Raw genomic sequence first — 55,050 nt, forward strand, 5'->3', positions numbered from 1 at the left:
CCTCAACCCCGAAGAAGGCCTCTGGACACGATCAGGCTGGGCCGGCCACAGCTGACACGCCCACACCATCCACTCTTTTTGGCCTATAAGCCGAAAAGGCGCCTTCCGCACATGGAAAAGGGTCGGGACGCCTTCGAAAAAGCGTCCCGACCCAATACCCTGAAAAGCTTTCCGGAATACCCCGAATCGCCCTCGGTGTCCGAGGGGGGACTTGAACCCCCACGCCCTATACGGGCACTAGCACCTCAAGCTAGCGCGTCTGCCATTTCCGCCACCCGGACTCAGGTGTGGGCCGCCGAATCGCTCCGGCTGCCGAAGAAAGACGATAGCACGGATTCCGCGTGCCGGATCACTCCGGGGCGAGCCCCGGGCGTGGCGGCGGATCACGGCCCGGCCGTCGGCGGCGGCCGGTAGCGTGGGGGCATGACCGACCGACTCCTCGCGACCGAGCCCGCCCTCGACGAGACCGCGATCATCGCGCGCGACCTGATCCGGTTCGACACCACGAACCACGGTGAAGGCCGGTCGAACGGCGAGGCCGAAGCCGCCGAGTACGTGGAGGCGAAGCTGGCCGCGTTGGGCCTGCGTCCCGAGGTCTTCGAGTCCGATCCCGGCCGGGCGAGCGTCGTCGCCCGGGTCGAGGGGAGCGATCCGGGAAAGCCCGCACTCGTGGTGCACGGCCACCTGGATGTCGTGCCCGCCGACCCGCGCAACTGGTCGGTCGACCCCTTCGGCGGCGAGATCAGGGACGGCCTGCTCTGGGGCCGCGGGGCCGTCGACATGAAGAACATGGATGCGATGATCCTGACCGCGCTGGGCGACATCCTGAACGCGGGGGAGCAGCCGGCCCGCGACCTCGTCGTCGCGTTCTTCGCGGACGAGGAGGACGGCGGGAGGCGCGGCTCCCACTACCTGGTCGACACCCGTCCGGAGCTGTTCGCGGGCGCGACCGAGGCGATCAGCGAGGTCGGCGGCTACTCGATCGACCTGGCGGGACGCCGTGCCTACCTGCTGCAGACCGGCGAGAAGTCGCTGGTCTGGATCAAGCTGATCGCACGAGGCCGCGCGGCCCACGGTTCGCGCCTCATCCGGGACAACGCGATCACCCGGCTCGCCGAGGCCGTCGTCGCGCTCGGCCGCGAGGACTGGCCCATCCAGTTGACGGCGACGACGACACGGCTGGTCGGCGAACTCGGCCGCCTCCTCGGCGTCGATCCGCAGCAGGTGGGACCGGACGAGGTGATCGTCCGCACCGGGACGGCGGCCGGCTTCATCCTCGCCACACTGCGGACCACGACGAACCCGACGTTGCTCGAGGCCGGGTACAAGCACAATGTGATCCCGGACACCGCGGAGGCGCTGATCGACATCCGCACCCTCCCCGGCGAGGAGGATGCGGTGCTCGCGCGCGTCCGCGAGCTGATCGGCGACGATATCGAGATCCGGGTGATGCACCGCGACATCGGCCTGGAAGCGGAGTTCGGCGGCGGCCTGGTGGACGCGATCACCGGGACCCTGCAGCGCCACGATCCGGGAGCTCCGGTCCTGCCCTATCTGCTCTCCGGCGGCACGGACAACAAGGCGCTCAGCCGGCTCGGGATCACCGGCTACGGCTTCGCACCGCTCCGGCTGCCGGCCGAGCTCGACTTCCCCGGCATGTTCCATGGCGTCGACGAGCGCGTGCCGCTCGACGCGCTAGTGTTCGGGAGGACCGTGCTCGGCGATCTGCTGCGCGCTTACTGACCTCAGGCCCTCCGCTCCGTTTCACTCGACCCGGGACCTCACGCCACGCATGACCTTCATCAACGCACTGATCCTCGGCCTCGTGCAGGGACTCACCGAGTTCCTTCCCGTCTCGTCGTCCGCGCACATCCGCATCGTCGGGGAGCTGCTCGGAACCGGCGCCGACCCGGGCGCCCGCTTCACCGCGATCATCCAGCTCGGCACCGAGGCCGCCGTCGTCCTCTACTTCTGGCGGGACATCACGCGCATCGTCGGGCACTGGTTCCGGGCGCTGTTCGGGCGCATCCCGAGGGACGACCCCGACGCGCGGATGGGGTGGCTGGTCATCATCGGCAGCATCCCGATCGTGGTTCTCGGCCTGCTGTTCCAGAACCAGATCGAGACCGTGTTCCGCTCGCTCTGGATCGTCGCCACGACGCTCATCGTGTTCGGCATCCTGCTGGGGATCGCCGACCGGGCCGGAGCCAAGCGGAAGCGACTGCGGGAGCTGACCTGGGGCGACGGCGTCATCTACGGACTGGCGCAGTCCCTCGCGCTCATCCCGGGCGTGTCACGCTCCGGCGGCACCATCACGGCGGGGCTCTTCATGGGCTACCAGCGTCGCGCTGCCGCCCGCTACTCGTTCCTGCTGGCGCTGCCCGCCGTGTTCGGGAGCGGCTTCTACCAGCTGTACAAAGCAGTCAAGGAGCCGTGCACGCACGCCCTGGCCACGGCAGGGACCTGCATTCCGGAGGTGTTCGGTCCGGCCGAGACCGCGGCAGCGACGGTGGTCGCTTTCGTGGTCGGGCTGCTGGTGATCGCCTTCTTCATGGGCTACATCTCACGCCGCAGCTTCCTGCCCTTCGTGATCTACCGCATCGCACTCGGCGTGCTGCTGATGATCCTGCTGGCGACCGGCGTCCTCCGGGCCTGATCGCGTCAGCCGCGACGCGGGTCGTCGGGGGCGCGGCCGGCGGTGCCGCCGTCACGGCCGTCGCCGCGGCGGCGCAGGTAGCGCTCGAACTCCTGCGCGATCGCCTCGCCGCTCGCCTCCGGCGAGTCGACGGTGTCGCGGGCCTGCTCCAGCTGCTGGATGTAGGAGGCCATCTCTTCGTCGTCCGCCGCGAGCGCGTCGATCCCGGCCTCCCAGGCGGCTGCTTCGTCGACCAGCGTTCCGCGGGGGATCGTCACGTCGACGAGCTCCTCCAGCTTGTCGATGAGCGCGAGCACCGCCTTCGGGCTGGGCGCGTTGTGCACGTAGTGGGGGACCGACGCCCAGATCATGATCGTCGGGATGCCGACATCCTCCGCCCCCTCGGCGAGCGCACTGAGGATGCCGACCGGCCCCTCGTAGTTCGACCGCTCGACGCCGAGCTCGGCCCGGACGGCCGCGTTGTCGCTGGAGGCGAAGACCGAGATCGGCCGGGTGTGCGGGACATCGGCGAGCATCGCGCCGAGGAAGACGATCGCGCCGATGTCGGCGGCGAGCGCGACATCCATGATCTCGGAGGTGAAGCTGCGCCAGCTGCGGGAGGGCTCGGTGCCCAGCAGCAGGAAGATGTTGCGGGCGTTGTCGCCGGTGACCGTCAGCTCTGCGTCGCCGGCCAGGTCTTCCGGGACGTGCCCCGGAATCGAGGGCCCGTACACGACAGCGGAGGGCCAGATCAGCCGGCGGCGCCCGTCGTCGTCGGTGACCACGGGCCGGTTGAACTGGAAGTCGAAGTAGAGCTCCGGGTCGACCTCCGCGAGCGGCACGACGTCGAGCTGCTCCTTGAGGGTCTTCACCGCACCGCTGGCGGCCTCGCCGGCGTCGTTCCAGCCTTCGAAGGCCACCACCAGGATGCGGCCGCCGAGGATGTTCTGTCCGTCTGTCACGAAGCTGTCCCTCGTCCCTTCCCGGCGACCGGTCGGGGCGCCATCCCTCAAGAATAGGCCCGCGGCTCTCCCGATAGACTTGCCCGTTGTGACAGTGCCTTTCCCTCGCAGCGAACAAGCCTCCGCCGAACAGCCGTCGGCCGGGTCGCCGACCGTGCCCGCTGCCGTCCTCTGGGACATGGATGGCACGCTGGTCGACACCGAGCCCTATTGGATGGAGTCCGAGCGCGAGCTGGTCGGCTCGTTCGGCGGCACCTGGACGCACGACGACGGGATGCTGCTGGTCGGGCTGGGCCTCTGGACCTCCGCCGAGATCCTCCGTTCCCGCGGGGTCGCGATGACGGCCGATGAGATCGTGCAGTGGCTGACCGACCGCGTGCAGGTGAAGCTCGACGAGAAGGGCGTGCCGTGGCGTCCGGGCGCGCGCGAGCTGCTCCTCTCGCTGCGCGAGCGGGACATCCCGACGGCTCTGGTCACCATGTCGATGCGGCGGATGGCGGAGCAGATCGTGGCGCACATCCCCTTCGACGCGTTCGACGTGATCGTGAGCGGCGATGAGGTGGAGGAGCCGAAGCCCCACCCCGAGCCGTACCTGCGTGCCGCCGCCCTCCTCGGCGTCGCGGCGGCGGATGCGGTCGCGATCGAGGACTCGCTGGTGGGGCTCGCGTCGGCGGTGGCGTCCGGTGCGGCGACGATCGGGGTTCCCCACATCGTCCCGCTGCCCGAGTCGGACGAGCACGTGCTGTGGGAGTCGCTGGACGGCCGCACAGCGGACGACGTGGTCGCCGTTGCGCGCGCACGCCGGGAGGCGGCGGCCCGATGAACGAGACACGACGCAGTTCCGGCCCGTTCCGTGCGGGCGACCGGGTGCAGCTGACCGGTCCGAAGGGCCGGATGAACACGATCACGTTGGAGCCGGGGAAGCTCTTCCACAGCCATCGCGGCGTCCTGCCGCACGACGCGATCATCGGCCTCCCCGACGGGTCGGTGGTGACGAACAACGCCGGCGTCGAGCACCTCGCGCTCCGGCCGCTTCTGACCGACTTCGTGATGTCGATGCCGCGGGGAGCGGCCATCGTCTACCCGAAGGATGCCGCGCAGATCCTGGCGCTGGCCGACATCTTCCCGGGCGCCACCGTGGTGGAGGCGGGCGTCGGCTCCGGCGCCCTGTCGTTGTGGCTGCTGCGCGCGATCGGACCGGAGGGCCGGCTGCTGTCGTTCGAGCGGCGGGAGGAGTTCGCCGACGTCGCGCGCGACAACGCCGCGACGTTCCTCGGCGGCGACCCCGGGAACTGGACGCTCACGGTCGGCGACCTGCAGGATGCCCTCCCCGCCGCCGTCGAGCCGGGATCCGTCGACCGGGTCGTGCTCGACATGCTGGCCCCGTGGGAGACGCTCGATGCGGTCACCGCGGCCCTCAAGCCGGGCGGCGTGGTCATCTGCTACGTCGCGACGGTCACCCAGCTGTCCCGGGTCGCCGAGGCGATTCGCGCCTCCGGCGATTTCACGCACCCGCAGTCGAACGAGACCATGGTGCGCGGCTGGCACGTGGAGGGTCTCGCCGTCCGTCCGGACCACCGCATGATCGCGCACACCGGCTTCCTCATCACGGCTCGCCGGCTCGCGCCCGGCACCGTGCTGCCCGAGCTCAAGCGACGCCCCTCCAAGTCGGACTACTCGGATGCGGACGTCGAGGCCTGGACGCCGGGCGCCCTGGGGGAGCGCGAATCCAGCCCCAAGAGCCTCCGGAAGCGGATGCGCGAGGCGGCGACGAGCGCTGACCTGGCGAAGGGCCGCGACGACGATGCGGACCCCGCCGCCGATGCGGACGAGGGCACTCCGGCCGTCCGATAGCATGAGAGACCGGGACGCCCTGTCACGCCAGTGGCTGTCCCGCATCCCCACCGATCGCATCGAAAGAGGACCCGTGCCCCACGCAACTGGTCGCCGTGCACCCGCACTCGGCAGAGCCGCCGCCGTCATCGGAGCCGCCGGACTGGTGGCCGTCGCCCTCACGGGGTGCTCGGGGAATCCGAACGACGACTGCGGCAAGGCTCTGCCGTCCGGCTCCGCCTCCGCTCTGGTGCAGGCGTCCGGCACGATCGGCGCGAAGCCGAAGGTCACGGTTCCCGCTCCGATCGACGCCACGAAGTCGCAGCGCTCCGTTCTGACCGAGGGCCACGGCGCCACCGTGCACATCGGCCAGCAGGTCGAGGTGGGGTATTCCTTGCTCGACGGCCAGACAGGAAGCGTCCTCGGGTCCGGGTACGGCGACCAGGCCGGCGCGCTCCCGGTGGGATCGGACGCGATCAGTCGCGGAGTGCTGTGCGCGACGGTCGGCTCGCGGGTCGCTGTCGTCCTCTCCCCGAAGGACGCGTCGCAGGGTGGGACGTCCGCTTCGGGCACGCAGATCTACGTCCTCGACATCCTCTCCGCTTCCCTGAACGCGGCGAACGGCGCGGTGCGCCCCTCGGTCTCGGGCTTCCCGACAGTCGTGCTCGCGCCCACCGGGCAGCCGGGCATCACGATCCCCTCCTCGGGCAAGGCCCCGACGGCCGTGCGCAGCGAGGTGCTGAAGCAGGGCGACGGAGCGGTCGTGAAGAAGGACAGCACGGCGATCCTGCAGTACACCGCCGTCGGGTGGGAGAGCAAGCAGGTCGTCACGAGCAGCTGGACGAACGGCGGTCCGGACCGCGTGGACGTCGCGAGCGGCCAGAGCCAGATCCAGAGCCAGAGCCAGTCGGCGCTCCCGCAGTCCATGCTCAAGGAGATCGTCGGCCAGAAGGTCGGCTCCCAGCTGGTGATCGAAACGCCCGCTGACGGGCAGGTTCCTGCGGCCGCCTGGGTGGTGGACATCCTCGGGATCCACTGACCCGCGGACTAGGATGGACGGGTGTCCCGCTCCTCGTCCTCGCCCGCGCGCGTCCCGGTCGAGGAGCGTCTGTTCAGCCTCGTCCTCGCCCTTCTGGCGACCGAGAACGGCCTGACGAAGAGCGAGATCCTGTCGACCGTGCAGGGCTACCGGCAGCGCTACGAGCCGCACGGCGACAACAGCAGCCTGGAACGGCAGTTCGAGCGCGACAAGGACGACATCCGCGAGCTCGGCGTGCCGCTGGAGACGGTGGATGCGCCCGAGGCGTCGGGAAACAACCAGCTCCTGCGGTATCGCATTCCGAAAGGGGCATACGACCTCCCGGCGGACGTCAGCTTCTCGCCGGAAGAGCTCACCCTCCTCGGGCTGGCCGCCGCCGTGTGGCGCGAGGGCTCGCTCTCGGGGGAGTCGCGCCGCGCTCTGATGAAGCTCCGCTCCCTGGGCGTGGAGGCCGACGATCCCGTGGTCGGGTACGCACCGCGGCTGCGGGTACGCGAGAGCGCCTTCGATCCGCTGACGCAGGCCCTCGAGCGGCACGTCATCGTCCAGTTCCCCTACCTGAAGCCGGGCGAGAGCTCGTCACGGATGCGCACCATCGCGCCGCTCTCCCTCGTGCAGCACCAGGGCCGGTGGCATCTGCAGGGCATCGATCAGGAGGCCGGCGGCTCGCGCACCTTCCTGCTCTCGCGCATCGTCGGCGCCGTGAAGCTGACGGCACGGGTCTTCGATCCCGAGAAGTACCGCGTGGATGGCGAAGCGTTCGCCGAGCGGGCGCTGGCCGAGCTGGAACGCATCTGGCAGTCGAACGTCGCCGAGATCGAGGTGACGGCGGGGACGGATGCCGCCACGCGCCTGGGCAAGCGCTACGGGGAGGCGGTCGCCGCGGGCGCGGATGGCGAGCCCGTGCGGCTCACCGTCAACTTCTCGGACATCAACATCCTCGCCGACCAGCTCGCCTCGTTCGGGCCGGAGGTGCTCGTCCTCTCGCCGCCGGAGCTGCGGGACCACGTTCTGCGGCGACTCGAGGCCACAGTGACGGCGCACACGGGGGAGAGGTCCGATGGCTGAACGCCGGAAGCCGATGCAGGCGCAGGACAAGCTCGCCTTCCTGCTCGCTCTCGTGCCGTACCTGATGGATCGCGACCGGGTGAGCGTCGCGGAGGCGGCCGAGCACTTCGGCGTCGAGCAGGAGCAGCTGCGCGAGGCAGTGCGGCTGATCGCCGTCTCCGGCATCCCGGGCGAAACCAACGCCTATCAGCCGGGAGACCTGTTCGACATCGCCTGGGACGACTTCGAGGAGAACGACCAGATCATCCTCACCCACCAGGTGGCGATCGACGACTCTCCGCGATTCTCCGCCCGCGAGGCGGCAGCCTTGATCGCCGGGCTCCAGTACCTGACTGCTCTGCCCGAGAACGCGGACCGGGATGCCGTCGGCTCGCTGATGGCGAAGCTGACGCGCGGAGCGTCCGCCGCTCCCAGCCAGCTCGCGGTCGCGCGATCCGAGACGGATGAGGCGCTCGCGACCATCCGCGACGCCGTCATCGCCGGAGTCCAGGTGGAGTTCGACTACCTGAGCTCACGCGGGGAGCGGGAACGCCGCCGCGTCGATCCGCTGAGGATCGAGTCCGTCGACCAGGACTGGTATCTGCGCGGCTGGGACCACCTGCGCACGGCGATCCGCACGTTCCGGCTCGACCGGATCGACGATCTCGTCGCGACCGACGAGCCCATCACGTACCGTCCGGGCGACGTGAAGCTGCCCGAGACGCTCTTCACGGGCACGCCGGAGGACCAGCTGGTGACGGTCGAGGTGTCGGCGTCCGCCATCCCGCTCATCGAGGACTACATCCCGGAAGGCGCCGCCCGCAGTGAGCGCGGCGGCGTGATCCGCACCAGCGTCCGGGTCGCGCACTTCCACGGCCTGAAGCGCCTCGTGGCGGGCCTCTCCGGCGTGCTGACCGTGCTCGACCCGCCCGAGGCGCGCCAGGTGGTCGCCGCCTGGGCGCAGGCGGGCGTCGAGCGTTACCGCTAGCGGGGCCGAGGGCTGCTGACCTCGACCGGTAGGCTGTCCCCGTGCCCTGGTGGTCGTGGCTGCTGATCTGGACCGTGCTCGTGCTCGGTCTCCTCGGTATGCTCGCGTTCTTCGCCTGGCGGCTGTTCCGGAAGCTGATGGCCGCTGGCCGCGAGGCCGCCGCCCTGGCCGAGAAGGCGGAGGTGCTGTCGCGCCGGGCCGAGGACCTCCATGAGAGGTTCGAACCGGCCGTGCTCGCGGACGCCGCAGAGCTGCGCGAACAGCGCCGCGACCGCCTCGCAGAGCGGGCGATCGCGCGGCAAGCTCGCAGGGACGCCCGGGTCAGGCGCGGTAGACTACTGGTCGATGTGGACCCGGCGACGGTTCCCGCTCGCTTCGCCCACCTTTTGAGAAAGACCTGATCTCATGTTCGCAGGACTGACCGGATGGCATCTGCTCATCATCCTTGCTCTCGTCCTTCTCCTGTTCGGCGCGACGAAGCTTCCGGCCCTCGCCAAGAGCGTCGGCCAGTCGGTCCGGATCTTCAAGGGCGAGGTCGACGAGATGAAGAAGGACGGCGACAAGGGCGACAAGAACGTTCCGCCGAATCCGGGCGACACGACCGACAATCCCAAGCCCAACGTCTAGTCCGGTGGCCTCCACGAAGCGAGGCAAGAACCGCGAAGGCCGGATGACGCTCGCCGAGCATTTCATCGAGCTTCGCAAACGCCTCTTCCGTTCAGCTCTCGCACTCCTCGTGGGGGCTGTCATCGGCTGGGTGCTGAGCGACTACGTCCTCAGCGCGATGCGTGGACCGATCACCGAGATCGCCAAGCAGCAGGGCCGCGAGGCGATGCTCAACTACGACAGCATCACGGGCGCGTTCGATCTGAAGATGCAGGTCGCGATCACGATCGGCGTGATCGTGTCGAGTCCCTTCTGGCTGTACCAGGTGTGGGCGTTCTTCGTACCGGCCATGACGCGCAAAGAGCTCAAGTACGCCTTCGGCTTCTTCCTGACGGCCGTCCCGTTGTTCATCGCGGGCGGTGTCGCAGGCTGGATGCTGGTGCCGCACATCGTGAACCTCTTGACCAGCTTCGCACCGGCGCAGGATGCCGCCATCATCGGAGCGAAGACCTACTTCGACTTCATCCTCAAGCTGGTCATCGCGGTCGGCATCGCCTTCGTGCTCCCCGTCTTCCTGGTGCTGCTCAACTTCGTGGGCGTGCTGAGTGCGAAGTCGATCATCGCCTCCTGGCGGTGGGCGCTCATCCTGATCGCCCTGTTCACGGCGATCGCGACGCCCGCGGCCGACGTGCTCTCCATGTTCCTGCTGGCCATTCCCATGGTCGCGCTGTACTTCGCCGCCTACGGCGTCGCCTTCGTGCACGACCGGAGGCTGGCGAAGAGCCAGAGGCGGCTGGAGGCCGACCTCGCGACCTAGACCCAGCCTGCTCCGGGGAGAGGTGCGGCGCAGGCATAGGCTGGACGCGTGACCGACCAGACGCTCTCGCCGGCGGAGCGGTACGCCGCCTCGCGCGACCGGGCCCGGCAGCCGCTGCTCGAGACGTTCCGGGAGAGCCTCCGGTTCGACCTCGACGCCTTCCAGGGGGAGGCGTGCGCCGCCCTCGAACGCGGGCGCAGTGTCCTCGTCGCCGCGCCCACGGGAGCCGGCAAGACCATCGTCGCGGAGTTCGCGGTCTTCCTGGCGATGCGCGAGGCGAACGCGAAGGTCTTCTACACGACACCGATGAAGGCCCTGAGCAACCAGAAGTTCCAGGAGTTCGTGGAGGCGTACGGGCCCGAGTCGGTCGGCCTCCTCACCGGTGACACCAACATCAACTCGCACGCGCGAATCGTCGTCATGACGACCGAGGTGCTGCGCAACATGCTGTATGCGGACTCCGACCTGCTGACCGACCTCGCCTATGTGGTGATGGACGAGGTGCACTACCTGGCCGACCGGTTCCGCGGCGCCGTGTGGGAGGAGGTCATCATCCACCTGCCGTCGGAGGTGCGGATGGTGTCGCTCAGCGCGACGGTGTCGAACGCGGAGGAGTTCGGCGACTGGCTGCAGGCCGTCCGCGGCGACACGGACGTCGTCGTCTCGGAGGAGCGTCCGGTGCCGCTCGAGCAGCACATCCTGATGCGCTCGAAGCTGATCGACCTGTTCGACTCGTCCGGCCTGGCCGCGACCAACCGCGTGAACCCGGAACTCGTGCAGATGGCCCGGTACGGCGGTCGCGTGCTGAGCAGCCGGCAGACGCGGGATGTGGGCCGGTACCACTCCAAGGGCGGCCGCCCGGACAGCTACCGGATGAGCCGCTCCGACCTGGTGGCTCTGCTGCGGGAGCGCAATCTGCTGCCGGCGATCTTCTTCATCTTCAGCCGCAATGGCTGCGATGCCGCCGTGAAGCAGGTCCTGCGCGCCGGCGTCCGGCTCACCGAGAAGCACGAGCGCGACGAGATCCGCGCCATCGTGGAGGAGCGCTGCCGCACCCTGCTGGACGAAGATCTCGCCGTCCTCGGCTACTGGGAGTGGCTGGAGGGTCTGGAGCGCGGTGTCGCGGCCCATCACGCGGGCCTGCTCCCCGCCTTCAAGGAGGTCGTGGAGGAGCTCTTCCGGCGCAAGCTCGTGAAGGTCGTGTTCGCGACCGAGACGCTCGCGCTCGGGATCAACATGCCGGCGCGAACGGTGGTGCTGGAGAAGCTGGAGAAGTTCAACGGCGAGGCGCGCGTCCCGATCACGCCGGGCGAGTACACCCAGCTGACCGGTCGCGCCGGCCGGCGGGGGATCGACGTGGAAGGCCACTCCGTGATCCAGTGGGAGGACGGCCTGGACCCGCAGTCGGTCGCCTCGCTCGCCTCCCGCCGCAGCTACCCGCTCAACTCCAGCTTCCGGCCGACGTACAACATGGCCGTGAACCTGATCGACCAGTTCGGGCGGGGGCGCACGCGCGAGATCCTGGAGTCGTCGTTCGCGCAGTTCCAGGCGGACCGGGCGGTCGTCGACCTGGCGCGCAAGGCGATGCAGCAGGAGCAGTCCCTCGCGGGGTACGAGGAGGCGATGACCTGCCACCTGGGTGATTTCCGCGATTACTTCGCCATCCGCCGGGAGCTCACCGACCTCGAACGCAGCGGCTCGCGGATGGAGACGGCATCGAGCAGCGATCGGGAGAAGCGGCAGCGTCAGCTGGCCGGGTTGCGGAAGCGGATGAAGGACCATCCCTGTCACCGCTGCACCGAGCGGGAGCAGCACGCGCGGTGGGCGGAGCGCTGGTGGAAGCTGAAGCGCGACACCGATCGGCTGCGCTCCCAGATCCAGTCGCGGACGGGAGCGGTGGCCAAGGTCTTCGACCGGGTCTCCGACGTGCTGCTCGAGCTCGGCTACCTGACCCAGGACGACGGCGGGACGGCACTGACCGTCCACGGCCGCACGCTCAAGCGCATCTACGGCGAGCGGGACCTCCTGGTCGCCGAGTGCTTGCGCCGGAACGTCTGGAAGGACCTCGACGCCCCGGGACTCGCGGCGATGGCGTGTGCTCTGGTGTTCGAGCCGAGGCGCGAGGAGGGCCTCGCCGCCGACCGGAACCTCCCGCGCGGAGCCTTCCGGCCCGCCCTGGAGAAGACGATCACGCTGTGGAGCCGCCTGGAGGACCTGGAGCAGGAGAACCGCCTGCCGGGCAGCGAGCCGCCCTCGACCGCGATCTCGCTCGCGATGTGGATGTGGTCCCGCGGTTCGGGATTGGATGCGGTCCTCAGCGAGGCGGACATGGCCGCCGGGGACTTCGTCCGCTGGACGAAGCAGACGATCGACCTGCTCGACCAGCTGTCGCTCGTCGCGAACGGGAACATCGGCCGCGTCGCGCGCCAGGCGCTCGAATCCATCCGCCGGGGGATCGTGGCGTACTCGTCGGTCGCCTGACGCCCGCCGCGGGACCCGCGGGTCCCGCGGGCAGCGACTGCGGCGTTTCGTAACGACTGCTGCCGCGCGCGCAGGCGCAATCGTTACGAAAAGCCGCAGTCGCGTGATCCCAATCTCAGCGGGATGCCGAGGCGGATGCTTTAGGCTCTCCCTTCGTGCACATCGTCCCGCGAGCCCCGCTCCCGCTCTGGCTCGCGGTGCTCGTGGCGGCTGCCGCGGGGCCGGTGCTGGACGCCGGATTCCCGAGCCGGGACTGGTGGCCGCTCACCTTCGCCGGCATCGGGATGGTGCTGCTCGCCCAGCGCGGGCGGCGCGGCGGCTCGGCCTTCCTGGTGGGCTGGGTGGCGGGGGAGGTCTTCTACCTCATCCACGTGTCCTGGACAGCGCTCTACCTGGGACCCATCCCGTGGATCGCCCTCTCCACACTGGAGGCGCTGTTCTGGGGTGTCGGAGGAATCCTCCTGACGTCGGCCTACCGGTGGGTGCCGTGCGCCTTCCCGACCCTGCTCGGGCGACTGGGACTGCTCCCGGTGATCCTCGGCGGCCTGTGGGTGCTGCGGGAGTTTGTGACCGGGACGTGGCCGTACGGCGGCTTCTCGTGGGGCCGCGTCGCCGAGTCGCAGTCGACGAGCCCGCTCGCACCGCTCGTGGCCTGGCTCGGCATCTCCGGCGTGAGCTTCGTCATGGTGTGGCTCGTGGCCTTCCTCCTCGAGCTGCTCGCCACGGTGGAGGTCCGGACGAGCTCGCGTGCCTTCCTCGCGGGAATCGCCGTGGCGCTGGTGTTCGCGATCCCGGCCTGGCCGGCGACGACGCACGGGACGACGCGCATTGCGGCGGTGCAGGGAAACGGGCCGGCCGGATACTTCGACGACGCACCCCTCGGCGCGGTCTTCGACACGCAGGTGAAGGAGACGCTGCGCATCCCGACGTCTCAGGTGACCGGCTCGAAGAAGGTCAACATGGTCGTGTGGCCCGAGGGCGCGGCGATGCCGGATCCCACCCGGGACCCCGGCACCGGGGCGATCCTGGATGGGCTCAGCCGCCGGTTCCATGCCCCGTTCGTCGTCGGGACGATCACTGAGCGCGACGACCGGCTCTACAACACCTCGCTGACCTGGGAGGCGGGAAAGGGTGCCGTCGACTCCTACGACAAGAAGCATCCCGTGCCCTTCGGCGAGTACGTGCCCGACCGGGCGTTCTGGCGACCCTTCGCACCCGCGCTGATCGACCTCATCGGACGCGACTACACGCCGGGGACGCGGCCCAACGTCGTCAGCGTCGGGAACGTGCGTGCCGGCGTGTCGATCTGCTTCGACATCGTCGACGATCAGCTGCTCACCGACATGATGCACGGGGGAGCGCAGGTCATCCTCGCCCAGACGAACAACGCCGACTTCGGCGAGACCGACGAGAACCAGCAGCAGCTGGGGATCGCCCGGCTCCGGGCGATCGAATCCGGCCGCGCGCTCGTGAACATCTCCACAGTGGGCAGCAGCCAGATCATCGCGCCCGACGGCAGCACCATCACCTCCATCCCGCCGTTCAAGCCGGGCCACATGGTCGCCGATGTGCCGCTCGGCACATCGACCACGCCGGCGACCCTCCTCAGCCGCGGTATCGAGTTCCTCGTCGCCGGTCTCGGCCTCTTCGGTGTGCTCGTCGCGTTCGGCGGCCGGCGCAACAGCGGTGTCCCCGCGCCGGCGGACACGAAAAGGCCGTTCCCACCTCGTCGGTGAGAACGGCCTCGGCGTGTGCCCTCTGCGAGGGCGCGGCGGTCAGGCGCTGTGCTTGCGCTCGCTCGTCCCGCGGCGGGACCGCAGGTACTGCAGGCGCTCCTCGAGGAGCTCCTCGAGCTCGGCACGCGTGCGGCGCTCGAGCAGCATGTCCCAGTGGCTGCGCGGCGTCTTCACGTCCGAGTGGTCCACCTCGACGGGTACGTCGTCGATGAGCAGGCGCGCCTCGTGGCCGCAGTGCTTGCACTCCCAGGTCTGTGGGGCGTCCGCCTCAGCCGAGAAGACGACCTCGGTCTCCTGGCCGCAGGCGGCGCAAAGGTAGGTGTAACGGGAACGCGGAGAGTAGACGACGCCTTCTTCGCTCTGTAGGCTTTGGGCGCCGATTCTCATGCCGCGCAAGCTGCGATCTGCCATTGTGTGGTTCTCCTCTGTGCGCGCGAATCCTCACAGTTATAAACCGTCAAGCTGGGGATTCTCTTTCCGGGGTCGTATTTCTCCCAGTGGCCTCACAGAGTCAGGGGGCGAACGGGAGGACCTCACCTCACCGCCGGGTCTCGACGAGCTCCTTCAGCAGGTCGCAGCGGTCGGTGACGATCCCGTCCACGCCGAGCTCCAGCAGGCGGGCCATGTCGTCCGGATCGTTGATCGTCCACACGTGCACCTCTGCACCGGCGGCGTGGATGCGGTCCACGGTCCGGCGCGTCACGATGCGGACGGGCCCTCGTCGCTCCGGGACCTGGACGGCGACGAAGCCGCGCAGTGCGCGCCGCGTCAGCGGACCGACGCCGAGCTTCGCGCCGGCCAGGGCCGGTACGAACTCGCGCACGCTGGGGGAGGAGGCGACCCCGGGGAGCCGGTCGGCGACCGCCCTGCGCCGGTCGGGCGCGAAGCTGGTGACGAGCACGCGGTCCACGGCCCGGGCGGCGAGGATCGCATCCACCGCGGGGGAGGCGGCGCGCGCATCCTTCACATCGATGTTGAAGCGTGCCTCGGGGAAGGCGTCCAGCGCTTCGGCCAGCGAACAGAAGCCCTGACCGTGCCCGAGGTCGGTCCGGCGCAGTTCGAGCATCGTGAGCCGGCCGACCTGCACCTCACGGCCGGCGACGCGCGCGAGGTCGGGGTCATGGGCGATCACGGCGACACCGTCGGCCGAGGCGTGGATGTCGGTCTCCAGGTGCGTCGCGCCGGCCGAAAGCGCCCGCAGGAAGGCCAGGAGGGTGTTCTCGGGCGCGTCGAGTGCGAGGCCGCGATGCGCGATGATCCGCGTCCCGGCGCCCTCCAGGAAGGTCACGGGGCGGGCGAAGGCGCCGACCCGCTGTCCTCGGCAGCACGGGATGCCGCGCCTGCCGGCCCGAAGGCGGCACCGATGCCCTTGAGCGCCTCGGTGAGCTCGCTCGGGATGATCCACAGCTTGTTCGAGGCGCCCTCGGCCAGTTTGGGCAGCGTCTGCAGGTACTGGTAGGCGAGCAGCAGGTTGTCCGGGTTTCCCTGGTGGATCGCCCCGAACACCGTGGTGATCGCCTTCGCCTCGCCCTCGGCGCGCAGCACCGCGGCCTTGGCATCGCCCTCCGCGCGCAGGATCGCCGCCTGCCGCATACCCTCGGCGTTGAGGATCTCGGACTGCTTCGTGCCCTCCGCCGTCAGGATGACCGCTCGACGATCGCGCTCGGCACGCATCTGCTTCTCCATCGAGTCCTGGATGGACAGGGGCGGCTCGATCGCCTTGAGCTCGACGCGCGAGACACGGATGCCCCACTTGCCCGTCGCCTCGTCGAGGACGAGCCGGAGCTGGCCGTTGATGTTGTCGCGGCTGGTCAGCGCCTCCTCGAGGTTCAGGCCGCCGACCACGTTACGCAGGGTGGTCGTGGTGAGCTGCTCGACGGCGCCCAGGTAGTTGGCGATCTCGTAGGTCGCGGCGCGCGCATCCGTCACCTGGAAGTACACGACCGTGTCGATCGAGACGACCAGGTTGTCCTCGGTGATCACCGGCTGAGGGGGGAACGACACGACCTGCTCGCGCATGTCGAGCAGCGGGCGCACCTTGTCGATGAACGGGACGACGACGTTCAGACCCGGGTTGAGGGTCCTGTGGTAGCGGCCGAGCCGCTCCACGACGCCGGCACGAGCCTGCGGGATGATGCGGATCGAGCGGAACAGCGTGACGAGCACGAAGATCGCGATGATCAGGATGATGATGCTGACCACGATGGTCACGACCAGTTGGGTGGTCTCGGTCACGGGGCGATCCTCTCGGTGAGGCCGTCGGTTCCAGCGGAGACCGGTGCGGGTGCGACGACGGCGGTCGCCCCCTCGATCGAGACGACGATGACGTGCTCGCCCGGCACCAGCTCGGTCCAGTCGCCCGTGTCCGCGAGGCGCGAACTCCAGGTCTCACCCACCTGGAGCTTCACGAGCCCCGTGGTGCGGCTCACCGTGGAGACGACGACGCCGCCCATCCCGATCAGCCGGTCGACGTTGCTCTTGGCGGGGTCGCCTCCGCGCTTCAGGGCGTGGAGGAGCGGTGGCCGGATGAAGAAGACCAGGATGACGGAGAGCGCCGCCGCGATGAGGAGCTGGAGCCACCAGGGCGCGCCGAAGAGTCCCGACACGAGGCCGCCGACACTGCCGATGGCGATCATCAGGAAGACGAAGTCGAGCGTCAGCATCTCGACGATCACGAAGACCAGGATGAGGACGAGCCAGACGATCCAGGCGAAGGACGTGATGTCCATGACGTCCCCCCTTTCACTGCTTGATATGACGGTAGCAGGTACGCCCGACGCCCCATCCAACCCACTTGGTAGTCTCAGGGTGCAGGACATCGACGCCGAGGAGCATTCGTGGCACATCCCCTTTCCCCTGGTTCGCTGACGGGCAGACGCGCGCTCGTGACCGGCTCGTCGCGCGGAATCGGCGCCGACACCGCGCAGTATCTCGCGGAGGCCGGCGCACGTGTCGTCATCAACTACCGGAACAAGGAGGCGCGGGCGCTGAAGCTCGTCGACTCCATCGCCCAGAAGGGCGGCACCGCGATCGCGGTGGGCGCCGATCTGACGGATGCCGACTCCGTCGCGGCCATGTTCCGGACAGTGGAGGAGGCGTGGGGCGGCCTCGACATCCTCGTGCTCAACGCCTCCGGAGGCATGGAGTCGGGCATGGCCGAGGACTATGCCATGAAGCTCAACCGCGACGCCCAGGTGAACACGCTCACCGCAGCGCTTCCGCTGCTGGGTGCCGGCTCCCGCGTCGTCTTCGTCACCAGCCACCAGGCGCACTTCATCGAGACGACGCCCACGATGCCCGAGTACGAGGCCGTCGCGCTGAGCAAGCGGGCAGGCGAGGATGCGCTGCGCGCGCTCCTGCCGGCCCTGGCCGAGAAGGGCATCGAGTTCGTCGTCGTCTCCGGCGACATGATCGAGGGGACGATCACGGCGACGCTGCTGAACCGGCTCAACCCGGGCGCTATCGACGCCCGGAAGGAGGCGGCCGGTCGCCTGTACAACGTCGGGGAGTTCGCTGCCGAGGTGGCGTCGGCGGTCGTGGACCCCGTCCCCGCCGACCACACGCGGCTCGTCGGCGACGTGTCGAGCTTCGCTCCGGTCGCCGAGTGACGGTAGCCGAATGACGATCGCCGAATGAAGATCGCCGCATGAAGGCGGACGATCTCGACCTGCTCGTCGGTGTCGGCGTCCCCACCGTGCACCCGAGCGGCGGCCGGGCGGTCGTCGCTGTCACACATCCCTCGCTCGAGGCGGATGCGACCGTCGGCCAGTTGTGGACCATCCCGTTGACCGGGCATGCATCGCCGCGCCTGGTGACGCGCGGATTCCGGGACACGGCTCCGCAGTTCTCACCCGACGGGCGGCTGCTGGGGTTCCTGCGCGCCGAGCCGAAGCGCCCGCCGCAGCTGCACGTGGTGGACGCGGCCGGGGGAGAGCCGGTCGCTGTGACGGATCGGGCACTGGGAGTGACCGAGTTCGCCTGGTCGCCGGACGGCCGGACGCTCGCCTTCGTCAGCCGCGAGCCCGAGCAGGGTCGCTACGGGACCGTCGAGGGTATCGACCCGGGAGGGGAGCGGGCCCGGCGCATCCACACTCTGAAATATCAGGCGAATGGAGTCGGGTACACGATCGACCGGCCCGCACACGTCTTCGTGGTGCCCGTGCCGGATGTGTCCGCTGCGCCCGTCCCGCCGCCGGCGCCGTGGCCCGATGGCTCGGCGGGCACGGCCACGGATGTCGCCGAGCCGCGACAGTTGACCGCCGGTCCGTGGGATGACGCGTCGATCGCATTCTCGCCGGACGGCCGGAGCATCGCGTTCGTCTCGGCGCGCCACGCCGGCCGCGATACCGATCTGCGCGAGGACGTCCACCTCGTGTCCGTCGACGGGGGAGAGGCCGCCGACCTGACGGGCCGCCACGGCGCGTTCAGTGTCCTGGCTGCGCAGTACACGGCCGACGGCCGGTTGTTCTTCACGGCTCAGGACCTGGGCGAGAGCGGGCGCGACTTCGTCGCCCGCAACACCGCCCTGTATGTCGTGGATGCGGCGGGTGGCGCACCGCGGCTGCTGACCGATCCCGAGACGGTGGACTTCACGGAGTCGGCCATCACGCCGTACCGGGACGACTCGGTCCTCGTGCTCGACCGGCGCCGGGGAGCGCTCGTGCTGACCGAAGTGACGGCAGCGGGGGAGACCCGCACCCTCACGGGCGAGCACACCGTCGTCGGTGGTGCAGGCGCGGCCGGCGGGACCGTCGCCATCGCGTTCGCCGACCCGTCGACAGCGGGCGATGTCGCCGTCGTGGATGGGGACGGCCTGCGCCGCCTGAGCGACTTCTCGGCGCCGTTGCGGACTCAGGGGATCGTCACGCCGACGGAGCTGACCGTCGACGGCCGCGACGGCTACCCGGTGCACGGCTGGGTCCTCGTGCCGGAGGGCGAGGGCCCGCATCCCGTTCTCCTGAGCATCCACGGCGGGCCGTTCGCGTCGTACACCCACGCGCTGTTCGACGAGGCCCAGGTGTACGTGTCGGCCGGCTATGCGGTCGTGATGTGCAATCCGCGGGGGTCCGCCGGCTACGGCCAGGCGCACGGCCGCGTGATCCGGCAGCGGATGGGGACGGTCGACCTGGCCGATGTGCTCGACTTCTTGGATGGCGCCATCGCGCGGGTCCCGGGCCTCGACGGTTCACGGGTGGGGGTGATGGGCGGCTCCTACGGCGGCTACCTGACAGCCTGGACGATCGCCCACGACCACCGCTTCGCGGCGGCGATCGTCGAACGCGGCTTCCTCGATCCGGAGGCCTTCATCGGCACGAGCGACATCGGCAGCTTCTTTGCAGACGAGTACACGGGAACGGACGCCGGCCTGATGCGCTCGCAGAGCCCGCAGGCCGTCGTGGATCGGGTGCGCACCCCGACGCTGGTGCTGCACTCCGCGAACGATCTGCGCTGCCCGCTCGGCCAGGCCGAGCGGTACTACGCGGCACTGAAGCGTCACGGTGTCGAGACGGAGCTGGTGATCTTCCCGGGCGAGGACCACGAACTGAGCCGCAGCGGACGTCCGCGGCATCGTCGTGAGCGCTTCGACATCATCCTGGACTGGTGGGCCCGTCACCTCCCCAGCCGCAGCAACCACAGCTGACGGCGACGTCCCGCCCGATCGCTCGAGCGGGACGCGCTGCGTCGGTCGCCTATGCCACCCGCGGCGCCATGGTCGGCCCCTCGGTCGCCTTCAGGACGTCCCGCCCGAAGGTGAAGGCGCGCACGAGCCCGATGATGCCGAGCACGATGAGCGCGATGGCTGCGAAGACGAGCAGGAAGACCGCGGCCGACGCCGGCAGCACCAGGACGACGATCCCGGCGATGATGCTCAGGATCCCGAACGTGATCGACCAGCCCGCCGACGCGGAACGACCGGCTTCGGCCAGCGTCATGATGCCCTCGATGATCCAGCCGACGCCGATGAAGGCGATCGCGAAGATCACGAGCGTGGCGGCCGCGGCCGAGACGTTCTTCAGTGCGACGATCCCGGCGAAGATGAGCACGACTCCGAGAATGATGCTCAATGTTCGTGGGCCGCTGCGCATCCCGCGGGCGAAGATCCCGACGACCAGGCGCATGATGCCGGCGATCAGGAAGTAGATTCCGAGGAAGACGGCCAGCACCGACAGTGTCTTCTCTGGCCAGAACAGCAGCACGATCCCGAGGATCAGGGCGACCGCTCCGCTGACGGCGAGCGTCGTCCGGTAGGCGTTGATGGCGGCACGCGTCATGTTCCGCGCGTCGAGGGAGAACTCATGCACTAACGGGTCGGTCGAGTCGTTGACACTCATCGCGGCATCCCTTCGTCGAAGCGGCCGCCGGGCGGCAGTCGCTGCCGACATTAGCGCGCAGGACGCGTGTTGTCAGGACGGCAAATCGCTGCCACCGGTGTGCGGCGATAGCCTGGACGAATGCGACAGCCCGGCGAACCTGGAATGCCGGCAGCGCTCCGGCTCTCGGTCGGGGGTCTTGACCGCGAGGGACTGCGGAGTGGGCTGTCAACTCAGGGCGTCCTTCTGAATGCATTCGCGGAATTACTCCTCGATCACGCGGTCTTCGATGTGCGTGAACCGGAGGATATCCGGGTCGTCCAATGCACGGTCGGCGAGCTCGGCCTGGGCGGAGGTGCGACGTTGCCGGAGGTTTTCGCCTCAGCCCAGGGACAGGGTCTCGCGCTGTGCCCGCCCGACACGGGACCCTATCTGCGCCTGGCTATGCCATCCCAGGCGAACGCTCCGGATTCGATCCTCTCGGCGGGCAGGTCGCCCGCGGGTGCGATCAAGGTCGCATCGGCGCCGTTGAGCGACGATGTGGCGTTTCCGAAAGGCTTCTACCTGCGCGTCGTCGATGGTCAGCAGTGGCTGCGAGGGTACCGCTGCGACGACGAGTACCGGTTTTCGCCCGACGATCGGTTCGCGTTCCGACGGCAGTTCGGATCCTGAGCCGTCAGAAAGGCAGGCCTCAGTGGGGGTCGGCCGTATGACGCGAACGTGAACGCCGCACGAGGAACACGATTCCGATCGTGACGAACAGCACGACGAGGGCGATACCGACGTAGCGCCACGCGGTCAGGTACCCCGGTTGCGGCGGAACGAGCCGAACGTCCGTGGCATACGTGTCGGCGATTGTCGTGCCCGCGCCGCTTGCAGGGTTTATCTGGTCGAGGTAGGCCTCGAGTGAGAGTTGGGGAGCCGTGCTGTTCGTGGGCAAGGTCCTGCCGGCGCTCATCCGGAAATAGACGGCGAGGTGGGAGTTCGCGTGAGCGGTGAGCCCGTTCTTGGGCGAGATGATTCCGTAGATCGCGCTGCCGTCCGCGGTTGAACCGTGCAGGGAGAGCGTCGTGAAGGGACCGTCGGCGCCCTGGGTGCTGTACGAGACGTGAAGGTCGGAGTGGTCGACGGCGACCTTCGACGTGTCGCTGGCGTAGACGTCGAACTCGACCTGCGAGCCGCGGATGTCTTCGTTCGAGGGGTTCGTGAAAGTCGTCGTGAAGGTCCGCGCTGCGCCGCCCGGCTCCAGAGTGGAGGGGAAGGTCGCGACAGCCTGCGGGGCGGTATCGGCGGCTTTGCCCTGATAGATGCGACTCGTCCCCGAGTGTCCGCCACGCGCCTCGTGGGCGACGAGTGCGCATGTGACGGGGTCGGATGACCCGGTGTATGTCGTCGTCACTTGGCCCGCGTCGTCCGTCCTGGCCCCGGAGGCGCTGAAATCGCCGCAGGCCCCGTCACCCGACACGACGTAGGCCGTGAAGTTCACTGCGTCTCCGCTCACGGGGTCGCCGGCACGGTCGTAGACGGTCACGCGGAGTTCCGCCTCCGCGTCGTTCTTGTCGGTCGTGTTGGGCGTGACCTCGGAGAAGACTTCGGCGATGTCCTCCGGCGACCTGGCGGGATCGGTCGTCGCCTGCCGCTCACTCTGGGCGCATCCGTATCCCATTCCGTAGTGCGCGTAGGACCAATTGCTGAACTCGGTCTGTGTGTAGTACTTGTCGCCGTTGATCACCTGGTTGTATTCCGTGGTGAATGGATGCGCCGGGTCGACCGAGCCTGAAGCGGTGCCGTAATCCTCCGCGCAGATGTCGCCGATCTCATGATCGGTGTGGTCCAGCCATGCGCTCGATTCCGCGTTCGGATCCGTCACCGATTCGGCGAGCTCGTGGCTGAGGGTGCTGATGGCCCCATCCAGCGCGAGACTGCCGTTGGGGGACTGACCCCCGTCGCAGTTCGAGGCTTCGAACGGCTCGTTGCCGTAGACGACCTCGTCAGGCTCCTGCCCGAACAAGCGGTGGTAGCCGCAGAACGAGGACGCAGACGTGGTCTTGTCGCGATCCATGGTCTCGACGCCCGGTGGCAGGAAGACCGGGTAGAAATGACCGAGGCCCATCGGCAGCCGATTCGCCTGGATGACGCGCGCCAGTTCGTCCCGCAACTGCTGATCGGTGATGCAGATGGCGAACGCGTCGGAATCCGGCGTGCAGCCGTTGCCTGGGAACAGGGACGTATCCGCGATCGGGGAGCCTGCCGTGATGTGGTATTTCAGGGGAGTGGTCGAACCGTCCGCTGTCGAGTTGTACTCCGTCAGAACGGAGTAGACGTTGTCCTGCTGCCCGCTCGCGGCGGCCACATCCGCAAGATAGCGATCGATGCCGTTGACGTACCCGCCCGGGAACTGGTCGGTGCCGGGCGGACTCCAGAAGACCGGGATCACGACAACGCCCTCGGGAGATCGGGTGTCCATGACCGGGCCGCCGGTGTACTCGAGCGGAGGCTGACACCCGTCGCAGTAGTGACCGTCGTGAGGCGCCGCCGCGCGGGCCGGCGCAGCCTTGGTCACGGCAGCCGGGCCGGCCGGCACGAAGGACATGAGCCCAGCACCGAAAGCCAGTGGCACGATGGCGATCAGTGCAGCAATCCGGCGCCCACGCACCGCGAAAAGACGAGAATTCCTCTGAGTTGGCATTATGACTTCCTGTCGTGGCGGCCCGCCTCGGCGGAGCCCGATCTGCCCATCGATATCGTCCACCTCGCAGGGCAGGCAGGAGTAGACGGCTGTTTCGACGTGGAGGTCGGCCGGAAGTTCTCGCGAATTGATCGCTGATAATGCACATTATGTCAGCTGACGACGAGGCGAAGGCAGAATGGGCCGCCTCCGTGGACGCGCACATCGTCGCGCGCGGCACCACCTGGGAGGCCGAGGACCGCGCCCCGTGGGCGACCGATAAGAGCGTTCTGAGGCAGTTCGCCCGTGACCTTGCCGTGTCGGCGAAGCCGGTCTCGGAGTTCGTCAAGGTCGAGCGTCATCTGCGGAAGCTCGCCCGCGCCCAGGCGGTCACACAGCGGCGCACGGTGGTCAGCAACGGCGACGGTACGACCAGCTCCTACCGGTTCGTTGACGACGACACCGCGTTCACCAGATGGCTCTCGAAAGTGGTTCGGCGTGGCGAGCTGGTCTCGGCCGCCGTGACATATGAGGGTCAGTACGGGCAGCGGGTGAAGATCATCGACGGCGAGAAGGTCCGTGATCGCACTGAACGCGCCGGCCGCGACCTTGACGTCGTCGCCGCGGCTCTGGTTCTTCGGGCGAGGAAGAGCGGCAAGCTCAGCACCTGGGAATTCCGGGGCGCAGCGGGCAGGATCGGCCCGAAGGCGCTGATGCGCACGCGCATCTTCCGCACCACCGACCAGGCCACAGGCGAGATTACATCCCGTAAGGTCATCACCCGCGGCTACTACGACGGCGGCTCCGGGTATCTCCTGGTCAACGATGGCCGCGTCTCGGCCGCGCACATCGGCTACCTGCTAGCCGGCAAGGGGCCGGGTAACCGTCTCCCACGGTCGCGCTACCGTCTCGCCGCTTAGCTCCCAGTGCGAGGGTTCTTCCGCCGGCCAGACACAGGCCAGCTCGACACCGTCCTGGTCGGTCGCAGTGATTCGCACGTGACGCCGCCGGCCGAGGCGCATAACCTCGGCGGCGGCGATCCGTTCCAGCTGCACGCAGACGGCGAGGGAGCGCAGCTCCCCCGCCGCTTGCTGGGTCCAATTGGGCCGGGTGTTCGTAGTGATCCGGATCATTGACGCGATGGTGCCCCTATCGGAGGAAGTGCCAGATCAGGCCGTTGCCGAGGACCAGGCGCAGCACGGCGATGGTGAGGAACGCGACGGTGACGGCGCTGGTGCCGATGTAGACGTGCCGTCGCTTCACCGGTTGTTCCCCCGCCCGTAGCGGCGCACGTCGCGTACGAGCAGCCAGAGATTGACAGCGATGAGCACCGCGGCGCAAGCGATGACCACCCACGTTCCGGGGTCCGCCAACTGTTGGTGGAGCGTCACGAGGTCACCTCCCGCACGGCGGGGTGCATGCCCCAGTCGGTGACCGAGTTGAGCAACTCGTAGAAGTCGCGCTGTGCGGCTTCGTCCTCGATGTGCACGGAGAGCACGGTGTCGATGCCGACGGGGACGCCGCGGGCGGAGCGTGCGTGGGTCTGCTCGAACGTCTTCGCGGCGCGGCGCGCCGCCTCGAAGCAGACGATCAGCGCGTGCCGCTGTTCGACGGTCAGCATTCGCCGGCCTCGTTGTCGAAGGCCTCGCTGAGCTCGGCCTCGCGAGCGACGGCGTAGGCGTAGCCGCGCTTGAGGAAGTCGCTGACGGGCTCGCCAGCGAGCACGGCGTCTGCGATGACGCGGGCGTACGAGTCGATCTCGACCCGTGCGCGGCGGATCGACTCGGTCAGCGGGAGCGGCGTGTCGGTGGTGTTCATCGTGATCCCCAATCTTTGGTTGATGTTGCGGGCGAGGTGCCCGGAACGGGTGCCTTGCTCGCACTTGCCGCGACAGTGGAGCGGAGAGCGTCTGTCAAGGGTTCCGGAGGCCTCCCCTGCCTCGTGTAGCCGGCCGCTCGCAGGAACGGAGTTCCTTCCTGTACCTCCTCGGGTGTGAGGCCGGAGTGTCCCTTGACGGGCGGTCGGAGCGGAGCTACCTGCCGTCCGCCGGCCGCTGTTCGGTGCTGGATGCACGGGACAACGGGCGTTATCCCGTGCCGTGTCCCCCGTTTCGCGGGTTTTGGGGGCCAAATCGGCCCAATTCTTAACCCCTGCTCTGGGTGCTGGCGGGGGCTTGTTACCTTCCGCCATTCTCATTCAAAGAACGACAGGAGCGTACTAGAGGCTCCCATCTACAGAAAGCGAGACAGTCATGGCAATCGGAGCACGGATCACCCCTGAGCTGATCATCTTCGGCCGCGTCAGCGGCCACCGCGAGACCAAGTGGGACGGCGAGTACACCGGCACGGTGGTCGAGGTCTCGACCCCGGGCGGGCCGGTGTCGGTCAAGTTCCGCAAGGACGCCGACGCCCAGCGGCCGAACCGCGATGCGATCGTCGCCGTGGTCGCCACGGCGTTCGACGGTGAGCGCGGCTCGTCCCTCACCTTCGAGCGGTACCTCCAGCCCGGAGACCTTGAGGCGATCGCCGCCACGTTCGCCGCGCCGGCGAAGAGCTGACCATGGGTGCTGACGAGCTGGCCGTGGTGGAGCGGGTCCTGTTGCAGGACGTCGCGCCCATGGTGTTGGCGGCGGCGTTCTTCGGCTGCCTCGGCGCGATCCTGGTGTGGCGGGCGGCGTCCGCGCTGCTGGAGCTGCTCACCACGTTCGTCCGGTGGGCGCTGCGAAAGGCAGGGGTCGAGCAGAAGCTCGAACGGCTCGGCCGGCTGGTGGAGCTGCGCGAGCGTCGCATGGAAGTCCGGGTCGGCCAGGCGACGCGAGAGGCGGCGTCTCGTGCTCTCTGAATTCCAGTACCTCGTGCTGCTGTGCGGGCTGCTGGTCGTGTTCGCGGTCGGGTTCTTGCTCGGGGACAGGATTGCCTGATGCGCCCGCAGTTGCGCCGCTTCGCACCGCTGGTCGGGTACGTGTCGTTCTTCGGAGTCCTCGGCGTGCTGGGCGTGTTCGACGCGATCGCTGTCATGCGCGGGGGCATCCAGTGAAGAACCTGTTGGGCTACTCGGCCGGCTTCGGTGACCTCGCGATCGCCGCAGCCGCGGGGCTGGTCCTGATCGGCGGGCTGGCCTTGTGCTGGCACGTGGTCGTGGAGCGCCCCCGCTACAACGCACGGAAGCAGGCCGGCTGATGGACCTGCAGGCGGCGACGGCGGTGGTGACCACGTTCATGGGCGTCATCGCGATCTGCGCCGGCGCCCGGGCCGGATTGGAGTTGCTGCGCCGTGGTTAGCGACTTCGCCCCGTACGTCTTCGGATTCTTCGCCCTAGGCGTGGCCCTGGGCATCATCACCCGTTACTTGAAAGGCCGCAGCTCGTGAACCTCGCGGACACCGCCACCTTCGACCCGGCCGCGCTCGGCGCAGCATTCAGCGCCGGCGTCCCTCAGATCCTGCTCTGGCTCGGCGCAGCGGTGGCCGCGGCGATCGCGGGGTCGCTGGTGTTCATCGGTATCCGCAAGGGCGTGGGCTGGGGCGTGCTCCTGCTGAGTGGGTACCGGTACGACCGGAACACGGGCGGCTGGAACTACCGCGGCGATCGCCACGGGTCGGTGTTGATCGCCGACGGACTGGATGACCATTACGGCAACGCGGGCATCGAGGACGACCTCAGACGCGACGGCCTGATTTAGCACAGACCCCCGACACCGACCGGTGATCGGGTCAACCGGCCCCCGACGCGGGGTCTGAACAGAAAGGGGATAGCCGAATGGCTACCTTCGCTCCCGCCGACCTCGCGTCGGCCATCACCGCCGGCATTCCGACCGTCCTCGGCTACGTGGGCGCAGCGGTCGCGGCCGGCATCGTCGGCACGCTCACGTTCGTGGGCATCAAGAAGGGCATCGGCTGGGGCCTGGGCCTCCTCAAGAAGTCCTGACCGACCCGGCCCGCTCCCCCGTCCTCGCCTTCCCTCCGCGGGGGCGGGGTGAGCGGGCCGGACCACAGCCCGGAGAGGGAGACACTCGTGCAGCTCCGCAGCAAGATCGCCGCCGCCGGCATCGTGGCCGGCATCGCCGCATCCGCCGTGATCCTCGGCGTGGCCGCGCCCGCCGAGGCGTTCGCACCGTCTCCCGTCAACCCGCCGAAACTCAACTTCCCCTCGTCCGTAGTCGGCGCAGCCACAACCGACGGAAAGAGCGCCGCTCAGCTCGCAGGCCAGATCGGCTCGAAGGCCGGCGTTCCCGCGTTCAAGTTCGGGTCGATGACCAAAGTTGTCGGCGGGGTATCGCAGGTGATCCAGTCCTACAACCTCGGCACGACCATCGGCGGGGTGATAGACCAGGGCCTGGGCATCGACGTCAACGGGACCGTGTGCAGCGGCACCGGCAACGACTTCTTCGGCCAGGTCGCCCAGACGCTGTCCGGCGCGGACTGCTCCAATTTCGATTCGCCGCAGATCGGCTACCTTGCGAATTCGGACGCCGTCGCCCAGCCGCCCGGGTTCCCGACCTACCCGATCGCCTGGAGCGTGGGGACGGGCAACGGATACGTCACCTGCGGGGTGTACGTCGCGTACTCGTGCTTTTCGTTCGACAAGACGCCGCAGGCGGTCACCGGGAGCCAGACGATCAAGGTGACGAACGCGTCGAGCCTGGGCCAGGGCAGCATGTACTTCATCGGCTACTGCCAGAACACGAGCACCCTCGCCGTCACCGGTGTGAACTCGGTGCCCCAGTGGTTCAGCTTCGGCACCGGCGCGTTGACCGCGTCGTATGTGGTGACGTGCCCAGCGGGGACGGTGCTGTACGCGACAACGATGTCTAGCAGCAACCTGACGGGCGCGAATCCGGACACGTTCGCGATCGGCACGACGGGGTCGACGCTGGGCCAGGGAAACCGGTCGTGGTACTCCGGCCTCTCTCCGAGAGGGTCACAGTACCCGGGCGCGAGCGGCGACCCGACCCGCACCCTGGTGTGCACCATCACCAGCACGAGCAACGCCGTGTATCAGGCGGTGACGACCTCGTTCCTGGAAACGGACCCGAAGTGGCCGGCCCCGAATTGCCCCACCCTCCCGGCCGGCATCACCGCCGGCCACATGACCGTGACGATGACCGGCGGCCCGCAGATCCTGACGCTCTACGACCAAGACACCACGGCGGCGTATCAGGCGATGAACAGCGCCTACCCGCTTTGTGCCGGCCAGTCGTGCCAGCTCGACCTCATCGACAAGGCCGGCTCCTGCTACGACGGCGACCAGTCCCGCTGCGCGACCTGGTTCACCGACCCGACCAAGAGCAGCGACTACACCTGCAAGTACGGCACCTACGTGGCCCCGATCGCGGAGTGCAACGTCCTCGCAAACCGGTTCGACCCGGCCAAGGTGAGCACAGGTGACGCCTACGCCAACCCGGGCGACGGCACCGACACGGGCACCCAGACCAGCGTCAAACCGTCTCTGGGTACCGGGGCATCGGCAGACCCGGCGACCGGGCAGGATCGCCCTGACTGCTGGCCCTCCGGGTGGGCGGCGTTCAACCCCGTCAACTGGGTGCTCCAGCCGCTGCAGTGCGCATTCTCTCCGCGCACCTCGGCGGTCGTCGCGACCGAAACACAGGTGTCAACGGCGTGGAAGAACTCCAGCGTCGGAGTCCTCGGCACGGCAGTCAGCGGGTTCTTCCTCACTAGCCCGACCTCGGGTTGCCAGGGCATCACGATCGACACGAGCTGGATCGGCGGCGGCGGGTACATCAAGGGCGCACCGACGAGCGTGCACATGCTCGCGGCCTGCCCCGGCGACTACTTCGAACACATCGCCCCGATCGTCAACGGGCTGCTCACCGCCGGCATCGCGATCATGGCCGTCCTGGCGCTTGCGCGATTGCTGGGTCGGTTCGCTGGGTATAGCGGGGTGTCGGGCGAATGATCACCGAGTGGTTCCTCAGCCTCGCCGGTGGCTTCATCACCTGGCTGATCGGCCTGTTCCCGCCGGCGACGGCGGTGCCGGATTGGATCACCAGCGCAGCCGGGTACGTGCAGAACGTCATCAACTCCGGTGCGGGCCTCGGCGCCTGGATTCCCTGGCCGCTGGTCATCGGCGTTGGTGGGTTCCAGCTCGCGCTCTGGTTCGGGTTGTGGTCGGTGAAAGTTATCCGCTGGTTGGTGGGGCTGATCCCGACGATGGGCGGCGGGTGACCGGCGGGGACCCCGTGGAGGGGCGGACGGCGTCCGCCCGGAACGGGGTGCCGGGGACCCGCCAACCATCCCCGGAGAGCAGCACAAGGCAACCATCGGAGAAAGGTTCACATGTCCAAGCACAGCCAGTCCCGGGATCTGACCCGCATCGCCGACGCTCTGGAATCCAACGCCACGTCGGTCGGTCGGGACACGTCGCGGGAGGACTACCGGCGTAAGGCGAAGGGCAAAGAGAAGCTTCCGCTGCGCGCCCGGTTCGTCCTCTGGTACGGCGGCGGCTCCGCCGTCCATGCCCGAAACGTGCGCATGCGGGAGACGTTCGAGATCCTCGCCATGGTCGGACCCAACGGCGGCGGCAAATCGTTGTGCGCCGTGTCCCAGGCCCTGCACTCGCTCGATGAGGGCCGGAGGGTCCTCTCCACGGTGCCCCTGTTCGACACCAACACTGGCGAGCTGCACCCGCTTTACGAGCCGTTCTACGACTGGGAGCAGTTCCTGGAGGCCCGCGACACCCTCGTCTTCGCCGACGAGATCGTCGGGATCGCGAACAGCCGTGATGCGACCGCGGGGAAGCTGAACACGCCGATACAGAACCGGCTGATGCAGTGCCGCAAGTACGACAACCTGTTCCTCTGGACCGCCCCGGCCTGGGACCGCGCCGACAAGATCATCCGCCAGGTCACCAAGGGCGTCGTGGAGTGCCGAGGCTACTTCGCCGGCCGCCCGGTCGCGGACCCGGTCACGGGCCGGCTAAAGATGTGGGCACCCAAGCGGGCGTTCCGGTTCGCCACCTACGACATGGTCGAGTTCGACCAGTGGACCGCCGGCAAGCGGGAGAACCTCAAGCCCATCGTGAAGGAATGGTTCCGCGGACCAGGCTCCCGCGAATTCCGCGCCTACGACACGCTCGGATCGGTATCGATGGTCGCCCACGCATCCGAGTCCGGCGTCTGCGACACCTGCGGCGGCATGATCACCCGCAAGCGCTGCAGCTGCGGAAACCCCTACCGGGACCGCCGGCCGACCGTGCTCGTCTCCGAGGGCGGTGGGGCCGGCGCGGTCCTTGACGAGCACGCCCATGAGTTCGAACTGATCGACACGCACTAATGGGGGGCAGAGGGAACGGTGTCCGGTACGACAGAATGAGAAAGGGCCCCGGCTGCAATCCCGGGGCCCTGAGCAAAATCACGTTCGCTTGAGATAGGTGATTTCACGTAAATGGTACAACCACAACCGGATAGAGGCCAGAGCGCCACGCTCACCCTCCCCTCCGTCGCCACGGTCGCCCAGGCGGTCACCGACGCCGGCCTCCGCAAACTTCCCGCCCGACCCTGGATCAACGACCGCCGCGTCTTCCTCGAAGTCTCAGGCGGCGTCATACGGGTCTTCGCGAAACTCTCCCCCGGCTCCGACGGCAAGCAGCACTACTCCCTCGGAATGGCCCAACAGAAGCTGAAGGCTATGGTGCGCGCCGAACAGGAATGCCTTAATGGACCCATGGCCCTCGCAAACCTCCCCGCCGCCGCCGCAACCAGCCTCCAGACGGTGCCCGAACCGTCCCCCGAATGGAAATGGGCACACGGCGACGGCGGCGAGCTCGAACCCGGCCGGCCACAACTCGAAGCCGTCAAACCCGGCCGAATGGCCCGCCGCAACTGGTCCACCAAGTCCCGCGCCCGGATGACCCTCCGCATGGGCCAGTACGACTACACACCCCTGTTCGAAAACGGCCAGGTGCCGGCGCTGCTCACCGCGACCATGCCCGGCCGGGGCTGGGAGGACTGCGCACCCACCGCCCGTGCATTCAAGCTCATGGTGAACCGATTCCAGATCGCGTACCGGAACGCCTGGGGCGAGATGCCCAAGGGCGTCTGGAAGTTCGAGACACAGGAGCGCGGGGCACCTCACATCCACATCCTGGCGACCCCGCCAACGGGGTACTCGAAAGGCCGGCTACACGCTGCGGACCCGGACGGCACCCCATCCGGGCACCTTCGCTGGAACGAGGCCGGCACCGAGCTGGTCAACCTCAACGTCGGCGGACTGTTCTTCAACGCCTGGTTCTCCCTCATTTGGGCGAAGATCGTCGGCGTCCACAAGCAGGACCCCGAGCTGGTGGACTACGACCCGATGGAAGAATTCCGCAAGCACGTCAACGCCGGCACCCAGGTCTCGCGCCGCTCGATCGAGCGTTACGCCGACCCCAAGCGCATCGCCGCGTACTTCTCCAAGCACGGCGCGTACAAGTCGAAGGAGTACCAGAACCAGCTCCCCCAGCTCTGGCTCGACGCGATCGACGAGGGTGCACCCTCGGCCAACTTCTGGGGCGTCTGGGGACTGCAAAAGACCGGCGTGACCGTCGAGCTGGGCCAGGTACCCGAGCCTCTGCCGAAGCGACCCGAGTGGGGCGCGAGCCGATATCGCTCCATTATGTCAGGAAGAGAATGGCCTGTTCGATGCGAATACGACGCTTGGCGCCACTCCCCTTATGCAGAAAGGCAGCCCTAAAGAGCTAACAGCCCAGTAGCGGGTGAGCGCTTGATGGCCGCCTCATTCGCGCCGCCGGTATGACGTGGAAGCCCTCCATGGCTGGTTGCCGAATGCGAAACGACTACAGAGCCTCGTGTGGTGAGGCGTCCGAGCGCAGGTGCACCCGCTCTCCCTGCGTGCTGAGCAGGCTGATCAGCTCTGCCGGTTCGGGGCCCGCCGAGACGAAGGCGTGCGGCTTTCGAGTGTCGAATTCGAACGCTTCCCCGGTATTCAGCGTCATTTCCACGTCGCCGGCGAGGAGCAGCACCTGCCCGCTGAGCACGTAGATCCATTCGAACCCCTCGTGTGTCTTGCGTTCGACCGGGGCTACCGGGTCACGGCCTGGCAGGAGCATCTTGAAGGCCACGACGTCAGCGTTCTGCCCCGTCAGCGGGATGATCGCCTTGCCGTCTCGGAAGAAGGTCTTCGGACGCACCCGTGGGTCGGCGATCTGTGGCGCGCCCACGATGTCGTCCAGGCTCGCACCGTAGACGAAGGCCAGCCGGATCAGCAGGTCGAGAGTCGGTCGCCGCAGGCCGGACTCGAGGCGCGACAAGGTGCTGACCGAGATCCCCGTCTCCGTGGAGAGTTGGGCCAAGGTGAGGCCACGGCGATTGCGGAGCTCACGGAGTCGACCTCCGACTCCCCCGAGTACCGCCTCGATATCCACGCTCATGAGCACCCTTTTGCCGTTTCCGCAAGCTGCGTTGCCCCGATCGAAGCGTAACCGGGAAAGTCATCCCATGATGACTGAATCCGATGTCCTGATCGTGGGAGCCGGAGGCGCCGGCCTGAGCGGCGGGCTGATGCTCGCGCGGTCACGCCGCAAGGTGACCATTCTCGATGGCGGGCAGCCACGCAACGCACTCGCCTCCCACATGCACGGCTTCCTCAGCCGAGACGGGTGGTCACCGCTCGCGTTGATCTCGAGCGGACGAGCGGAAGTCGAATCCTACGGCGCCACCGTCGAATCCACCCAAGCGCTCTCCGTAGCACCAATCGACAGCGGCTTCGAGCTCACGCTGGCATCGGGCGACCTCCATCGCACCCGGCGCCTGCTGGTGACCACGGGCCTGCGCGACGAGTTGCCTTCTATTCCGGGCCTTGCCGCTCACTGGGGTTGCGGCGTGGCGCATTGCCCATATTGCGACGGCTGGGAAGCGCGCGACTCCCGCATTGCTGTGATCGCCACCGAACCGGGCAGCGTCCACCAGGCACAGCTCCTCCGCCAACTCAGCGACCGCATCACCTACTTCACCGAAGCCACCCAGCTCAGCGAGACGGACCGCAACGGCCTTCGGGTGCGTGGCATCGAGATCGTCGTCACTCGTATCGCCCGAGTGATCGCCGATGGCCGTATGCTCGCCGGCCTCGAACTCGAGGACGGAAGCAGACGACCCTTTGACACGGTCTTCGTCCGACCCAAGGCAATCCCGAACGACGCACTGCTCAAGCAGCTGGGCGCCGCGATGCAGACACGCCCTGACGGCCAGGACTGGGTCGTAGTCGACACCAACGGCCGCACCAGCATCGCGGGCGTCTGGGCGGCCGGGAACGTCGTCAACGCCGCCGCGACCGTCCCCGTGTCGGCAGCCGCTGGCTCGATGGCGGGCACGGCAATCAACGCCGACCTCGTCGCCGAAGACATCGCCGCCGCTGTGCGCTGAATTTCCAATCCACCAACCCTCCCATCAACACTCGAAGGAATCCCTCATGAAGAACCAGCCCTCCGCCCACATCCGCGCCTTCATCACCTGGCTCGCGATCTTCCCTCTCGTCTCTGTAGCGATGCTCCTCACCGGGCCGTTCACCGCGGCCTGGCACCCGGTGCTCAAGGCGCTGGTGCTTTCGGTGATCGTCGTACCGCTCGCGGTGTACCTCGTCGTGCCTCAGCTCTTTCGCATTTACGGGGAGATCGTTCGCCGACGTGTAGCCCGGCAAGCCGGAGAATGAACACAATGTGGGCCGCCAGCTACCTCCGGTCGTCGCCGATAACGCCACCGCCCTCCCCTTGCGCAAGCCGACCAAACTCAGTCGTTCCGCATCAAACGACAGCGAATGCAAGCGGCAGGCGGGGTCCACGTAAAGCCCTCACCGTAGCCCTCACCGCACGCGCCGTGGTCGGCAATCGCCCTGTTTGGCAACGGCCGCGGGTATGAACAGACAATATTCTTCCCCTCCGGTGTCCGAAACGACCGCGGCCGGCGGCGTGCGACAATTCGCCGGTACTCCTCCGGAAGTAGCTGAGGATAGTCCGGTGGCAGCTAGCCTGGCGATCCTGCGTTCAGGAGGATGACTGCATGAGCACAACCCCGCAGAGACTTCTGATCCCCCTCGCCTCATTGGGAGTCGTGGGGCCGATCCTCTTCGTCGGGGACGTTCTCATCGCTGGCGCACTGCGCCCCCATTACTCAGCGCTGGATCAGGCGATCAGCGCCCTCGGCACAGGTCCCGATGGTTGGCAGGAAGATGTTGCGGCGTTCATCCTGGGCTTATGCCTTCTGGGGTTCGTGGTTGCGTTCTCCTGGAGCATGATGGGCGTGATCGGCCGCGCGACCATCGCGTGGTCTGCTACCGCGTTCACCGTTTTCAGCCTCGTTTGGATCACGGTCAGCTTGTTCACCTCGGCGCCGCCCACGCGTCGGGTGCACACGATAGCTTCCCTCGTCGGTGAGATCGCGGTCATCGCCGGAATCGCGATCGTGGGATTCGGCCTTCGCAAGACTGCAAACTGGAAGGCAGAAGCGCGGATCTCGCTCATCGTGGCCGCACTCTCACTCGTAGTGCTCATCCTCACGTTTGCGACATCCCAGCCCAAGGTTGCCGAATCGGTGCACCTGGGCGGCTTGTTCGAGCGCATCCTCGTGGTCGTCGTTCTCGCCTGGTTCACCTACATCTCCGTCAGGCTCATACAGCGCGCTCGAAGCACAACTGCTGCCCTCTCAACGATCGAATAAGCCGAGTACTGTTCAATGCCTTTGCCACGCAATCTCGCTGGTCGTGTGGTCGCCATGTCGGCGTAGCGTCCCGCGCTTCCTGTCGCGGGGTGAGCTTGGGCTTCTTCGCGGGTGACGAGATGGCGCGATACGGTGGTCACGAAATCATGAAAGTCGAAGAAGACGTTGCGGGGCCGCCGGTTCTGATGCTTTTCTGCGGCCTGCCCGGGTCCGGAAAGACGACGCTGGCGCGCCGGTTGGCGGGACGATCGGGTGCTATCCGATTCAGCACCGATGAATGGATGGCGGATCTCGGCGTCGACCCCTTCGACGCGATCCGCGATCGTTTGCAGATGCGGCTCGACCGCCTGTGGAGAGAACTCATCGCCCATGGGCACAGCATCATTCTGGAAGATGGCACGTGGAAACGAGCAGAACGCGACGAGATCCGGCGCATCGCCAGGTCCGCGGATGCCATAACCGAGATGCACTACTTCGACATCCGGATCTCCGAACTGCGGCGACGCCTTCAACTGCGCAACGCCGACCTTCCCTACGGGACCGCGCAGATCACGGTCGACGTTCTCGAACAATCGGTGCGGAGATTTGAGAGACCGGACGACGCAGAACTCTCCTTGTTCGATCGCAGGATCATCCACTACGGGTGAGGGCTGCCGCCCCTCCCCCGGGACGGATTTGCAACCACGCGATCGCCCTGCGCGCGATGGTTCACCGGCTGGCTCTGGGGGCCAATACATGTCCGAGGTCGTACGCTTTGCAGCGTTACGGCTTTACAGCAGCACTGCGTTGCTGTATTACGGAGTATGATGTAGCCATGACTTATCACGGGTACGTCGCCGTTCAGGGTCGCGGTGTGGTGGCTCTGCCCGCCGAGCTGCGCCGTCGGCTGGGACTGGACGCAGCTGGCGCGCAGATGGAGATCACCGAGCGGGAAGATGGCGTGCTCGAGTTGCGGCCCACCGTGGCCGTTCCGGCGAACCAGGCATGGTTCTGGACCGAGCGATGGCAGCAGCGGGAGCGCGAGGTCGATGCGCATGTCGCCGCCAGCGAGGTGACGTTGCACGAATCGACCGACGACTTCCTCACCGCCCTCGACGAGCTCGCCGAAAAGCCGATCACCTCGAAGTGAAGTTCCAGACCACTCCAGCATTCGATACCGACTACAGGCGCCTCAAGCCAGAACACCAGGCCACCTTTCGCGACGTTGTCCGCACAAGCTTCGCTCCCGCGTGCAGCGCATTTGCCGAGAACCCAATCAGCGGATGGCCCGCCAGGCTGCGAATCAAATCCATGCGCCGCGCCCCGGGGATCTACGAAATGACCTGGTCCGTCTCCTCCCCCAACCGCCGCGCCACGTTCGAACTCATCACCATCAACGGCGAGACATACTGCAGGTGGCGCCGCGTTGGCGACCGCGGCGTCTACCGCAACCCGTAGCATCTTCTCGGCGCCCGCGAATGCGCAACGCTCAATGCTTGCTCAGCGTCAGAGCTCGACCTCAAGAGGGCTCCCACCGGGCCAACGCGAACGTTCATGCCACCGGGGATCGCGCCAACGACCAATCTTCGACCCTTCGCGTCGACCCCGCGCGGCAAGCTTTTCCGCAACGACGAATCCCAGGGCGGTGTCCGGGACCTTGTGCCACCGCTTGTCCCGACGGCCCTGAAGCCTATCGTCGGCCCACTGGGCTGTTTCCTCACTCACAGCGTCCGCGCGATGCCGCAGCGAACTCAACTCAACGAGTTCGGCAGCCCGATTGGACTTGTGGCCGAAACGCTTGTTGCGGGGAATGGACTTCCGAGCACCAAGCGGCGTTCGGCGATCGTGGAACGGACAGGCCGGTTCGTGAACCCGCTGCACCTCCTCGTGACGCACAGCGGCGTGCTCCGTTATGCAGAGGCGCGGCGCGCGTGCGCCTTCTGCATTTTGATGGCGTTGCCGCATCCGGCCATCGTGCACCAGCGGCTCGAACGGTTCTTGGAGTAGTCGTAGTATGCCCAGCGACAGGTGACGCGATCACAGACCTTGAGTCGCTGCCAGGTGCCGTCCTCGCGGGACGCGCGCACCGCATCCAGCACGTTGGCGAGGGCGCCCGGTACCCCGGCCCCGTCGTCAGATGTGATTGCGAACATCGACGGGCCGGCGAACGAGACACGAATCGGCAGAGCGGCTACGGCATCGTCGAGCTTTCGCAGCGCATTAGGGTCCGCTTCGTGGCCGGCGTGCGTCGCCAGCACGCTGCGCAGTCCTTCTCGCACGATCTTCGCCAGTGCAAGGTCGCCCCCGTTCGCGTGGGCGTGATGATCATCGAGTAGCCCGCGGCCGGCGAGCCAGGCTTCGAGATCGGAGGGCTGCTCCCAGCCCTCGTCGTCCTCTTGGTACTCGACCGTGTTCACGAAGTCGCGCACCAGCCTCAGTGGCGCGGGAATGACTTCGTCCTCTCGCTGGAAGGCAAGATCGGTCTGTCGGCCCACGACTCCAGCATACGTCCATGACAAGTGTCCTCGCCGGAGCGGTTTCGCCAGCGGCCGCGCCTTCTAAGTACACCAGCGTAGTGACTTGACAGGTGTCGCGCTTTACCGCTTGGCTTACACCGGCAATAACTCATGATTGGTGTGGAATGACAAGGACGAATCACTGCCGCGTCGCAATCGGACGCGTCTCTCGAACCGCAGTCGGCAGGAGTACCGAACCCGGGACGACGCGCTTTCCCGACCTGAGGAGACTGCCGTGATACGGGAGCGACTGCCCGCCTTGGTGCCCCTCCGTCTCCTCCTGGTCCTTGGGTTTCTCGACGCTCTCGGCCCGCTCTCCATTGACCTCTACGTGCCTGCCTTTCCGGAGTTGCAGGCCGACCTCCGACTGAACGACCTCACCGTGCAGATCACGCTGGCCGCCATGACCGCGGGCCTCGCGCTCGGCCAAGGCGTCGTCGGCAGTTGGAGTGACCGGGTGGGTCGTCGGCGACCTCTATTGGTCGCAATGACACTGCACCTCGTGGGATCGGTGACGTGCGCCGTGGCCCCTTCGCTTGCCGTTCTGCTCGCGGGCCGCATCGGGCAGGGTCTCGGCGCAGCCGGCAGTGCTGTGCTCGTGCTCGCCATCATCCGCGATCTCAGCGAGGGGTCGCGCTTCATCACGCTGCTCACACGAGTGACGCTCATCACCACGACGGCGCCTCTTGTGGCCCCGATTGCCGGTGCCACGCTACTGCCCCTTGTCGGCTGGCGGGGACTCTTCGGCGTGCTTGCCGCGTTTAGCACGGTGCTTCTCGTCGCTACGGCCGTGGTCGTGCCCGAGACTTTGCGGCGCGAGCACCTCACTCCATCCGGTCGCCTGCGAAAGACGCTCGCCGACAGGCGGTTCCGCGCGGCCGCCGTCGTCGGCGCCGCGACCTACGCAGGCATTTACGCCTACGTGGCAGCTTCCCCCCTGCTGCTGCGAACCGTATGGGGACTCTCTCCTTTCGCCTTCGCGGCGGCGTTCCTCGTCGGCTCGATCGGACTGATGCTCGGCGTGCAGGTCGGCGGAGCCTTAGCCAGACGCACCTCGGAGCGATCGGTGCTGCTCTGCGCCGCATCCCTCGCACTCGCGGCAGCCATCGCCCTGTTGCCGGCTCAGCTCGGCGGCTTGGCCGGGGTGCTGCCCTGCCTCTGGGTCTTCGCCACAGCATGCGGGGCCTGCTTCCCCGCCGCAGCGGCGATAGCGCTACGCGACCAAGGCGCACAAGCCGGCACCGCCACCTCCGCGTACGGATTCACGACTTTCGCCGCGGCCGCCGCCCTATCGCCGCTGCCTGGCCTGATCGGGGTCAGCAGCGCGACGCCGGTCGCAGCGATCCTCGCCGGCACCGCAGTTGTATCGCTGCTCGTGACGACCATTGCGCTCCGACCCGCAGCGGTTCAGCCGATCCAGGCGGTGAGCTTTGAGTCGCCCCGCTAGGGAAAGGCATCCAGGGCGTCAGCCGTTGTCGTCGTCGCCGACCGATGGGACTCGTACTCGCGGTGGTCGACATGCGCGCTTGACAACACAATCCCGGTCCGAGATGATCACGATGTTGACGTAAACATCGCGTCGAGCGCCGCGGCTGTTCGGGACGAGTTCGCCTCTCGAAAGCAGTCTTCTGTGGCGCGCAAAAGTGAAAATCCAAGGAGATCAATGACGATCACAGTCCGTCCGCGCATGCTGCGGTCACGACTCGCACTACTCGCTGCAGCAGCGGCGGTGGCTGCCGTACTGACGGGACCCGCCCTTCCCGCGCAGGCGGCGACCAGCCAGTTCAAAGGGGTGAACTGGGCCGACACCCGGGACAACTACAACACCGGGTGGGCCATCCCTGACGGGCTCGCCTCGGGCGACGACTACTCCACGATCCACTCCATCGCCGATAGCTACATCACGGCCTTCAAGAACAACCTCGGAGCGAACACGGTCAGACTTCCGATCAATCCTCCCGGCGTGAATTCAGTCTGGTGGGGTCGATACAAGGGTGCCATCGACGCTGCGCTATCCGATGGGATGAATGTCATCCTCAGCGCCTGGACCGAGAGCAACACGACCGGCACCATCACGAACATGACGGACTGGAACACGATGTGGAACACCGTCGTGAACGACTACGGTGGCAACGCGAACGTGTACTTCGAGCCGCTGAACGAACCGTTCGGGTATTCGTCCAGCCAGTGGATCTCCATCTGCTCGTCGTGGCTGTCGGCTCACTCGAACATCCCGCACGGGCGCGTGATCATCAGCGGTACGGGTTACAACGACAACGTCACGACCGTCGGAGCGGCGAGCGCACTGAACGGCACCATCCTCTCGCTGCACTTCTACAGCACCTGGGCGAGCTCCACGCAGGAGTCGGACTGGGTGTCGAACCTCAACGGCAGGATCGGCGCGTACCAGAGTCGAACGATCATCGACGAGTTCGGCGGCCCGATGACGACCGGCATCAACTACCTCGCCAACCACAACGGTCAACTCGTGCAGTCCTACTTCGCGGCGGTCACGGACACCGCCCGCTCCGCCGGGATGGGCACCGTCGTCTGGGCGGGACTCAAGACGGGCGACAACTACTCGATGGAAAGTCACAACGGCAGCAGTCTGAGCAACAACAACTCGTCGGCCGTCACACAGGTGCGCTGGGGGTGGGGCTTCTAAGGACGTGCCCGCGGCCTTGCGCCGAGGTGCTCGTAGTTGCGCTCCTCCACGGCGTGTCGCATGCAACAACGAGCACCTCGGCAGGGGCATCACCCCGACGAGCACCTCGGCCCCTCCCGTGGTGTCGCGTCACCACGGGAGGGTGGCGCCGTTGCGGTCGAGGTACTGCAGTCCGGGCTTCCCGCGCTGAGCTTCGACGGTGTCCACGAGGGCTGGGATGCTGTCGCCGATCTCGAGCTTCGCGCGCGGGCCGCCCATCTCCGTCTTGACCCAGCCGGGTGCCAGGAGAAGAAGGGCACGATCGTCGACGGCGTGGCGGACGGAGTAGCTGCGCATCAGCTGATTGAGCGCCGACTTCGTCGCCCGATACACCTCGAAACCCGCCGAACCGTTGTTCGCGATGCTGCCCTGCCCGGACGACATGACCGCGATCGTGCCCGTCGGATCCACGAGGTGTTGCAGTCGTTCCACCGTGCGGATGACGCTCAGGGCGTTGGTCACCATCATTCGCACGAAATCCTCCGTGGCGACCTCCGCGGCGATCTGCTCCATCGGAGCGAGAGAGATCCCCGCCACCACGAAGAGGAGGTCGAAGCTGCGCCCGGAGAGCCGCTCGGCCAGCGCCTCCAGTGCGTCGGGCTCGTCGATATCGACGTGCTCGATCTCGACCACGCCCTCGCGGCGGCCCGCGAACTCGTGCAGCAGCGTGAGTCCACCTCCGCGGACCGTTCCCACGACCTTCGCACCGCGGCCGGCATACGTCTCGACGATCGCCTCCCCCAGGCCACGCGACGCGCCGATCACCAGAACGGACTCGTGTGCCGTCGTCATTCGTGTCTCATCACCCATTGTCGTCCTCCTGGAAACATTCACTCATCATTCGTAGAGTGAAACGCTAGCACACGCTCAACGATTGTAGAGTGGATGGATGGCGCAGCAGACGACGCGAGCACAACGCCGCGAGGCGACGGCGGAGAAGATCCTCCGCGCGGCGCAGGAGGAGTTCGGCGAACGCGGAATGGATGGCGGGACGATTCGCGGGATCGCGCGTCGTGCCGGAGTCGATCCGTCGCTGGTGCTGCAGCACTACGGATCCAAGCAGGCGCTCTTCTCGCTGGCGGTCCGGCCGGCACACGAGCTCGCCGGGAATGAGATCGCCGGCCATCTGGCCGACGTCCTCGACGTCCGCCTCCGGGAGCTGCCGTCCGCGACCCGTGCCCTGATGCGTTCGATGCTGACCTCACCGGACGCCGCGGCCGTCATGCGCGATTACCTGCAGGGCCGGGCCGACGCCCTCGCCGCCGCCTCCGACAGGGATGACGCCCGCCTCCGCGCTGAACTGATCGTGTCGAGCATCCTCGGCATCACGATCGCACGCCATTTCCTCGACCTCCCCGCCCTGGGCGGGGCGGAGGGTGAGGAAGTGGCACTGATTCTGGAGCCGTTGTTCGCCTCCCTGGGGTAGAGGGATGCGCCGGCGCTGCCGCCTCCGAGCCGAGTCGGTGAGGTGCCTTGCCCGCGCGGTCGCGGGCACGAGGTGCTCGTAGTTGCACAGCCCTACGGCGTGTCGGATGCATCTACGAGCACCTCGGCGGGGGCGTCGCCCGGGAGCACCTCGGCGGGGGACGCCCGGCGGACGGCGCGTCAGGTGCTCGGCGTCGGCGCCGCGCTCGGGGTGGCGGTGTGCGCGTGCAGCGGCAGGGCCACGATGCGCGTGGCGGTGACCGTGTCGCCGGAGCGCTTCCCGAGCACGCCGACCTTCTCGCCCACCGTGAACGACTCACGAGTGGAGGGGGTCTTCTTGGTACCGAAGGCCGTGGTCGAGGTCAGCTTCACGGTGACCGTCGTACCGGATGCCGAGTGCAGCGTCCACGTGTCGCCGTTGATGGCGGTGATGGTTCCGCGGGCTCCATGGAGCTTGTGCTTGGCGGGCTTGCCCGCATGCGGCCCGGCCGTGTGCGTCGCACTCATCGGCGCCATGACGGCTCCTGCCGTGGTCTGCGTGCTCGCCACGGCGGCGGAGACGCCCCAGGCGGTTCCGCCGGCGACCACGACGACGGCCAGGACGGCCGCCGCCACGCCGACGCCGACCGCATGCCGGTGCAGGAAGGAGGCGGGAGGGGCATCCGTCACGGCAGCCGCCTCAGGAGTGTGGTCGGTCACGGGAAGGCGGAGGGTCTCCGCTGCGTCGTCCGTCGCGGGCCGGTCGGCCGGGTCGGGGGTGTCGTTCGTATCCATGACCTCATCGTCACAGCCCGATGTCAGCGCTCCGCGGGGGAAATGTAAGAGGACGGTAAGGAGACGACGAACGCCGCTCCTCCTTCCGGCGCCGCACCGACGGTGATGGTGCCGCCGAGGCGGGCGACGAGCCGTCGCGCAATGGAGAGGCCGAGTCCTGTTCCGACCGCGCGCACCTCCCGGTACCGCTCGTGCAGCGCCCCCCGCTCGAACGCCACCGCCGCATCCTCCTCGGTCAGCCCGGGGCCGCCATCCCGAACGGCGAGCAGGATGCCGGTCGAACCCTCCAGGGCGACCACGATCGGTGCGCCCTCGGGTGTCACGCGGAGCGCGTTCTCGATCAGTGCGTCGACGACCTGCCGCAGTCGCATCCCATCGGCGGTCACCTCAACGGGTTCGCCGGGGACCTCAGCGCGCAGCACGACGCCGGCCCGGGAGGCGGCGCCGGCCCAGGCGGCGACCGCGCGCTCCACGGTCTCGCGGGCGTCGAAGCGCTGGGGGTTGAGGGGGAAGTCCTCGGCCTCCAGCCGCGCGAGTTCGAGCAGGTCGTCCAGGAACCGCCGGAGTCGTTCCGACTCGGCCGCAAGCGTGCCCCCGACCTGAGCCACCTCCTCCGGAGCGACCAACCCGTCGGCCAAAGCCTCGGCATAACCGCGGATCGCGGTGAGCGGAGTGCGGATGTCGTGCGACACCGACAGCAGGAACTCGCGCTGGCGGTCCTCGCTGACCGACAGCGCCGAGTCGAGGCCGCGCAGCGCCTGGGCGATGTCCTCGATCTCGACCACCGGCTCGTCCGCGATCGGGACGCCACGCCGGCCTGCTGCCAGCTCGCGCGCGCTTCCGGCGAGCCGGGTGAGCGGACGGCCGAGCAGGCGCGCGAGGAGGACGCCGGCGACGGTCGCAACAGCGAGTCCGATGGCGAGAGCGATGAGGAGCCAGCGGACAAGGTCCGCATTCCCCGCCGCGATGTCCGCGACCTTGCGAACGCCGACCACTCCTCCGCCGTCCGCGGTGGGAATGCCCACCAGCACCGCATCCTTTCCGCCCAGGGTCGTCGTGCCGGAGACCGTGCGTCCCGACTGCAACTGGCGCACCACCGACGGGCCGACCGACGCCCGCGCGGCGCCGGTCACGGTGCCGTCCGCGGCGACGACCGCGAAGCGGTCTCCGAGGGCGGCGAGCCGCGCGCCTGCGACGTGCGAGCCGGTCGCGCGGGCCTCGACCAGTGCGGTTGCCTGTGCCTTCAATTGCTGGCGGGCCTGCGTCTCAGCCACCGTCTGCACCACCTGCAGCGCGACGATCCCGGTGACCAGCACCGCGATGAGGCTCACCGCGAAGGTGCCGAGCATGATCCGTCCGGTCAGCGACCCACGCCACCATCGCCGGGGCGCGTCCTCACGCATCCGGTTCCGCCACGCTGTAGCCGACACCGCGGACCGTTCGGATCAGGCCGGCCGCCTCACCGAGCTTCAGGCGGAGCTGGGCGACGTGCACATCCACGGTCCGGCTGCTGCTGTAGTCGGCGACGCCCCACACGGACGAGAGCAGCTGCTCGCGCGTGAAGACGCGGCCCGGCTGCGACATCAGGTGCTCCAGCAGGTCGAACTCGGTCGCGGTCAGCTCGACGCGTGTCCCGGCGACGTCCACCCGCCGCCGCAGCGGGTCGAGCGCGATGGGGCCGACGCGCCGCAGTTCCTGACCGGTATGCACCATCCCGCGCCGGATGAGCGCACGCACCCGGGCGACGAGCTCCCGCGGCGAGAACGGCTTGGTGACGTAGTCGTCGGCGCCGAGCTCCAGGCCCAGGATGCGGTCCACTTCGTCGTCGCGGGCCGTGACGAACACGACAGGCGTCCAGTCGCCGCGCGCGCGGAGCGCCCGGCAGAGTTCGAGCCCATCCATCCCCGGGATGCCGATGTCCAGCACGATCGCTGCCGGCCGCAATCGCGCGATGGCTTCGAGGGCACGGACGCCGTCCGTCTCGACGTGGACGCCGAACCCGCCGTTGCCGAGGTAGAGGCGTTCGAGGTCGGCGATGGTCATCTCGTCCTCGACGACGAGCACCAGGCCCTTCTCCTCGCTCACCTCCCCATCCTTGCGGACCGGGCGGGGCATCCTGTGCATTTCCGTCAGGCCTTACCGTTTCTTTACAGTGCCTTCTCACGGCCCGAACGGGGTCGGCATCCACTTGCCGGTATGGCTTCTCTCCACTTCTCGCGCCGCTCAGCCGGCCGCAGCCCGCTCCGCTCGCGCCTCGGCGGCACCCGGGCTTTCGCTTTCGGCGCGGCTGCGGCCCTCGTCCTGGCGGCCGGGACCGCCGCCGTCACCGCGGCGGCCGTCACCACGGCGACGCCGCCACGCGTCTCCACCGCCGGGTTCCCGTCCGGCGGTTCGAACCCCGGCATCTTCACCGACACGTGCTCCCCCGCATCCCGGGCCCCGAACGACCCGATCATGATGCCGGGGATGACCGGGATGTCGATGCAGCACGACTTCTTCGGCAACCGCGCGGTCACCGCCTCCTCGACGGCGGCGAGTCTCCGTGGCGGCCAGACGACCTGCACGACGACGGCCGACGCTTCGGCGTACTGGACACCGGTCGTCTACCAGAACGGCCGCGCGCTGACGCCGTCGCGAACCCTCCTCTACTGGCGCTCCCCCGCCGCCATCGCCTCCAGCACCGTCAGCATGCCGGCCGGCATCAGCCTGATCGCCGGCAACGAGACGGCCACGGCGCCGCAGAGCACCTCGGTGGTGGACTGGACCTGCACGGTGACACGGTCGGATCCGCGGCCTCACCGAGCCGCCCTCCCCCACGACTGTCCGGCCGGCTCGCAGCTGCGACTGGTGATCACCTTCCCGAACTGCTGGGACGGCCACACGTTCGACGGTCGCGATCGCTCCGGCGCCGTGTACGCGACGGATGCGGGATGCCCGTCGTCGCATCCCATCCACATCCCGCAGCTCGTCCTGCACGTCAGCTACTCCACCAGCAGCGGGAGCGGCATCACGCTCTCGACCGGACCGTCGACCCAGGGACCCCCGGTGACCGGGCACGCCGACTTCGTCAGCGGCTGGAACCAGCAGCGCATGGATGCGGACACGGCTGCCTGCGTGACGGCGCAGGTGCGCTGCGGCCCGGTGCGGGGTGCGGACGCCATCCCGATGGGAGGCAAGGTGCAGGCGAAGCGGCGCTGACTGCGAGGATGCGTGGCCCTTCCGGGTGTGCCGCAGCGGTGGGATCCGCACGTTCGCCCGGCTGCGGCATGCTGGAGGCATGACTGAACCCGTGACACGCGAGACCCTCCTCCGCCAGGCCCTGCCCGACATCACGACCGCAGTGGTCGAAGTGCGGCGCATCACGCTGCAGCCCGGCGTCGCAGGCGGCGCCCACTGGCACAACGGGCCGGTCTTCGGCAGCATCGAGAAGGGGTCGGCCACCCTGCAGGTCGATGGCGGGGCCGAAACCGTTCTGAGGGCCGGGGATGTGTTCTACGAGCCCGCAGCGCCCCAGGTGATCGACCGCTTCGACGCGACCTCCGAAGGCGTGACCTTCCTCGGCTACTTCCTGAACGGCCCTGGCGAAGTGCCGGAACTCACGCCGGTGGAGTGAGCCCCGGCTCTCCCGCTCGCGACGCATCCGGAATCATCACGGGTGTCGAATTCCGGTGCGCTCGTTCGTATCGTCAGTGAGGCGACCGCGCCTCGGCTTCGACGAACAGGAAGGGCTTCACCATGAGCAGCATCTACGTCGCGAATCACATCAGCCTCGACGGCGTGATCCAGGGTCCCGGGCGTGCGGAGGAGGACACCCGCGGAGGATTCACGCTCGGCGGCTGGGCGCCGGGCGCCGTGAACGACGAGGTCGCCGCCGTCCTCGGTGAGCGCGTCGTGCAGGCCGGCGGGATGCGTCTCCTGCTGGGCCGGCGCAGTTACGACGACATGCTCGGACACTGGAACGTCGAGGGCGGACCCTTCAAGGAGGGCTTGAACAGCGCCCAGAAGTACGTCGTCTCGCACGATCCAGAGACCGTCCTGGCCTGGCCCGACTCCACCCTGATCAGCGGGTCCGTCGTCGAGAGCATCCGTGCACTCACACGCGAGCCGGGCGCCGATCTGTGCATCATGGGCAGCGGCGAGCTCGTCCGGACGCTCCTGGAGCACGGGCTGATCGACGAACTGCTGCTCTTCGTCCACCCGTTGGTCCTCGGGCAGGGACAGCGGCTGTTCCCGGATCGCGGTCCCGAGGTGCACCTCCGGCAGCTCCGCACTCAGGGCACGAGCACCGGGATCACCATTGCGCACTACCTCGTCGAGCGCGACACGGCCCGGGACTGAGAGACGTCGCGGCGGCTTGGCCGGGTGGGGTCGGGCGCCGATCGGACGGCTGCACACAGACGTCGCGCGTCTGCGAGTTCTCCACAGTTCGGCCGGGACGGTTGTCGTCGGTGCGCCGAGGCCCGGAGACTGGAGCCATGGAACGAATCGAGGGCCTGGTCCGACTCGCCCGCTGCCCGCGCTGCACGGCCGAGAGGGCGCGCCCGTGACCGCCACCACGCTCTCGATGGATGCCCGACGCCGGCTGGTCCGGACGGGTATCGGACTCGAAGCGATCACGCTCGCCTGGAATGTGGTCGGGGTGGCCGTACTCGCCGTTCTCGCCTACGCCAGCGCCTCCGTCGCACTCCTCGGATTCGGCCTCGACAGTCTCATCGAGATCTTCGCGAGCATCGTCGTCATCTGGGAGCTGACCGGCGTCGATGAGCGGCGGCAGAGGCTGGCGCTCCGGTTGATCGGTGTCGCTTTCGCTCTCCTGGCCGTCTACCTGCTGGCCCAGGCGGCCGTCGCGCTGGTCGCCGGCCATCGCGCCGCTCCCACACCGGCCGGGGCAGGATGGACCGCCGCGACGGCGGTGGCGATGTTCGCGCTCGCCTTCGGCAAGGCGCGCGTGGGCCGGCGCCTGGGCAACCGGGTGCTGATCACCGAGGGGCGCGTGACTCTCGTCGACGGCATCCTCGCGTGCAGCGTTCTGGTCGGGATCGCGTTGGACGGGCTGTTCGGGTGGTGGTGGGCGGATCCCGCCGCCGGGCTCGTCATCGTGGTGTACGCCGTGCGGGAAGCCGTTCAGATCTTCCGGGAATGAGCTCCCGAATGCTGAGGCGGTCCTCGATCCTGGGCGGCGGAGTTGTCCTTCTCCTCGCTCTTGCGGCCTGCACCGGGAGCGGGCCGCAGCCGACCCCGGACGGGAGCCCCGGCCGAGCGACCTCATCCCCCTCGCCCGCGGCCGTGCCCTCCGCTCCCCCGACCCCCGCTCGACTGCAGCACGTGGTCCTCATCGTGGAGGAGAACAAGCCGGCGTCCTCCGTGATCGGGAACCCGGACGCACCATTCGTCAACGCCCTCGCACAGGCCGGGGCGCAGGCCCAGCAGTACTCGGCGGTGGCGCACCCGAGTCTGCCGAACTACCTCGCACTCACCAGCGGCACCACGGCGGGCATCACGAGCGACTGCAACCCTCCGGGCGGCTCCTGCCTCGACACCGGGCCCGATCTCGCCCAAGAGCTCGACAGCGCCGGACACAGCTGGCGCATGTACGCGGAGTCGATGCCGGCGCCCTGCACGAGCGCGAACACGAGCCGCTACGCGGTGAAGCACAACCCGTTCCTCTACTTCCCCAGCGTGACGAACGATGCCGCCTACTGCGCCTGGCACGACGTTCCGTACGACCGGTTCGCCTCCGACCTCGCGACGACGACCTCCCTCCCGGACTTCTCTTTCATCAGCCCCGACCTGTGCGACGACATGCACGACTGCTCGATCGCCACCGGAGACAGCTGGCTTCGGACGAACGTCCCTCCGATCCTCGCCTCGCCCGCCTTCACCACGCAGCGGTCGCTCCTGGTGATCACTTTCGACGAGGGCGACTCCTCGGACAATGTGGTCGCCTGCATCCTCGCCGGCCCGGCCGCGCGTCCGCATGCGGTCTCCGCCCAGCCCTTCACGCACTATTCGCTGCTGCGGACGATCGAAGTGGAATGGGGACTCCCGCCGCTCACAGCCAACGACGCCGGTGCGCCGCCGATGACGGGGCTGCTTCAGTGAACGGTCGCGATTGCCTTGCCGAGAATTTCGACCCGGGAATACCGCCCTGGGGTATCCTGGATCGAGACGTCGGGTGCTGCAGCGGTGCCCATCGAAACGGAGGATGACGTGCAGACGATCGAATACCAGGTCACCGGGATGACGTGCGAGCACTGCGAGCGTGCGGTGACCGAAGAGGTGTCGCAGGTGAACGGCGTGGATGAGCTGGCCGTGTCCGCGACGGACGGCGTGCTGAGCGTCACGACGGCTGCGGGAGTGGACGATGCGCTCGTCCTCGCCGCTGTCGAGGAGGCCGGTTACACCGCCGCGCGCCACTGAACCCGGCTCCGCCGCATCCTCCTCTCGCCCATCCGTCTTCGCCGATCGGAGCACCCATGACCGCCTCGCCCCTCCCCTCGGGCGCCACCACCGACGTGGAGCTCGAGGTCGGCGGCATGACGTGTGCGTCCTGCGCCCTGCGCATCGAGAAGAAGCTCAACCGCCTCGATGGCGTCTCGGCGACCGTCAACTACGCCACCGAGAAGGCGCGCGTTGCGATCCCGGCCGGGATGAGCGTCCAGGAGGTGATCGCGGAGGTCGAGCGGACCGGATACACGGCCGCTCTTCCCGCGACCGCCCCTCCCCGCGGCGAGGATGCTGACCCCGAACTGACCGGACTGCGTCAGCGACTGATCGGGAGCGTCGTCCTCGCCGTCCCCGTGATCGTCCTGGCGATGGTTCCCGCGTTCCAGTTCACCTACTGGCAATGGCTCTCCCTCGTGCTGGCCGCTCCCGTCGTCGTCTGGGGCGGGTGGCCGTTCCACCGAGCGGCGGCGGTCAACGCCCGCCACGGCGCCGCGACCATGGACACGTTGGTCTCGATCGGCACGCTGGCGGCTTTCGCGTGGTCCCTGTATGCGCTGTTCCTCGGAACGGCCGGGATGCCGGGCATGACGCACGGCTTCAGCTTCACCGTCACCTCCTCGGACGGCTCCGGGAACATCTACCTCGAGGTGGCCTCCGGCGTGACGATGTTCGTCCTCGCCGGGCGCTACTTCGAGAAGCGCTCGAAGCGCCGGGCGGGCGACGCCCTGCGCGCCCTCCTCGAGCTGGGAGCCAAGGACGTGGCCGTCATCCGCGGCGGAGTCGAGACGCGCATCCCGGTCGGTGCCCTGCGCGTCGGCGACGAGTTCGTCGTGCGCCCCGGCGAGAAGATCGCGACCGATGGTGTGGTCGTCGATGGGCGCAGCGCCGTCGACCGGTCTCTGCTGACGGGCGAATCGGTGCCGGTGGAGGTGACCGAGGGCGATGCGGTCACCGGCGCGACCCTGAATGCGGGAGGCAGGCTCCGGGTGCGCGCGAGTCGGGTCGGCGCCGAGACGCAGCTGGCCCGGATGGCGAGACTCGTCGAGGACGCGCAGTCCGGCAAGGCAGAGGTGCAGCGGCTCGCCGACCGGATCTCCGGGGTGTTCGTCCCCGTTGTGCTGGGCATCGCGGTGGTCACTCTCGGCGCCTGGCTGCTCGCGGGGTTCCCCGCGACCTCCGCTTTCACGGCAGCGGTCGCGGTGCTGATCATCGCCTGCCCGTGCGCCCTGGGCCTCGCCACGCCGACCGCGCTGCTGGTCGGCACGGGCCGCGGTGCCCAGCTGGGCATCCTGATCAAAGGCCCGCAGGTGCTGGAGGCGACCAGGACCGTGGACACGATCGTGCTGGACAAGACGGGCACGGTGACGACGGGCAGGATGACGGTGCACGAGGTGATCGCGGCCGATGGTGTGGACGAGCTGACGCTGCTGCGTCTCGCCGGGGCCGTCGAGGACGCGTCCGAGCACCCGATCGCCCGAGCGGTGGCGATCGCCGCCGTGGAGCGCTCGCGGGATCGGATGGCCGGCGAGCGGACGGCCGGCGAGCGGATGGCCGGCGAGCGGACGGCCGGCGAGCGGAGGATCGGCGCCCTGCCCGACGAGCTGCCCTCGGTGGACTCGTTCACGAACATCGAAGGGCGAGGAGTTCAGGGCATCGTCGAGGGGCACCTCGTGCTGGTCGGGCGTCCCTCCCTCCTCGGCGAGTGGTCCGTTCCGGCGGATCCCGCACTGGAGGCTGCGCGACACGACGCGGAGGCGAAAGGGCTCACCGTCGTCGGCGTCGCCTGGGACGGCGTCGCCCGCGGCATCCTGGTCGTCGGGGACACCATCAAGCCGACCAGTGCGGAAGCCGTCGCGGCCTTCGGCCGGCTCGGTCTGACGCCGATCCTCCTCACCGGGGACAACTCCACGGCGGCCCGCGCGGTCGCCCATGCGGTCGGCATCCACGAGGTGTTCGCGGAGGTGCTGCCTGCTGACAAAGCGGGAATGATCGCACAGCTTCAGGCGGAGGGGAAGGTCGTGGCCATGGTGGGCGACGGCGTCAACGACGCGGCCGCTCTGGCGACGGCGGACCTGGGGCTCGCGATGGGGACGGGCGCGGACGTCGCCATGGAGGCCGCCGACATCACCCTGGTGCGCGGCGACCTGCGTGCCGCCGTGGATGCGGTCCGGCTGGCACGGCGAACCCTCGGCACGATCAAGGCCAACCTGTTCTGGGCGTTCGCGTACAACGTCGCGGCGATCCCTCTGGCGGCCTTCGGCCTGCTCAACCCGATGATCGCGGGCGCGGCGATGGCGTTCTCCAGCGTTTTCGTCGTCGGCAACAGCCTTCGCCTCCGCCGATGAGCCGGCTTACGGCGCCAGTCGGCGCGCCAGTGATGTGAGGTGATCGCGCGTGACGGCGGCGGCAGCTGCCGGATCGCGGTCGGCGATCGCGTCGTAGATGCCCTGATGGGTCGCCTGATCCGCGTCGTCGCCGTGGGAGCCCCGGGTGCGGAGCATGTCGATCATGGCCTGCCGGTTTCGCGGGGTGAAGCTGTCGAACAGGTCGAGCAGGATCGGGTTGTGCGACGCGACGACGATGCTGCGATGGAACGCGGAGTCCGTGTCGACATGCTCATCGACCGCGCCACGGTGTGACTCGCGTGCCTCCAGCGCTCCCTTCATGGCCCTCAGCTCCGCACTGGTCCGGCGCTCCGCCGCAAGAGCGGAGGCCTCGACCTCGACGGCGATCCGGGCTTCGATGACCGTGAGGATGCCGGCGCGGCCGACGGTACGGGTCCAGTCCTCCGATGCGTCGAGGGCGGTGACGAAGACGCCCGCGCCCTGCCGGGTCGCGAGCACACCGCGACCGGCGAGCTGCCGGATCGCCTCCCGTACTGTGGAGCGCCCGACGCCCAGTTGCGGGGCCAGCGTGGTCTCGCCGGGCAGCTTGGCACCGAGCACCCATTCGCCGGAGCGGATGCGATCCAGCAGCAGCTCCGCGGCTTGATCGGCCAGAGGTTCGCGGCGTACGAGGGTCATGGAGCCATCATCGCAGGAATCGTAAACTGCTCTACTTGTCTGAGGAGTTGTGATAGCCTCCCTCTCGTGCGCTCTCGTGGATTTCTTCTTCTTCGCCGCCACGGCGGGGTGTAGCCGGACCGGCTCCCCGGCGTGGGTCGAATGCGCGCCGGTCCCTCCTCACCACCACTGAAGAAGGACGACGCCTGATGAGCACGAACACGTACTCCCGTATCTCCCCTCCCGCCGGCCCGGTCCCTGCCGACGCGGCCGCCTGGAACCGCCAGCGCCACTCGCAGATGCCCTCGCATCGCTACCGCGACGCGTTCTCGCGCGTCGACGTTCCCCTGACAGCGCGGGACTGGCCGACGAGACGGCTGACCTCCGCACCGCTGTGGGTGCCGGTCGATCTGCGCGACGGAAACCAGGCGCTCGCCGAGCCGATGGACCCGGAGCGCAAGCGCCGCTTCTTCGAACTCCTGGTCCGCATGGGCTACAAGGAGATCGAAGTCGGCTACCCGTCGGCGTCGCAGACGGACTACGACTTCGTGCGCCTGATCGCGGACAGCGACATCGCACCGGATGACGTGACGATCGTCGTGTTCACCCCGGCCCGCCGCGACCTGATCGAACAGACCGTGGAGTCCATCCGCGGCATCCGCAACGCGGTCGTCATCCACCTGTACACCGCCACCGCGCCCGTCTGGCGCGACGTCGTGCTCGGCAAGAGCCGCGACGAGCTGCGTGACCTGATCCTCGCCGGCGCCCGCGACGTACTGGAGCTCGCAGGCGGACTCCCGAACGTGCGGTTCGAGTTCTCGCCCGAGGTGTTCAACCTCACCGAACCCGACTACGCCATCGAGATCTGCGACGCCGTGACCGAGCTGTGGGATGCGACGGCCGAGCGACCCGTCATCCTGAACCTCCCGGCGACGGTCGAGATCGCAACACCGAATGTGTACGCCGACCAGATCGAGTACATGCACAAGAACCTCGGCCGCCGCGACGCCGTGATCCTCTCGGTGCATCCCCACAACGACCGCGGCACCGGCATCGCCTGCGCCGAGCTCGCCGTCCTCGCCGGTGCGCAGCGCGTCGAGGGATGCCTCTTCGGCAACGGGGAGCGGACCGGCAACGTCGACCTCGCGACTCTGGCACTCAACCTGCACGCCCAGGGCATCGATCCGATGATCGACTTCTCCGACATCGACGAGATCCGCCGCACGGTCGAGTACTGCAACCGCATCGAGATCCATCCACGGCATCCGTACGCCGGAGATCTCGTGCACACCGCCTTCAGCGGCACGCACCAGGACGCCATCAAGAAGGGATTCGCCGAGCACCGCGCCAGAGCCGCCTCCGAAGGCCGTGCGGAGAGCGCGATCGAGTGGCGAGTCCCCTACCTCCCCATCGATCCCGCCGACATCGGCCGCAGCTACGACGCCGTGATCCGGGTCAACTCGCAGTCCGGCAAGGGCGGCATCGCCTACCTCCTCGAGGCGGAGTACGGAATCGAACTGCCCCGCCGGCTGCAGATCGACTTCGCCCGGCACGTGCAGCAGCACACCGATGCCACGGGTGCCGAGGCGACCGCGGCCGAGCTCTGGGAGCTCTTTCGAACCGTCTACTCCGTCCGGGAGGACGATCCTCACGCTGTCGCCCTGGGCGCAGTGGACCCGCGAACCTGATCCGCCTCCGCCGCCCCGCCGCTTTCGGAAAGTAGAGTGTCGAGAATCGGCGCCCGGCTCCGACCTGTCTGCGAACGCTGCGATCACGCGGCGTACCGATCGAAAGGAACAGCCATGAAGTACCTCATCCTGATGCAGGTCGACCCGGACGTGCTGGCGGGCCTCAGCGAAGCGCAGATGTCCGCGATCGGCGACGGCCACGAGAAGTTCATGGCGGCCATCACCGAGACCGGGGAGTTCCTGAGCACCAACGCGCTGGGCGATGCCAGTCAGTCCAGCGTGGTGCGCAGCCGCGGCGGCGTCCCGGAGGTCGTCGATGGACCGTTCGCCGAGTCCAAGGAGTTCATGGGCGGCTACTACCTGGTCGACGTGGAGTCCAAGGAGCGTGCGATCGAGCTGGCGAAGCAGATCCCGGACGCCTCCATCGACGGGCTCGCCCTGGAGATCCGGCCGGTGATGTTCTCCGCCGGGGTGGACATGTGACCGAGCGACCCCTCGGGGACCTGCTGCGCGAGCTCGCGCCGCAGGTCCTCGCGGCGTTGCTCCGGCGGTATGGGGCCGGCCAGTTCGACATCTGCGAGGATGCCGTGCAGGAGGCGCTCATCGCGGCCGTCCAGCAGTGGCCGCGAACAGGCCGGCCGGACGATGCGCGCGCCTGGCTCGTCACCGCGGCCCGCCGGCGGCTGATCGACCAGATCCGCAGCGAGAGCAGCAGGCGCGACCGGGAGCGGTCGGAGGCGATGCTGCATGAGCCGCTCGCGGGTGTCGCGGTCGCCCACGCCGACGACAGTGTCCAGTTGCTCCAGCTCTGCTGCCATCCAGCGCTCACCGCCTCCGCTCAGATCACGTTGACGCTGCGAGCGGTGGCCGGCCTCACCACTGCCCAGATCGCTCACGCGTACCTGCTCCCGGAGTCGACCGTCGCACAGCGGATCAGCCGGGCGAAGGCGCGAATCCGAGAGACAGGAGCTGCGTTCCCCGCTCCCCTCGGCGCCGACGACCGGCTGGAGGCTGTGCTCGCCGTGATCTACGTCATGTTCTCCGAGGGGCACACCGTGACCACTGGCGGCGCCATCCATGACGTCGATCTGACCGACCAGGCCATCCACCTGGCGCGGATGCTCCATGCGGCACTCCCGGAGGACGGAGAAGTCGCCGGGATGCTGGCGCTGCTCCTGCTGACGGATGCGCGCCGACCCGCCCGCACGACTCCCGGCGGCCGGCTGGTGCCCCTCGACGAGCAGGACCGCTCGCTCTGGAATCGCGACCTGATCGCGGAGGGCATCGGCATCCTGGAGCGGTCGCTCCCGCTGGGCGAGGCGGGGCCGTATGCGCTCCAGGCCTCGATCGCGGCCGTCCACGACGAAGCGCCGGACGCGGAGTCGACCGACTGGGCGCAGATCCTCGTGCTCTACCGCCTGCTGGAACGGCAGACGGGCAACCCCGTCGTCACCCTCAACGCCGCGGTCGCAGAGGCGATGGTGTTCGGGCCGCGGGCCGGTCTCGCTTCGATCGACCGCCTGGCCGCGAGCGGCCGGCCCGTGGATGCGCAACGGGCGGCGGCGGTGCGGGCGCACCTGCTCGAGCGCGCGGGCAGCATCCCGGAAGCGGTCGCCGAGTACCGGGCGGCAGCCCGCGGCACGCGATCCGCGCCGGAGCGCGACTACCTGGACTCGCGCGCCCGTCGGCTCGGACACCGGCAGTGAGCTCGGGTCAGCGGGCCA

62 protein-coding genes and 1 tRNA gene (1 of these 63 only partly in view) are annotated in these 55,050 nt (G+C 68.4%); 44 read left to right on the top strand and 19 right to left on the bottom strand.

Annotated elements, in window-relative coordinates; genetic code table 11:
- Positions 1 to 196: 196 nt before the first annotated feature.
- A tRNA-Leu gene (locus BM287_RS05930) sits at positions 197 to 281 on the bottom strand.
- A gap of 142 nt (positions 282 to 423) precedes the next feature.
- On the opposite strand from BM287_RS05930, the gene BM287_RS05935 reads away from it, so the two are divergent.
- Together BM287_RS05935 and BM287_RS05940 are read left to right on the top strand one after the other, a co-directional pair.
- The gene (locus BM287_RS05935) at positions 424 to 1,743 is read left to right on the top strand and encodes a M20/M25/M40 family metallo-hydrolase (RefSeq protein ID WP_090036935.1); all 1,320 of its coding nucleotides are present in this window, start codon (positions 424 to 426) and stop codon (positions 1,741 to 1,743) included.
- Positions 1,744 to 1,792: 49 nt separating this feature from the next.
- The gene (locus tag BM287_RS05940) at positions 1,793 to 2,656 is read left to right on the top strand and encodes an undecaprenyl-diphosphate phosphatase (protein ID WP_090036937.1); all 864 of its coding nucleotides are present in this window, start codon (positions 1,793 to 1,795) and stop codon (positions 2,654 to 2,656) included.
- 5 nt (positions 2,657 to 2,661) lie between these two features.
- Here BM287_RS05940 and BM287_RS05945 read toward each other — a convergent pair whose 3' ends face one another.
- The gene (locus BM287_RS05945; RefSeq protein WP_090036938.1) at positions 2,662 to 3,597 is read right to left on the bottom strand and encodes a proteasome assembly chaperone family protein; all 936 of its coding nucleotides are present in this window, start codon (positions 3,595 to 3,597) and stop codon (positions 2,662 to 2,664) included.
- 154 nt (positions 3,598 to 3,751) lie between these two features.
- On the opposite strand from BM287_RS05945, the gene BM287_RS05950 reads away from it, so the two are divergent.
- The 10 genes from BM287_RS05950 to lnt all read left to right on the top strand — a co-directional run bounded on the left by BM287_RS05950 (position 3,752) and on the right by lnt (position 14,144).
- A complete protein-coding gene (locus BM287_RS05950) occupies positions 3,752 to 4,420 on the top strand; it encodes an HAD family hydrolase (RefSeq protein WP_280140933.1) in 669 nt (222 codons plus the stop codon).
- Positions 4,417 to 5,451 carry a tRNA (adenine-N1)-methyltransferase gene (locus BM287_RS05955; RefSeq protein WP_090036940.1) on the top strand — a complete coding sequence of 345 codons (1,035 nt, stop codon included), beginning with the start codon at positions 4,417 to 4,419 and terminating at the stop codon, positions 5,449 to 5,451. The genes BM287_RS05950 and BM287_RS05955 overlap by 4 nt, the downstream gene beginning before the upstream one ends.
- A gap of 73 nt (positions 5,452 to 5,524) precedes the next feature.
- Entirely contained in the window at positions 5,525 to 6,469 is a 945-nt protein-coding gene (locus BM287_RS05960) for an FKBP-type peptidyl-prolyl cis-trans isomerase (RefSeq protein ID WP_090036941.1), read from the top strand.
- Between the two features lie 21 nt (positions 6,470 to 6,490).
- A complete protein-coding gene (locus BM287_RS05965; protein WP_090036943.1) occupies positions 6,491 to 7,537 on the top strand; it encodes a helix-turn-helix transcriptional regulator in 1,047 nt (348 codons plus the stop codon).
- Positions 7,530 to 8,504, top strand: coding sequence for a helix-turn-helix transcriptional regulator (locus BM287_RS05970; RefSeq protein ID WP_090036945.1), 975 nt, complete (start codon positions 7,530 to 7,532; stop codon positions 8,502 to 8,504). The genes BM287_RS05965 and BM287_RS05970 overlap by 8 nt, the downstream gene beginning before the upstream one ends.
- Before the next feature lie 41 nt (positions 8,505 to 8,545).
- On the top strand, positions 8,546 to 8,905 hold the full coding sequence (locus BM287_RS05975; protein WP_090036947.1) for a hypothetical protein: 360 nt from the start codon (positions 8,546 to 8,548) through the stop codon (positions 8,903 to 8,905).
- A 4-nt stretch (positions 8,906 to 8,909) separates the two neighbouring features.
- A complete protein-coding gene (gene tatA, locus BM287_RS05980) occupies positions 8,910 to 9,131 on the top strand; it encodes a twin-arginine translocase TatA/TatE family subunit (protein WP_090036949.1) in 222 nt (73 codons plus the stop codon).
- A gap of 43 nt (positions 9,132 to 9,174) precedes the next feature.
- Positions 9,175 to 9,927, top strand: a complete 753-nt coding sequence (gene tatC / locus BM287_RS05985) for a twin-arginine translocase subunit TatC (protein WP_090036950.1) — start codon at positions 9,175 to 9,177, stop codon at positions 9,925 to 9,927.
- Between the two features lie 48 nt (positions 9,928 to 9,975).
- The gene (locus BM287_RS05990; protein WP_090036952.1) at positions 9,976 to 12,408 is read left to right on the top strand and encodes a DEAD/DEAH box helicase; all 2,433 of its coding nucleotides are present in this window, start codon (positions 9,976 to 9,978) and stop codon (positions 12,406 to 12,408) included.
- A 155-nt stretch (positions 12,409 to 12,563) separates the two neighbouring features.
- Positions 12,564 to 14,144: an apolipoprotein N-acyltransferase gene (gene lnt, locus BM287_RS05995; protein ID WP_090036953.1), complete on the top strand. Its 1,581-nt coding sequence runs from the start codon at positions 12,564 to 12,566 to the stop codon at positions 14,142 to 14,144.
- A gap of 39 nt (positions 14,145 to 14,183) precedes the next feature.
- Here lnt and BM287_RS06000 read toward each other — a convergent pair whose 3' ends face one another.
- The 4 genes from BM287_RS06000 to BM287_RS06015 form a co-directional block, all read right to left on the bottom strand.
- Complete coding sequence (locus BM287_RS06000) at positions 14,184 to 14,555, bottom strand: RNA polymerase-binding protein RbpA (RefSeq protein WP_090036955.1); 372 nt, start codon at positions 14,553 to 14,555, stop codon at positions 14,184 to 14,186.
- 127 nt (positions 14,556 to 14,682) lie between these two features.
- Positions 14,683 to 15,432 carry a glycerophosphodiester phosphodiesterase family protein gene (locus tag BM287_RS06005; RefSeq protein WP_090036956.1) on the bottom strand — a complete coding sequence of 250 codons (750 nt, stop codon included), beginning with the start codon at positions 15,430 to 15,432 and terminating at the stop codon, positions 14,683 to 14,685.
- Entirely contained in the window at positions 15,429 to 16,379 is a 951-nt protein-coding gene (locus BM287_RS06010; RefSeq protein ID WP_090036958.1) for an SPFH domain-containing protein, read from the bottom strand. Before BM287_RS06010 ends, BM287_RS06005 begins: the two co-directional genes overlap by 4 nt.
- A complete protein-coding gene (locus BM287_RS06015) occupies positions 16,376 to 16,873 on the bottom strand; it encodes an NfeD family protein (RefSeq protein ID WP_090036959.1) in 498 nt (165 codons plus the stop codon). The genes BM287_RS06010 and BM287_RS06015 overlap by 4 nt, the downstream gene beginning before the upstream one ends.
- A gap of 108 nt (positions 16,874 to 16,981) precedes the next feature.
- On the opposite strand from BM287_RS06015, the gene BM287_RS06020 reads away from it, so the two are divergent.
- Positions 16,982 to 17,752 (top strand): SDR family oxidoreductase, encoded by a 771-nt coding sequence (locus BM287_RS06020; protein ID WP_090036961.1) that lies wholly within the window; start codon positions 16,982 to 16,984, stop codon positions 17,750 to 17,752.
- A 38-nt stretch (positions 17,753 to 17,790) separates the two neighbouring features.
- The gene (locus BM287_RS06025; protein ID WP_090036963.1) at positions 17,791 to 19,785 is read left to right on the top strand and encodes a S9 family peptidase; all 1,995 of its coding nucleotides are present in this window, start codon (positions 17,791 to 17,793) and stop codon (positions 19,783 to 19,785) included.
- A 49-nt stretch (positions 19,786 to 19,834) separates the two neighbouring features.
- Here BM287_RS06025 and BM287_RS06030 read toward each other — a convergent pair whose 3' ends face one another.
- A complete protein-coding gene (locus tag BM287_RS06030) occupies positions 19,835 to 20,476 on the bottom strand; it encodes an HdeD family acid-resistance protein (RefSeq protein ID WP_090036964.1) in 642 nt (213 codons plus the stop codon).
- 120 nt (positions 20,477 to 20,596) lie between these two features.
- On the opposite strand from BM287_RS06030, the gene BM287_RS06035 reads away from it, so the two are divergent.
- Entirely contained in the window at positions 20,597 to 21,127 is a 531-nt protein-coding gene (locus BM287_RS06035) for a hypothetical protein (protein ID WP_090036966.1), read from the top strand.
- 19 nt (positions 21,128 to 21,146) lie between these two features.
- On the opposite strand, the gene BM287_RS06040 is transcribed toward BM287_RS06035, so the two are convergent.
- A complete protein-coding gene (locus BM287_RS06040; protein ID WP_090036967.1) occupies positions 21,147 to 23,048 on the bottom strand; it encodes an Ig-like domain-containing protein in 1,902 nt (633 codons plus the stop codon).
- A gap of 245 nt (positions 23,049 to 23,293) precedes the next feature.
- On the opposite strand from BM287_RS06040, the gene BM287_RS06045 reads away from it, so the two are divergent.
- Positions 23,294 to 24,043: a hypothetical protein gene (locus BM287_RS06045; protein WP_090036969.1), complete on the top strand. Its 750-nt coding sequence runs from the start codon at positions 23,294 to 23,296 to the stop codon at positions 24,041 to 24,043.
- A gap of 339 nt (positions 24,044 to 24,382) precedes the next feature.
- On the opposite strand, the gene BM287_RS18205 is transcribed toward BM287_RS06045, so the two are convergent.
- From BM287_RS18205 to BM287_RS06055, 3 genes are read right to left on the bottom strand one after another with little or no spacing between them, the layout of a single operon-like run.
- On the bottom strand, positions 24,383 to 24,514 hold the full coding sequence (locus BM287_RS18205) for a hypothetical protein (RefSeq protein ID WP_280140931.1): 132 nt from the start codon (positions 24,512 to 24,514) through the stop codon (positions 24,383 to 24,385).
- Positions 24,511 to 24,744, bottom strand: a complete 234-nt coding sequence (locus BM287_RS06050) for a hypothetical protein (protein WP_090036970.1) — start codon at positions 24,742 to 24,744, stop codon at positions 24,511 to 24,513. Before BM287_RS06050 ends, BM287_RS18205 begins: the two co-directional genes overlap by 4 nt.
- Positions 24,738 to 24,941 carry a hypothetical protein gene (locus BM287_RS06055; protein WP_090036972.1) on the bottom strand — a complete coding sequence of 68 codons (204 nt, stop codon included), beginning with the start codon at positions 24,939 to 24,941 and terminating at the stop codon, positions 24,738 to 24,740. The genes BM287_RS06050 and BM287_RS06055 overlap by 7 nt, the downstream gene beginning before the upstream one ends.
- Before the next feature lie 433 nt (positions 24,942 to 25,374).
- Here BM287_RS06055 and BM287_RS06060 point away from each other — a divergent pair, with 433 nt between their 5' ends.
- The 9 genes from BM287_RS06060 (at position 25,375) to BM287_RS06090 (ending at position 31,813) form a co-directional block, all read left to right on the top strand.
- Positions 25,375 to 25,680 carry a hypothetical protein gene (locus tag BM287_RS06060; RefSeq protein WP_090036973.1) on the top strand — a complete coding sequence of 102 codons (306 nt, stop codon included), beginning with the start codon at positions 25,375 to 25,377 and terminating at the stop codon, positions 25,678 to 25,680.
- Between the two features lie 2 nt (positions 25,681 to 25,682).
- Positions 25,683 to 25,964 (top strand): hypothetical protein, encoded by a 282-nt coding sequence (locus tag BM287_RS06065; protein ID WP_090036975.1) that lies wholly within the window; start codon positions 25,683 to 25,685, stop codon positions 25,962 to 25,964.
- Positions 25,965 to 26,155: 191 nt separating this feature from the next.
- Entirely contained in the window at positions 26,156 to 26,302 is a 147-nt protein-coding gene (locus tag BM287_RS17790) for a hypothetical protein (protein ID WP_170857448.1), read from the top strand.
- A 185-nt stretch (positions 26,303 to 26,487) separates the two neighbouring features.
- Positions 26,488 to 26,802 (top strand): hypothetical protein, encoded by a 315-nt coding sequence (locus tag BM287_RS06070; RefSeq protein WP_090036977.1) that lies wholly within the window; start codon positions 26,488 to 26,490, stop codon positions 26,800 to 26,802.
- Between the two features lie 77 nt (positions 26,803 to 26,879).
- Positions 26,880 to 27,047 carry a hypothetical protein gene (locus BM287_RS17795; protein ID WP_170857449.1) on the top strand — a complete coding sequence of 56 codons (168 nt, stop codon included), beginning with the start codon at positions 26,880 to 26,882 and terminating at the stop codon, positions 27,045 to 27,047.
- An 87-nt stretch (positions 27,048 to 27,134) separates the two neighbouring features.
- Positions 27,135 to 29,036 carry a hypothetical protein gene (locus BM287_RS06075; protein WP_090036979.1) on the top strand — a complete coding sequence of 634 codons (1,902 nt, stop codon included), beginning with the start codon at positions 27,135 to 27,137 and terminating at the stop codon, positions 29,034 to 29,036.
- Complete coding sequence (locus BM287_RS06080) at positions 29,033 to 29,305, top strand: hypothetical protein (protein WP_090036982.1); 273 nt, start codon at positions 29,033 to 29,035, stop codon at positions 29,303 to 29,305. The genes BM287_RS06075 and BM287_RS06080 overlap by 4 nt, the downstream gene beginning before the upstream one ends.
- A 111-nt stretch (positions 29,306 to 29,416) precedes the next feature.
- Positions 29,417 to 30,412 (top strand): hypothetical protein, encoded by a 996-nt coding sequence (locus BM287_RS06085; protein WP_090036983.1) that lies wholly within the window; start codon positions 29,417 to 29,419, stop codon positions 30,410 to 30,412.
- 111 nt (positions 30,413 to 30,523) lie between these two features.
- Complete coding sequence (locus tag BM287_RS06090) at positions 30,524 to 31,813, top strand: helitron helicase-like domain-containing protein (RefSeq protein WP_139230623.1); 1,290 nt, start codon at positions 30,524 to 30,526, stop codon at positions 31,811 to 31,813.
- A 103-nt stretch (positions 31,814 to 31,916) separates the two neighbouring features.
- On the opposite strand, the gene BM287_RS06095 is transcribed toward BM287_RS06090, so the two are convergent.
- Positions 31,917 to 32,510 carry a helix-turn-helix domain-containing protein gene (locus BM287_RS06095; RefSeq protein WP_090037305.1) on the bottom strand — a complete coding sequence of 198 codons (594 nt, stop codon included), beginning with the start codon at positions 32,508 to 32,510 and terminating at the stop codon, positions 31,917 to 31,919.
- 67 nt (positions 32,511 to 32,577) lie between these two features.
- Between BM287_RS06095 and BM287_RS06100 the strand changes: the two genes are divergently transcribed.
- The 6 genes from BM287_RS06100 (at position 32,578) to BM287_RS06125 (ending at position 36,228) form a co-directional block, all read left to right on the top strand.
- The gene (locus BM287_RS06100) at positions 32,578 to 33,501 is read left to right on the top strand and encodes an NAD(P)/FAD-dependent oxidoreductase (RefSeq protein ID WP_090036987.1); all 924 of its coding nucleotides are present in this window, start codon (positions 32,578 to 32,580) and stop codon (positions 33,499 to 33,501) included.
- A 46-nt stretch (positions 33,502 to 33,547) separates the two neighbouring features.
- Positions 33,548 to 33,787 (top strand): putative antibiotic biosynthesis monooxygenase, encoded by a 240-nt coding sequence (locus BM287_RS06105; protein WP_090036990.1) that lies wholly within the window; start codon positions 33,548 to 33,550, stop codon positions 33,785 to 33,787.
- A gap of 347 nt (positions 33,788 to 34,134) precedes the next feature.
- Entirely contained in the window at positions 34,135 to 34,791 is a 657-nt protein-coding gene (locus BM287_RS06110; RefSeq protein ID WP_090036992.1) for a DUF998 domain-containing protein, read from the top strand.
- 89 nt (positions 34,792 to 34,880) lie between these two features.
- A complete protein-coding gene (locus BM287_RS06115) occupies positions 34,881 to 35,438 on the top strand; it encodes a P-loop nucleotide/nucleoside kinase family protein (protein WP_244527952.1) in 558 nt (185 codons plus the stop codon).
- Positions 35,439 to 35,605: 167 nt separating this feature from the next.
- Positions 35,606 to 35,920 (top strand): AbrB family transcriptional regulator, encoded by a 315-nt coding sequence (locus BM287_RS06120; protein ID WP_090036994.1) that lies wholly within the window; start codon positions 35,606 to 35,608, stop codon positions 35,918 to 35,920.
- Positions 35,917 to 36,228, top strand: a complete 312-nt coding sequence (locus tag BM287_RS06125; RefSeq protein ID WP_090036996.1) for a hypothetical protein — start codon at positions 35,917 to 35,919, stop codon at positions 36,226 to 36,228. The genes BM287_RS06120 and BM287_RS06125 overlap by 4 nt, the downstream gene beginning before the upstream one ends.
- 452 nt (positions 36,229 to 36,680) lie before the next feature.
- Here BM287_RS06125 and BM287_RS06130 read toward each other — a convergent pair whose 3' ends face one another.
- A complete protein-coding gene (locus tag BM287_RS06130) occupies positions 36,681 to 37,265 on the bottom strand; it encodes a CGNR zinc finger domain-containing protein (protein WP_090036998.1) in 585 nt (194 codons plus the stop codon).
- A 256-nt stretch (positions 37,266 to 37,521) separates the two neighbouring features.
- On the opposite strand from BM287_RS06130, the gene BM287_RS06135 reads away from it, so the two are divergent.
- Complete coding sequence (locus tag BM287_RS06135; RefSeq protein ID WP_170857450.1) at positions 37,522 to 38,733, top strand: Bcr/CflA family efflux MFS transporter; 1,212 nt, start codon at positions 37,522 to 37,524, stop codon at positions 38,731 to 38,733.
- Positions 38,734 to 38,949: 216 nt separating this feature from the next.
- Complete coding sequence (locus tag BM287_RS06140; protein ID WP_211772961.1) at positions 38,950 to 39,951, top strand: cellulase family glycosylhydrolase; 1,002 nt, start codon at positions 38,950 to 38,952, stop codon at positions 39,949 to 39,951.
- Between the two features lie 129 nt (positions 39,952 to 40,080).
- Here BM287_RS06140 and BM287_RS06145 read toward each other — a convergent pair whose 3' ends face one another.
- Positions 40,081 to 40,782 (bottom strand): SDR family NAD(P)-dependent oxidoreductase, encoded by a 702-nt coding sequence (locus BM287_RS06145; protein WP_090037003.1) that lies wholly within the window; start codon positions 40,780 to 40,782, stop codon positions 40,081 to 40,083.
- Between the two features lie 97 nt (positions 40,783 to 40,879).
- Between BM287_RS06145 and BM287_RS06150 the strand changes: the two genes are divergently transcribed.
- Positions 40,880 to 41,416, top strand: coding sequence for a TetR/AcrR family transcriptional regulator (locus BM287_RS06150; protein WP_090037005.1), 537 nt, complete (start codon positions 40,880 to 40,882; stop codon positions 41,414 to 41,416).
- A 179-nt stretch (positions 41,417 to 41,595) separates the two neighbouring features.
- On the opposite strand, the gene BM287_RS06155 is transcribed toward BM287_RS06150, so the two are convergent.
- Genes BM287_RS06155 through BM287_RS06165 form a run of 3 tightly spaced genes read right to left on the bottom strand, consistent with a single transcriptional unit; the run spans position 41,596 to position 44,274 of the window.
- On the bottom strand, positions 41,596 to 42,189 hold the full coding sequence (locus BM287_RS06155) for a DUF5666 domain-containing protein (RefSeq protein ID WP_090037008.1): 594 nt from the start codon (positions 42,187 to 42,189) through the stop codon (positions 41,596 to 41,598).
- Positions 42,190 to 42,212: 23 nt separating this feature from the next.
- Positions 42,213 to 43,538, bottom strand: coding sequence for a HAMP domain-containing sensor histidine kinase (locus BM287_RS06160; protein WP_170857451.1), 1,326 nt, complete (start codon positions 43,536 to 43,538; stop codon positions 42,213 to 42,215).
- Positions 43,539 to 43,584: 46 nt separating this feature from the next.
- Positions 43,585 to 44,274, bottom strand: a complete 690-nt coding sequence (locus BM287_RS06165; protein ID WP_244527954.1) for a response regulator transcription factor — start codon at positions 44,272 to 44,274, stop codon at positions 43,585 to 43,587.
- Positions 44,275 to 44,385: 111 nt separating this feature from the next.
- Between BM287_RS06165 and BM287_RS06170 the strand changes: the two genes are divergently transcribed.
- The 7 genes from BM287_RS06170 (at position 44,386) to BM287_RS06200 (ending at position 50,981) form a co-directional block, all read left to right on the top strand.
- Positions 44,386 to 45,387, top strand: coding sequence for a DUF1996 domain-containing protein (locus tag BM287_RS06170; protein WP_090037014.1), 1,002 nt, complete (start codon positions 44,386 to 44,388; stop codon positions 45,385 to 45,387).
- A 79-nt stretch (positions 45,388 to 45,466) separates the two neighbouring features.
- On the top strand, positions 45,467 to 45,802 hold the full coding sequence (locus BM287_RS06175) for a cupin domain-containing protein (protein WP_090037015.1): 336 nt from the start codon (positions 45,467 to 45,469) through the stop codon (positions 45,800 to 45,802).
- A 122-nt stretch (positions 45,803 to 45,924) separates the two neighbouring features.
- Positions 45,925 to 46,527 carry a dihydrofolate reductase family protein gene (locus tag BM287_RS06180; RefSeq protein WP_090037017.1) on the top strand — a complete coding sequence of 201 codons (603 nt, stop codon included), beginning with the start codon at positions 45,925 to 45,927 and terminating at the stop codon, positions 46,525 to 46,527.
- Between the two features lie 205 nt (positions 46,528 to 46,732).
- Positions 46,733 to 47,332 (top strand): cation efflux transmembrane domain-containing protein, encoded by a 600-nt coding sequence (locus BM287_RS06185; protein ID WP_244527957.1) that lies wholly within the window; start codon positions 46,733 to 46,735, stop codon positions 47,330 to 47,332.
- 182 nt (positions 47,333 to 47,514) lie between these two features.
- Positions 47,515 to 48,291, top strand: coding sequence for an alkaline phosphatase family protein (locus BM287_RS06190; protein WP_170857452.1), 777 nt, complete (start codon positions 47,515 to 47,517; stop codon positions 48,289 to 48,291).
- Positions 48,292 to 48,399: 108 nt separating this feature from the next.
- Positions 48,400 to 48,609: a heavy-metal-associated domain-containing protein gene (locus BM287_RS06195; RefSeq protein ID WP_090037313.1), complete on the top strand. Its 210-nt coding sequence runs from the start codon at positions 48,400 to 48,402 to the stop codon at positions 48,607 to 48,609.
- Positions 48,610 to 48,665: 56 nt separating this feature from the next.
- Positions 48,666 to 50,981: a heavy metal translocating P-type ATPase gene (locus tag BM287_RS06200; protein WP_090107280.1), complete on the top strand. Its 2,316-nt coding sequence runs from the start codon at positions 48,666 to 48,668 to the stop codon at positions 50,979 to 50,981.
- A gap of 6 nt (positions 50,982 to 50,987) precedes the next feature.
- On the opposite strand, the gene BM287_RS06205 is transcribed toward BM287_RS06200, so the two are convergent.
- On the bottom strand, positions 50,988 to 51,659 hold the full coding sequence (locus BM287_RS06205) for a FadR/GntR family transcriptional regulator (protein WP_090037022.1): 672 nt from the start codon (positions 51,657 to 51,659) through the stop codon (positions 50,988 to 50,990).
- A 188-nt stretch (positions 51,660 to 51,847) separates the two neighbouring features.
- On the opposite strand from BM287_RS06205, the gene BM287_RS06210 reads away from it, so the two are divergent.
- The 3 genes from BM287_RS06210 to BM287_RS06220 all read left to right on the top strand — a co-directional run bounded on the left by BM287_RS06210 (position 51,848) and on the right by BM287_RS06220 (position 55,032).
- A complete protein-coding gene (locus BM287_RS06210; protein ID WP_090037023.1) occupies positions 51,848 to 53,326 on the top strand; it encodes a 2-isopropylmalate synthase in 1,479 nt (492 codons plus the stop codon).
- A 114-nt stretch (positions 53,327 to 53,440) separates the two neighbouring features.
- The gene (locus BM287_RS06215) at positions 53,441 to 53,809 is read left to right on the top strand and encodes a YciI family protein (RefSeq protein ID WP_090037025.1); all 369 of its coding nucleotides are present in this window, start codon (positions 53,441 to 53,443) and stop codon (positions 53,807 to 53,809) included.
- Positions 53,806 to 55,032 (top strand): RNA polymerase sigma factor, encoded by a 1,227-nt coding sequence (locus BM287_RS06220; protein WP_090037027.1) that lies wholly within the window; start codon positions 53,806 to 53,808, stop codon positions 55,030 to 55,032. Before BM287_RS06215 ends, BM287_RS06220 begins: the two co-directional genes overlap by 4 nt.
- Before the next feature lie 7 nt (positions 55,033 to 55,039).
- Here BM287_RS06220 and BM287_RS06225 read toward each other — a convergent pair whose 3' ends face one another.
- On the bottom strand, positions 55,040 to 55,050 hold the 3' portion of the coding sequence (locus BM287_RS06225) for an SRPBCC family protein (RefSeq protein ID WP_090037029.1). Its footprint extends 463 nt past the window's final position; 11 of the gene's 474 nt are visible here — the last part of the coding sequence; its start codon lies beyond the right edge, outside the window — the gene reads right to left on this strand; it ends in the stop codon at positions 55,040 to 55,042.

Source organism: Leifsonia sp. CL147 (assembly GCF_900114565.1).
Classification (GTDB): domain Bacteria; phylum Actinomycetota; class Actinomycetes; order Actinomycetales; family Microbacteriaceae; genus Leifsonia.

Excerpts from the sequence above, each read along its gene's own strand:
- BM287_RS06170 (WP_090037014.1), top strand. The coding sequence starts at position 44,386 with ATGGCTTCTCTCCACTTCTCGCGCCGCTCAGCCGGCCGCAGCCCGCTC.
- BM287_RS06210 (WP_090037023.1), top strand. The coding sequence starts at position 51,848 with ATGAGCACGAACACGTACTCCCGTATCTCCCCTCCCGCCGGCCCGGTC.
- BM287_RS06035 (WP_090036966.1), top strand. The coding sequence starts at position 20,597 with ATGCGACAGCCCGGCGAACCTGGAATGCCGGCAGCGCTCCGGCTCTCG.
- BM287_RS06090 (WP_139230623.1), top strand. The coding sequence starts at position 30,524 with ATGGTACAACCACAACCGGATAGAGGCCAGAGCGCCACGCTCACCCTC.
- BM287_RS06100 (WP_090036987.1), top strand. The coding sequence starts at position 32,578 with ATGATGACTGAATCCGATGTCCTGATCGTGGGAGCCGGAGGCGCCGGC.
- BM287_RS06150 (WP_090037005.1), top strand. The coding sequence starts at position 40,880 with ATGGCGCAGCAGACGACGCGAGCACAACGCCGCGAGGCGACGGCGGAG.
- BM287_RS06045 (WP_090036969.1), top strand. The coding sequence starts at position 23,294 with ATGTCAGCTGACGACGAGGCGAAGGCAGAATGGGCCGCCTCCGTGGAC.
- BM287_RS05940 (WP_090036937.1), top strand. The coding sequence starts at position 1,793 with ATGACCTTCATCAACGCACTGATCCTCGGCCTCGTGCAGGGACTCACC.
- BM287_RS06180 (WP_090037017.1), top strand. The coding sequence starts at position 45,925 with ATGAGCAGCATCTACGTCGCGAATCACATCAGCCTCGACGGCGTGATC.
- BM287_RS06205 (WP_090037022.1), bottom strand. The coding sequence starts at position 51,659 with ATGACCCTCGTACGCCGCGAACCTCTGGCCGATCAAGCCGCGGAGCTG.
- BM287_RS05955 (WP_090036940.1), top strand. The coding sequence starts at position 4,417 with ATGAACGAGACACGACGCAGTTCCGGCCCGTTCCGTGCGGGCGACCGG.
- BM287_RS06140 (WP_211772961.1), top strand. The coding sequence starts at position 38,950 with ATGACGATCACAGTCCGTCCGCGCATGCTGCGGTCACGACTCGCACTA.
- BM287_RS05970 (WP_090036945.1), top strand. The coding sequence starts at position 7,530 with ATGGCTGAACGCCGGAAGCCGATGCAGGCGCAGGACAAGCTCGCCTTC.
- BM287_RS06025 (WP_090036963.1), top strand. The coding sequence starts at position 17,791 with ATGAAGGCGGACGATCTCGACCTGCTCGTCGGTGTCGGCGTCCCCACC.
- BM287_RS06120 (WP_090036994.1), top strand. The coding sequence starts at position 35,606 with ATGACTTATCACGGGTACGTCGCCGTTCAGGGTCGCGGTGTGGTGGCT.
- BM287_RS06065 (WP_090036975.1), top strand. The coding sequence starts at position 25,683 with ATGGGTGCTGACGAGCTGGCCGTGGTGGAGCGGGTCCTGTTGCAGGAC.
- BM287_RS06175 (WP_090037015.1), top strand. The coding sequence starts at position 45,467 with ATGACTGAACCCGTGACACGCGAGACCCTCCTCCGCCAGGCCCTGCCC.
- BM287_RS06000 (WP_090036955.1), bottom strand. The coding sequence starts at position 14,555 with ATGGCAGATCGCAGCTTGCGCGGCATGAGAATCGGCGCCCAAAGCCTA.
- BM287_RS06145 (WP_090037003.1), bottom strand. The coding sequence starts at position 40,782 with ATGACGACGGCACACGAGTCCGTTCTGGTGATCGGCGCGTCGCGTGGC.
- BM287_RS06160 (WP_170857451.1), bottom strand. The coding sequence starts at position 43,538 with ATGCTCGGCACCTTCGCGGTGAGCCTCATCGCGGTGCTGGTCACCGGG.
- BM287_RS06060 (WP_090036973.1), top strand. The coding sequence starts at position 25,375 with ATGGCAATCGGAGCACGGATCACCCCTGAGCTGATCATCTTCGGCCGC.
- BM287_RS06015 (WP_090036959.1), bottom strand. The coding sequence starts at position 16,873 with ATGGACATCACGTCCTTCGCCTGGATCGTCTGGCTCGTCCTCATCCTG.
- tatC (WP_090036950.1), top strand. The coding sequence starts at position 9,175 with ATGACGCTCGCCGAGCATTTCATCGAGCTTCGCAAACGCCTCTTCCGT.
- BM287_RS06155 (WP_090037008.1), bottom strand. The coding sequence starts at position 42,189 with ATGGATACGAACGACACCCCCGACCCGGCCGACCGGCCCGCGACGGAC.
- BM287_RS06110 (WP_090036992.1), top strand. The coding sequence starts at position 34,135 with ATGAGCACAACCCCGCAGAGACTTCTGATCCCCCTCGCCTCATTGGGA.
- BM287_RS06200 (WP_090107280.1), top strand. The coding sequence starts at position 48,666 with ATGACCGCCTCGCCCCTCCCCTCGGGCGCCACCACCGACGTGGAGCTC.
- BM287_RS17795 (WP_170857449.1), top strand. The coding sequence starts at position 26,880 with ATGGCTACCTTCGCTCCCGCCGACCTCGCGTCGGCCATCACCGCCGGC.
- BM287_RS06085 (WP_090036983.1), top strand. The coding sequence starts at position 29,417 with ATGTCCAAGCACAGCCAGTCCCGGGATCTGACCCGCATCGCCGACGCT.
- BM287_RS06095 (WP_090037305.1), bottom strand. The coding sequence starts at position 32,510 with ATGAGCGTGGATATCGAGGCGGTACTCGGGGGAGTCGGAGGTCGACTC.
- BM287_RS06050 (WP_090036970.1), bottom strand. The coding sequence starts at position 24,744 with ATGCTGACCGTCGAACAGCGGCACGCGCTGATCGTCTGCTTCGAGGCG.
- BM287_RS06105 (WP_090036990.1), top strand. The coding sequence starts at position 33,548 with ATGAAGAACCAGCCCTCCGCCCACATCCGCGCCTTCATCACCTGGCTC.
- BM287_RS06215 (WP_090037025.1), top strand. The coding sequence starts at position 53,441 with ATGAAGTACCTCATCCTGATGCAGGTCGACCCGGACGTGCTGGCGGGC.
- BM287_RS06080 (WP_090036982.1), top strand. The coding sequence starts at position 29,033 with ATGATCACCGAGTGGTTCCTCAGCCTCGCCGGTGGCTTCATCACCTGG.
- BM287_RS06030 (WP_090036964.1), bottom strand. The coding sequence starts at position 20,476 with ATGAGTGTCAACGACTCGACCGACCCGTTAGTGCATGAGTTCTCCCTC.
- tatA (WP_090036949.1), top strand. The coding sequence starts at position 8,910 with ATGTTCGCAGGACTGACCGGATGGCATCTGCTCATCATCCTTGCTCTC.
- BM287_RS06040 (WP_090036967.1), bottom strand. The coding sequence starts at position 23,048 with ATGTCCTTCGTGCCGGCCGGCCCGGCTGCCGTGACCAAGGCTGCGCCG.
- BM287_RS06055 (WP_090036972.1), bottom strand. The coding sequence starts at position 24,941 with ATGAACACCACCGACACGCCGCTCCCGCTGACCGAGTCGATCCGCCGC.
- BM287_RS05935 (WP_090036935.1), top strand. The coding sequence starts at position 424 with ATGACCGACCGACTCCTCGCGACCGAGCCCGCCCTCGACGAGACCGCG.